Source organism: Crocosphaera sp. (assembly GCF_030064895.1).
In the GTDB taxonomy this organism is placed as follows: domain Bacteria; phylum Cyanobacteriota; class Cyanobacteriia; order Cyanobacteriales; family Microcystaceae; genus Crocosphaera.
The window spans coordinates 57,672-101,873 of sequence record NZ_JASJEB010000003.1; the positions used below are offsets into that span (position 1 = coordinate 57,672).

Annotated in this window: 37 protein-coding genes and 1 pseudogene (1 of these 38 cut by a window edge); 26 read left to right on the forward strand and 12 right to left on the reverse strand. The window is 36.9% G+C overall.

The window, feature by feature from the left end; genetic code table 11:
* The 3 genes from QNJ66_RS01365 to QNJ66_RS01375 form a co-directional block, all read left to right on the forward strand.
* Positions 1-1,177: the 3' portion of a nucleoside recognition domain-containing protein gene (locus QNJ66_RS01365; protein WP_300502308.1), read on the forward strand. It extends 197 nt beyond the left edge of the window; 1,177 of the gene's 1,374 nt are visible here — the last part of the coding sequence; its start codon lies off the left edge, out of view; the stop codon is at positions 1,175-1,177.
* A gap of 681 nt (positions 1,178-1,858) precedes the next feature.
* Positions 1,859-2,107 carry a hypothetical protein gene (locus QNJ66_RS01370; protein WP_300502310.1) on the forward strand — a complete coding sequence of 83 codons (249 nt, stop codon included), beginning with the start codon at positions 1,859-1,861 and terminating at the stop codon, positions 2,105-2,107.
* Between the two features lie 554 nt (positions 2,108-2,661).
* Complete coding sequence (locus QNJ66_RS01375; RefSeq protein ID WP_300502311.1) at positions 2,662-4,113, forward strand: FGGY-family carbohydrate kinase; 1,452 nt, start codon at positions 2,662-2,664, stop codon at positions 4,111-4,113.
* 41 nt (positions 4,114-4,154) lie between these two features.
* Here QNJ66_RS01375 and QNJ66_RS01380 read toward each other — a convergent pair whose 3' ends face one another.
* Positions 4,155-4,481, reverse strand: coding sequence for a hypothetical protein (locus QNJ66_RS01380; RefSeq protein WP_300502313.1), 327 nt, complete (start codon positions 4,479-4,481; stop codon positions 4,155-4,157).
* 319 nt (positions 4,482-4,800) lie between these two features.
* On the opposite strand from QNJ66_RS01380, the gene QNJ66_RS01385 reads away from it, so the two are divergent.
* From QNJ66_RS01385 to QNJ66_RS01405, 5 genes are all read left to right on the forward strand, one after another.
* Positions 4,801-6,489, forward strand: a complete 1,689-nt coding sequence (locus QNJ66_RS01385; RefSeq protein ID WP_300502315.1) for a mechanosensitive ion channel domain-containing protein — start codon at positions 4,801-4,803, stop codon at positions 6,487-6,489.
* Positions 6,467-7,537, forward strand: coding sequence for a tRNA (adenosine(37)-N6)-threonylcarbamoyltransferase complex transferase subunit TsaD (tsaD, locus tag QNJ66_RS01390; protein ID WP_300502317.1), 1,071 nt, complete (start codon positions 6,467-6,469; stop codon positions 7,535-7,537). Before QNJ66_RS01385 ends, tsaD begins: the two co-directional genes overlap by 23 nt.
* Positions 7,538-7,799: 262 nt before the next feature.
* Positions 7,800-8,507 (forward strand): hypothetical protein, encoded by a 708-nt coding sequence (locus QNJ66_RS01395; RefSeq protein WP_300502319.1) that lies wholly within the window; start codon positions 7,800-7,802, stop codon positions 8,505-8,507.
* A gap of 26 nt (positions 8,508-8,533) precedes the next feature.
* Positions 8,534-9,940, forward strand: coding sequence for a hemolysin family protein (locus QNJ66_RS01400; RefSeq protein WP_300502321.1), 1,407 nt, complete (start codon positions 8,534-8,536; stop codon positions 9,938-9,940).
* Between the two features lie 207 nt (positions 9,941-10,147).
* The gene (locus QNJ66_RS01405; RefSeq protein WP_300502323.1) at positions 10,148-12,415 is read left to right on the forward strand and encodes a GUN4 domain-containing protein; all 2,268 of its coding nucleotides are present in this window, start codon (positions 10,148-10,150) and stop codon (positions 12,413-12,415) included.
* A gap of 133 nt (positions 12,416-12,548) precedes the next feature.
* On the opposite strand, the gene QNJ66_RS01410 is transcribed toward QNJ66_RS01405, so the two are convergent.
* Positions 12,549-12,917 carry a putative toxin-antitoxin system toxin component, PIN family gene (locus tag QNJ66_RS01410; RefSeq protein WP_300502325.1) on the reverse strand — a complete coding sequence of 123 codons (369 nt, stop codon included), beginning with the start codon at positions 12,915-12,917 and terminating at the stop codon, positions 12,549-12,551.
* Positions 12,910-13,221, reverse strand: a complete 312-nt coding sequence (locus tag QNJ66_RS01415; RefSeq protein ID WP_300502327.1) for a hypothetical protein — start codon at positions 13,219-13,221, stop codon at positions 12,910-12,912. Before QNJ66_RS01415 ends, QNJ66_RS01410 begins: the two co-directional genes overlap by 8 nt.
* Positions 13,222-13,410: 189 nt before the next feature.
* On the opposite strand from QNJ66_RS01415, the gene era reads away from it, so the two are divergent.
* The 4 genes from era to QNJ66_RS01435 all read left to right on the forward strand — a co-directional run bounded on the left by era (position 13,411) and on the right by QNJ66_RS01435 (position 18,919).
* On the forward strand, positions 13,411-14,355 hold the full coding sequence (gene era, locus QNJ66_RS01420; protein ID WP_300502329.1) for a GTPase Era: 945 nt from the start codon (positions 13,411-13,413) through the stop codon (positions 14,353-14,355).
* 95 nt (positions 14,356-14,450) lie between these two features.
* Positions 14,451-17,735, forward strand: coding sequence for a response regulator (locus QNJ66_RS01425; RefSeq protein ID WP_300502331.1), 3,285 nt, complete (start codon positions 14,451-14,453; stop codon positions 17,733-17,735).
* 129 nt (positions 17,736-17,864) lie between these two features.
* A complete protein-coding gene (gene psbU / locus QNJ66_RS01430; protein ID WP_300502333.1) occupies positions 17,865-18,233 on the forward strand; it encodes a photosystem II complex extrinsic protein PsbU in 369 nt (122 codons plus the stop codon).
* A 182-nt stretch (positions 18,234-18,415) separates the two neighbouring features.
* Complete coding sequence (locus QNJ66_RS01435; RefSeq protein ID WP_300502335.1) at positions 18,416-18,919, forward strand: DNA recombination-mediator protein A; 504 nt, start codon at positions 18,416-18,418, stop codon at positions 18,917-18,919.
* A 53-nt stretch (positions 18,920-18,972) separates the two neighbouring features.
* Here the strand turns inward: QNJ66_RS01435 and QNJ66_RS01440 are convergent, their stop codons facing one another.
* Together QNJ66_RS01440 and QNJ66_RS01445 are read right to left on the reverse strand one after the other, a co-directional pair.
* Complete coding sequence (locus QNJ66_RS01440) at positions 18,973-20,322, reverse strand: methyl-accepting chemotaxis protein (RefSeq protein ID WP_300502337.1); 1,350 nt, start codon at positions 20,320-20,322, stop codon at positions 18,973-18,975.
* A 441-nt stretch (positions 20,323-20,763) separates the two neighbouring features.
* Positions 20,764-22,194, reverse strand: a complete 1,431-nt coding sequence (locus QNJ66_RS01445; RefSeq protein ID WP_300502339.1) for a deoxyribodipyrimidine photo-lyase — start codon at positions 22,192-22,194, stop codon at positions 20,764-20,766.
* A gap of 299 nt (positions 22,195-22,493) precedes the next feature.
* Here QNJ66_RS01445 and QNJ66_RS01450 point away from each other — a divergent pair, with 299 nt between their 5' ends.
* Positions 22,494-23,855 carry a hypothetical protein gene (locus QNJ66_RS01450; protein ID WP_300502341.1) on the forward strand — a complete coding sequence of 454 codons (1,362 nt, stop codon included), beginning with the start codon at positions 22,494-22,496 and terminating at the stop codon, positions 23,853-23,855.
* 181 nt (positions 23,856-24,036) lie between these two features.
* Here the strand turns inward: QNJ66_RS01450 and QNJ66_RS01455 are convergent, their stop codons facing one another.
* The 3 genes from QNJ66_RS01455 to recJ form a co-directional block, all read right to left on the reverse strand.
* On the reverse strand, positions 24,037-24,735 hold the full coding sequence (locus QNJ66_RS01455) for a Mo-dependent nitrogenase C-terminal domain-containing protein (RefSeq protein ID WP_300502343.1): 699 nt from the start codon (positions 24,733-24,735) through the stop codon (positions 24,037-24,039).
* Between the two features lie 176 nt (positions 24,736-24,911).
* Positions 24,912-25,487, reverse strand: coding sequence for a L,D-transpeptidase (locus tag QNJ66_RS01460; protein WP_300502346.1), 576 nt, complete (start codon positions 25,485-25,487; stop codon positions 24,912-24,914).
* A gap of 272 nt (positions 25,488-25,759) precedes the next feature.
* The gene (gene recJ, locus QNJ66_RS01465) at positions 25,760-28,105 is read right to left on the reverse strand and encodes a single-stranded-DNA-specific exonuclease RecJ (RefSeq protein WP_300502348.1); all 2,346 of its coding nucleotides are present in this window, start codon (positions 28,103-28,105) and stop codon (positions 25,760-25,762) included.
* 130 nt (positions 28,106-28,235) lie between these two features.
* Between recJ and QNJ66_RS01470 the strand changes: the two genes are divergently transcribed.
* From QNJ66_RS01470 to QNJ66_RS01490, 5 genes are all read left to right on the forward strand, one after another.
* Positions 28,236-28,808, forward strand: a complete 573-nt coding sequence (locus QNJ66_RS01470) for a sigma-70 family RNA polymerase sigma factor (protein WP_300502350.1) — start codon at positions 28,236-28,238, stop codon at positions 28,806-28,808.
* A complete protein-coding gene (locus QNJ66_RS01475) occupies positions 28,808-29,212 on the forward strand; it encodes a hypothetical protein (protein WP_300502352.1) in 405 nt (134 codons plus the stop codon). The genes QNJ66_RS01470 and QNJ66_RS01475 overlap by 1 nt, the downstream gene beginning before the upstream one ends.
* Positions 29,213-29,253: 41 nt before the next feature.
* The gene (locus QNJ66_RS01480) at positions 29,254-29,772 is read left to right on the forward strand and encodes a Spy/CpxP family protein refolding chaperone (RefSeq protein WP_300502354.1); all 519 of its coding nucleotides are present in this window, start codon (positions 29,254-29,256) and stop codon (positions 29,770-29,772) included.
* A gap of 210 nt (positions 29,773-29,982) precedes the next feature.
* Entirely contained in the window at positions 29,983-30,285 is a 303-nt protein-coding gene (locus QNJ66_RS01485; protein WP_300502356.1) for a hypothetical protein, read from the forward strand.
* Positions 30,286-30,397: 112 nt separating this feature from the next.
* Positions 30,398-32,212, forward strand: coding sequence for an ABC transporter ATP-binding protein (locus QNJ66_RS01490; protein ID WP_300502357.1), 1,815 nt, complete (start codon positions 30,398-30,400; stop codon positions 32,210-32,212).
* A 46-nt stretch (positions 32,213-32,258) separates the two neighbouring features.
* On the opposite strand, the gene QNJ66_RS01495 is transcribed toward QNJ66_RS01490, so the two are convergent.
* On the reverse strand, positions 32,259-34,838 hold the full coding sequence (locus QNJ66_RS01495; protein WP_300502358.1) for a tetratricopeptide repeat protein: 2,580 nt from the start codon (positions 34,836-34,838) through the stop codon (positions 32,259-32,261).
* Positions 34,839-34,913: 75 nt separating this feature from the next.
* On the reverse strand, positions 34,914-35,324 hold the full coding sequence (locus QNJ66_RS01500; protein WP_300502359.1) for a hypothetical protein: 411 nt from the start codon (positions 35,322-35,324) through the stop codon (positions 34,914-34,916).
* A gap of 121 nt (positions 35,325-35,445) precedes the next feature.
* On the opposite strand from QNJ66_RS01500, the gene fabG reads away from it, so the two are divergent.
* From fabG to QNJ66_RS01520, 4 genes are all read left to right on the forward strand, one after another.
* Entirely contained in the window at positions 35,446-36,201 is a 756-nt protein-coding gene (gene fabG / locus QNJ66_RS01505; RefSeq protein WP_300502360.1) for a 3-oxoacyl-[acyl-carrier-protein] reductase, read from the forward strand.
* Between the two features lie 100 nt (positions 36,202-36,301).
* Positions 36,302-37,483 carry a hypothetical protein gene (locus QNJ66_RS01510; RefSeq protein ID WP_300502361.1) on the forward strand — a complete coding sequence of 394 codons (1,182 nt, stop codon included), beginning with the start codon at positions 36,302-36,304 and terminating at the stop codon, positions 37,481-37,483.
* A 97-nt stretch (positions 37,484-37,580) separates the two neighbouring features.
* Positions 37,581-38,066, forward strand: coding sequence for a universal stress protein (locus QNJ66_RS01515; protein ID WP_300502363.1), 486 nt, complete (start codon positions 37,581-37,583; stop codon positions 38,064-38,066).
* A gap of 127 nt (positions 38,067-38,193) precedes the next feature.
* Positions 38,194-38,523, forward strand: a complete 330-nt coding sequence (locus QNJ66_RS01520) for a DUF4278 domain-containing protein (protein WP_300502365.1) — start codon at positions 38,194-38,196, stop codon at positions 38,521-38,523.
* A 313-nt stretch (positions 38,524-38,836) separates the two neighbouring features.
* On the opposite strand, the gene QNJ66_RS01525 is transcribed toward QNJ66_RS01520, so the two are convergent.
* Positions 38,837-39,940 (reverse strand): transporter substrate-binding domain-containing protein, encoded by a 1,104-nt coding sequence (locus tag QNJ66_RS01525; RefSeq protein ID WP_300502367.1) that lies wholly within the window; start codon positions 39,938-39,940, stop codon positions 38,837-38,839.
* Positions 39,941-40,080: 140 nt separating this feature from the next.
* Between QNJ66_RS01525 and QNJ66_RS01530 the strand changes: the two genes are divergently transcribed.
* The 4 genes from QNJ66_RS01530 to QNJ66_RS01545 all read left to right on the forward strand — a co-directional run bounded on the left by QNJ66_RS01530 (position 40,081) and on the right by QNJ66_RS01545 (position 43,925).
* Positions 40,081-40,680 carry a peroxiredoxin gene (locus QNJ66_RS01530; protein WP_300502369.1) on the forward strand — a complete coding sequence of 200 codons (600 nt, stop codon included), beginning with the start codon at positions 40,081-40,083 and terminating at the stop codon, positions 40,678-40,680.
* A 615-nt stretch (positions 40,681-41,295) separates the two neighbouring features.
* Positions 41,296-43,023, forward strand: a complete 1,728-nt coding sequence (locus QNJ66_RS01535) for a reverse transcriptase domain-containing protein (protein ID WP_300502371.1) — start codon at positions 41,296-41,298, stop codon at positions 43,021-43,023.
* A 220-nt stretch (positions 43,024-43,243) separates the two neighbouring features.
* On the forward strand, positions 43,244-43,477 hold the full coding sequence (locus QNJ66_RS01540; RefSeq protein ID WP_300502373.1) for a type II toxin-antitoxin system HicA family toxin: 234 nt from the start codon (positions 43,244-43,246) through the stop codon (positions 43,475-43,477).
* Between the two features lie 10 nt (positions 43,478-43,487).
* Positions 43,488-43,925, forward strand: coding sequence for a type II toxin-antitoxin system HicB family antitoxin (locus QNJ66_RS01545; protein WP_300502375.1), 438 nt, complete (start codon positions 43,488-43,490; stop codon positions 43,923-43,925).
* A 44-nt stretch (positions 43,926-43,969) separates the two neighbouring features.
* On the opposite strand, the pseudogene QNJ66_RS01550 reads toward QNJ66_RS01545, so the two are convergent.
* Positions 43,970-44,202: pseudogene (locus QNJ66_RS01550) on the reverse strand (RNA-guided endonuclease TnpB family protein); the annotation flags it as partial.

Consider the following 44,202-nt stretch of genomic DNA (forward strand, 5'->3'; position numbering starts at 1 on the left):
AATTCGTGTTCTCGAAGCAGGAGGATTGATGTTAACTTTAGCTGAGTGGTTAAAACCCTTAATGATTCGCTTATTCCCGGATGTTCCTCCCACTCATCCGGCCATGGGGGCGATGTTATTGAATATCTCAGCTAATATGTTGGGACTAGGAAATGCGGCCACTCCTTTTGGTTTGAAGGCCATGGTTGAACTAAATAAACTTAACCCCTTTCCAGGAACTGCCACTAATGCCATGTGTTTATTTTTGGCCATTAATACCTCCAGTGTCACCTTATTTCCATTGACTATTATTGGCGTAAGAGCAGCCGCAGGGAGTACGCTTCCGGCTGCAATTTGGCTTCCAACCTTAGCAGCGACAACGGTTTCAACAGTGGTAGGAGTTTCCGTTGCTGCTTGGCTAGGTTATAAAGATAAGGATTATGCTGAATCATTCTCGCAATCTTCTGTGCCAAAACCAAAGACTTCTCAAGAAGAAATGGAAACAGACATAGAAGAAGATAATGGTTTAGATACAGAGGAAATCCAAAATTTTGACCACTTATTGTACACTCCTGGTCTACTATCTCGATTAATTGCTTGGGGAATTATGGGGGCATTTTTAGGAGCGGTTTTTTATCGAGGATTGAATAGCGAGAATTATTGGGAATTTATTCGGTCTGATTTTCTTGCCCATTGGTTACTACCAGGTTTAATGCTGTTAATTGTGGTTTATGGTCTGGGAAGAGGTGTAAAAGTCTATGAAGCCGTTACAGAAGGAGCAAAACAAGGTTTTGATATTGCCATTAGCATTATTCCTTTTTTAGTAGCGATTTTAGTGGCTATTGGAATGTTTCGTGCATCAGGAGCGATGGATGAGATTACCGTTTTTTTGAGTCCTTATACAGAGTGGATTGGCCTTCCTGTTGATGTCTTACCGATGGCGTTGTTGCGTCCTTTATCTGGAGGGGGAGCCTTTGGTTTGATGAGTGAAGCGATTGAGCGAGACCCTAATTCCTATAGTGCTTTTGTTTCCTCTATCATGATGGGAAGTACCGAAACGACGTTTTATGTTTTGGCTGTCTACTTTGGGTCTATCGGTATTATGAATATTCGTCACGGATTAGTGGCTGCTTTATTAGCAGATTTTTCAGGGATTTTATCCGCTTGTCTATTAGCTCAAATTTTTTGGGGAGGTTAACGAAGTCAGAAGTTCCTCCCTACGCTCCGGCTCTAGCGAACAGAAGTTGTTTTTGAGACAAAGATTTAAGCTCCGTCTCAAAAACTGTTCGCCTTAAAAGGCGGGGCTTTAGACCCCATGATTTTCGGTAATTGAATAACCCTACCGTGTATACGGGTAGGGATTCTTTTCACAATAAAGAAAATAAACAAAAACTTAAATAATGAAAAATTCATCTTCACCTAACTTGATTTTTATTGGTAGTTTATTATTTCTTATAGGTAGTATAATCTTTACATTTGAAGCAGTATTAAGGATTTTAAATTCGATTTCTATTTTATCTTTAGGAAATTTTATAGCTTGTCTTTTTTTCACTATTGGCTCTTTTCTTTTTCTAATTAAAGCTAAATAGTTGTACTTAAATTTAGACTATGACACTATTTATCTATTCCATAAGTTAAAGGTTGAGGAGTGAGATGATTTTTAGTCATTGACATAACTGGAATCTGATACTAAATCCGGTTCCGAGACCTATTTTATCTGCTAGAAGAGGCAGAGGGCAGGAGGCAGGAGGCAAGAGGGTTTTCAAGTTTTAAGCTATGCAATTTAAAAGGGAATATGGCAAGCGGATTTGGTATGAATTAAGAAAAATTATGTGTTAAAATAATGCTCTAGTTATTTTGAATAATCAATAGAGGAAAAATGGCACCATCACAAAATGAAGGAAAAGCAAACTTGAGTCAACTTTTAAAAGATTCTAAGGGCGAATATTCTTCCGTTAGAGCGCAGACATGGTTAGTTATTCTCTGTTTCGGTGGGGATTGGATTGCACATATTGTTAGGAAGGAACCATTTACTCCCGATTTATCCATAGTAGGAATTGTTGTAGGGGTTTTGGGAGCAAAAGTAGGACAAAAATTTGCAGAAAATAATAAAAGCGATTCCCAATAAACCTAAAAGTTTTAAAATAATTTAGCTATTTCTTATTTTATCCTTCAAATGTATTCTTGATTGCTATAAAAAAAGAAAAAATCAATTGAATTAGAAATAAGAAATGGCTTATTAATATTATTAATTAATGATGTTTCTTGATGCTAGATCCTATTACTGTTGGTCAACAAATTATTAGTAACCCAGAGATTTAAGAGGCAGCAGTAAAGGGTTGAGCAACGGTTTTTTGGGAAAAAGGCAGGGTGATTTCCAGAAGTATTAAATGTTAGAAAAAGGCTTAGAAAAAATATGTTAAAAATGATAAAATAAGAAAAAGTATAGGAAAGTAAAATAAAAAATTTGATTGTTAAACTATTTTGTGGATTAGACAGTTGGACATCAGAATCAGGAGGAATAGTTATTTATTTTGGTCATAGGCTTTGTCTAATTTGATATGTAAAGTTTTCTAATGACATTCAACATTTCTGCTCCGAGATAAAGACAATAATAAGTTAAGCTGCTAAGGTTGATCGTTAGAGAAAATTTATTAGTTAATTTAATCGAAAGTACAAAATATGAGTAAAAATAGTCCTACTTATTTAGCCTTTGATCTAGGTTGGTCTAGTAGTCGCGTAATCTTGGGTTGGCTTTCAGGTGAGAATTGCGATTGCATAGAGATTGAAGAACTATATCGCTTTGATACTCCGAGGACCACAGAACAAGGAGAACTGTATTGGAATTTAGAAACTTTGTGGCAAAAATTAAATGAAGGACTAAGTATCGCCCTTAACTCTAATCCAAATGTTTGTAGTCTTTCAGTGGATTCATGGGGATTTGATTATGTTCCTTTGAATGCTCAAGGTAACAGACTTCGCAATGCTTATTGTTATCGAAGTCCGAGAACAGAAAATGCACGAGACTGGGTATTCGACGGAATTAATGAGTCTTCACTTTATGAAGCAACGGGTATCCAGTTTTTGGAATTCAATACCTTGTGCCAGGTTATGGCAGATCAGCAACAAGAGTTAGATTTACCAGAAAATCGTCTTATGATGGCTGATTATTTTAACTATTGTTTTGCTCAACAGACACAAGATGCTGCCGTATCTGAAGTGTCCCTAGTGAGTACCAGTGGACTACTCGATGTTCACAATCTTGATGCTCCCAGTTGGTCTATAGGAGTGATGAATCAATTAGGAATTCCGGCACAGAGTTGGCCACAAATTGTGCAGTCAGGGACAATTATTGGTTCGGTGAACGATCATCCATCAATTAATGTGATTGCTAGTTGTTCTCATGATACTGCTTGTGCTGTAGCAGCCGTTCCTGTTGCTCCCAATAGCCCAACCTGGGCTTATTTAAGTTGTGGCAGTTGGTCATTACTGGGTGTAGAACGGGATGCCCCCATTACGACTGAAGGGGCCCGACAAGCTAACTTCACAAATGAAGTCGGGTTAGATGGTACTATTCGGTTTTTGACTAACTTGACCGGTTTATGGGTACTTCAAGAATGTCAACATCAACCAGAATGGGAACACTTATGGGTAAGGGGTGAGTGTGACGAGTTTGACTATGATACTTTACTCCAAGAAGCATCTAACGCCGATAACTTTGACATTGCAATTGATTTCAATGCCCCGTCTTTTCAAAATCCAGATAATATGATCACAGCCATCAGAAATTATTGTCATCAAGAAGGATTGCCTGTACCAGAAAGTCCAGGTGAATTAGCACGCATCATCTTTTATAGTTTAGCATCAAGCTATCAGACAGCCCTTAGTCTTTTAGAAATAATAATTAACGAACAAATTGAAATCTTGCATATAGTCGGAGGAGGTGCGCAGAATTATTTACTATGTCAATTAGTGGCTAATGTCTGTCAGCGTCAAGTTGTCGCCGGTCCAACGGAGGCCACTACTCTCGGAAATTTACTGATTCAAGCTCGAACAATGGGACACCTGCCAACAAATGTTTCAATTCGAGAAGTTGTTATAAATAGCACTGACCTAACAATTTATTATCCTTAAACTAGAATGGTGCAACGCCTTTTTTTAGGAATCGCAGCAGTTTATTCATCAATTTCAATGACAATAACTGTTGCATAATCATTAACAGAAGAAGAAGGAATAATAATAGTTAACTCCCCTTCTGGGTCTTCATTAAACAGGGAATCCACAATAGCACACCGTTGATGATATTCTAGAGGAGTTGCAGATGGTAGAGCCAACACAGATTTGACTCTTTTAATGGGAATACCTCGCACTTTAATGGTGTCATAAGGCTTCATTAACAGATGTAGATAAATTCGATTTTCTCGACGAGTCGAAGACTCATAAAATTGCCAAGGTTCCAAGCCAGGTTTTGTGTCTATGATACTCTCGCTGTAATCTTGCATCCAGGTTTTTATAATCTCTAAACGTTCAAGTAATTTTGTTTAAGAGTAGTTTAATAATTAGAAAAACCATTAGATAATAAGTGTAGTCGTTTCAAATAAGTTTGAGACAGAGTAGTGTGAGTATTCTGCTCACTATGGTAACAATACAGTAGGCAAGTTTTTTCTCATTTCTATTTGAATTAACTATAAGTTGTAAAAAATGTCATTCCTTCGTTATCATAGGTATGATATCAAAAAATAAATCTCAATTGATATGTATCTTTTCAACAAGAAATCAAAGTTAATCACATCTTTGATACCCTGGATTTTGACAATTTTAATGAGTTTTAGTTTTTTGGTTTGTCTTCATCCAATTTTAGGACAAGAAAAGCCAACAGCACCCATAATTTTGGAAGGAAGAACCCTATTTTATGTCAGTGAATCAGGACAATATACAGCACAACAAAGAGCAACAGAAGCCAATAATCATTTAGAAAAAATATTAGAAAGCGGTAACGCCCCCGCAGTTGTCGAAATTGATTCAGGGCAAGAAGTTCCCGTGATTACTATTAATAACCGTTATTTTTTATCCGTTACCTATAATGATGTTCCTATCGGAAAAAGTTTAAAAGGACAAGCATTAGCTTGGAAAAATACCCTAGAAGTTGCCATTAGCAAAGCCGAATACGAAAGAACATTACAATATTATATTAAAGCCATTATTTTTGCGATCGCTATTATTTTTATCGCCTCTATTTTATCTTGGAAATTAGGAGTAATTTGGCAACGTTGGCTGAACCCTCTGAAAACAACACCAACCGATCCCAACCCTTCTAATTCTAATTTTTCCTCTCAACCATTAACCGGCCATCCTAGTCAATCTTCTCTTAAGCTTAAGGTATTTATATTGTTAGTTTTATTGACAATAATAAGAGGAATAATTTGGATTATTGCCCTTGTTTATATAAGTAGTTTATTTTCTAAAACTCGCCAATGGAGTGATTTTATCATTGATATTTTAAGATTTAGTTTAATTACTGATATTTTTCCTTTAGGCAATCAGAAGTATTCAGTAATTGACTTTTTTATTTTACTTGGGTTACTAATTGGTTTAGTAACCTTAACTCGAATGGTTAGCCGTGTATTAAAATCAAAATTATTAACTGCAACTGGACTCAGTCGTTCAGTTCAAGACACCACAGCTTTAATTTTTAACTATACCTTTATATTTTTAGGTACTATTGTTGTTCTACAAGTTTGGGGATTAGACCTAAGTTCTTTAACAGTTTTTGCTAGTGTTTTAGGTGTAGGTATTGGTTTGGGACTGCAAGGAATTGCCAAAGAATTTGTTAGTGGATTGGTGTTAATTTTTGAGCGTCCTATACAAATTGGAGATTTTGTTGAAGTTGCTGGATTGATGGGTACAGTAGAAAGAATTAGTGTTAGAAGTACAGAAATTAAGACATTAGATCAAATTTCTGTTATCTTACCTAACTCCCGTTTCTTAGATTCAGAAGTAATTAATTGGAGTCATTCTAGTCCTATTTCGCGCTTAAAAATTCCTGTTAATGTTGCCTATGGTTCTAATTTAGAAACAGTTAAAAACATCTTAACTAATGTTGCTAAAAACCATCAAGATATTTTATCTATGCCATCTCCTCAAGTCTTTTTCTCTGAATTTGGGGACAGTTTTCTTAAGATTAACTTATTGGTTTGGATTAGTAAACCTTATAAACAATTTCAAATTAAAAGCGATATTTACTTCAAAATTGATAGTCACTTTAGACAAGAAGGCATCAAAATTCCTTTCCCCCAAAGAGACTTACACTTCCGTTCTAGTGAATTACCTTCACAAAATATTTCACCCGAGTTGATTAATTCTTTAGCAAATTTATCTAATAGTTTAGCAACCTGGTTAAAAGAAAATTCTAATCATCAGACTAGCCAAGAGCAAAATAAAGATATAAAATTAAATAAAACACAAGAAAAAGAAAATTTTAACCCCGATGAAAACAATATTAGCCATTGAAACCAGTTGTGATGAAACGGCTGTTGCTATTGTTAATGAGCAGAAAATTTATAGTAGTATTGTTGCCTCTCAAATTGACCTCCATAAACGTTATGGTGGGGTAGTTCCAGAAGAAGCCTCACGTCAACATCTTTTAACCATCAACCCTTGTATTGAAGAAGCCTTACAAGTAGCAAAATTGACCTGGAATGATATAGATGGCATTGCAGCAACGGTTGCTCCGGGATTAATTGGAGCTTTAATGGTAGGAGAAACAGCAGGGAAAACCTTAGCCATGATTCATCAAAAACCCTTCTTAGGAATTCACCATTTAGAAGGTCATATTTACGCAACTTATCTCAGTCAACCCGATTGGAAACCACCCTTTTTATGTTTATTAGTATCCGGTGGTCATACCAGTTTAATTCATGTAAAAGATTGTGGTATTTATGAACAATTAGGAAACACTCGTGATGATGCAGCAGGAGAAGCTTTTGATAAAGTAGCCCGATTATTAAACTTAGGCTATCCAGGGGGTCCAATTATTGATAAATTAGCAACTGAAGGCAATCCGAAAAGATTTAGTTTACCCGAAGGAAAAATATCTTTACCCCAAGGCGGTTATCATCCCTATGACTTTAGTTTTAGTGGCTTAAAAACAGCCGTTTTACGATTAGTAGAAAAGCTCAAACAAGAAAATTCGGAATCCTTACCCATTGCAGATTTAGCTGCTAGTTTTCAAGCAACCGTTGCCCGTTCCTTAACCAAAAAAACCATTACTTGCGCCTTAGATCATAACCTAACTCATATTGCCGTTGGTGGTGGAGTTGCTGCCAATAGTGGTTTAAGAAATCATCTTCAAGAAGCAGCAAAAAAACACAATTTAACCGTTCATTTCCCTCCCCTAAAACTTTGCACCGATAACGCTGCCATGATAGCCTGTGCAGCCTGTGATCACCTGGAAAGGGGACATATTTCTTCTTGGAATTTAGGGGTACAATCTCGTTTACCCATTACTGATGTCATGAGTCTATATAGCAGTTCTGATACTTATGAGGTACAGAGATAAATATACTTCATGAGTCCGAGAAACGCTATATTTCGGTTAGTGAGCAGGATGCTCACACTCCCCATCTCCCCATCTCCCCATCTCCCCATCTCCCCATCTCCCCATCTCCCCATCTCCCCATCTCCCCGTCTCCCCATCTCCCCGTCTCCCCGTCTCCCCGTCTCCCCACACTCTCCAAACTCCCCACCCAAAGCGGAACACTTTACGACGGATTATAATTCAATATAATCAAGTAAAATTTTAAAGTCTATCTTTAATTACAATGAAAATTAATCGAACCTTAAAACTGACTTTACTGCTATTATTCGTTATGTCAGGAGCCGGAACCGCTAGTGCTTATTTCGCCTACCAAATGGGCGCTCAAGCCCTTGAAGGGGTTAGTCAACCAGAAATCAATCCCAGCAAGAAACTAGGCAAGGGAACTCAAAAATCCACTGAACCCACTGAATTTAAGCCCATTGACGAAAAAACTATCTTAATCAAAGTATACGACTATACCCATAAGAAAAACGAAGCAGCAGCCACTGAAAAAAAACAAAAATCAAAAAATAACCAAAAAGAAGACAAAACCAGTCAATCTATAGACAGTAACACCCAGGATCTTCAAACCTCCCAAACCGTCGCTAACTTACCCTTACAGGTTAAAGATAGAGGAGTTAAGTTAGAGATAGAAGAGGCCAAAAACGAAGGAACAAGCCTCTCCTTTAAAGTTAATTTACAAAACCAAGGTCTAACCCCCGTCAGATTCCTTTATAGTTTTTTAGAGGTCAAAGATAGTCAAGGACGCTCCTTAAGTGCCATAACAGAGGGACTTCCCCAAGAATTACCCCCCAATAGTGATAATTTTGTCGGTAAAGTCAAAATTCCCCGTGCATTGGTTAATGACAGTCAAACCCTATCTTTCAATTTAACCGATTATCCCGATCAAAAATTACAGTTGAATATCGCTCAAATTCCTGTTATTCAATAAATATTGGTGATTATTACACCGCAAATATGACTACCCAAGCTATCTTGATACGGGCTTTATCAATTCTCTTATTGATAGCCATTAACGCCTTTTTTGTAACAGCAGAATTTGCTATGGTTTCAGTGAGGCGATCGCGCGTTAGTCAATTAGTCAAAGCAGGGGATATTCAAGCGCAAACAGTACAATCTCTGCAACGTAGTCTCGATCGCCTTCTGTCTACCACTCAATTAGGCATTACCCTTTCTAGTTTAGCTTTGGGTTGGATCGGGGAAAGTACCATAGCTAGACTGGTGTTGGAAATTTTAGAAAAATTACCTTTATCTGAGGTTCTCCGCAACAGTTTAGCCCACAGTATTGCTATTCCTCTGGCATTTTTGGCCTTAGCCTATTTACAAATCGTTTTAGGGGAATTATGCCCAAAATCAGTGGCTTTGATTTACTCTGAACAACTAGCCCGTTTTTTGGGTCCGTCTATCGGTGTCATTGCTCAAGTTTTTAACCCCTTTATCTGGATTTTAAACCAATCTACCCGTTATTTGTTACGCAGTGTTGGCATTAAATACAACACAAACGGGGTTTATAGTCAAGTAACAACGGAAGAATTACAGTTGATTATTGCGACGGAAGGAGAATCTGCTGGTTTAGAGGCACAAGAACGAGAATTACTGAAAAATATCTTTGAATTTGGGGAAGTTACCACTTTAGAAGTCATGGTTCCCCGTACCCAGTTAGTAGCGATCGCAGAAACGGCCACTTTTGAAGAGTTGTTAAAGGAAGTAACAGAAACGGGACATTCTCGTTACCCAGTCAAAGGAGACTCCCTTGATGATATTGTAGGCATTATTGATTTTAAAGATTTGGCAGAACCTTTAAGTAAAGGAGAGTTAACTCCAACTGCTTTTATTGAATCTTGGATCAAACCAGTTAAGTTTGTTTCTGAGTCCATGGCCTTAGATGAATTATTAGCTTTGATGCAGCGATCGCAGTTAAAAATGGTGATGGTAGTTGATGAGTTTGGGGGAACATCGGGACTGATTACTATACAAGATGTAATTGAAGAAATTTTGGGCAATGATGCGGAAGGAATTATCGAAGAAGAAGATACTCTAAAAATGATTGATGAACATAATTTTTTGATAGAAGCGCAACTAAATGTTGAAGAATTAAATGATGTTTTAGGGTTAGATTTACCTGTAACGGATGAGTATCAAACTTTGGGTGGATTTTTATTATATCAGTGGCAAAAAATACCGAGCGAAGGAGAAACTTTGAAGTATGAAAATTTATCTTTTACTATTATAGAGTCCCAAGGACCACGCTTGCTACAAATTCATCTCAGACGACAACATCCTCCCATTCTTGCACCTTCAGAAAATCAGATTGAAACTTTACAAAATTCTAATGATAGTAAGAGTGAAACTGATAATAAATGATTTCTCTAATTGTCATTGTGAGCTACGAGAAATCTTCTTAATATCTTCAACATTATAGTAAACTTTTTAAACTAAAATGAAAATGCAGAAGACCTAACTATAAAAATAGCAAAAATCCTGCTTCCACTACATCAAATATAATGCAGTAAACTAGCTAAAAAAAATCTAATTATTAGTGTTAAAAATAGAATAATTTAAGTTAATCTTATGAACGATCAAAAAACATCAAAACCAATTCAAAAAGCTGTAAAAGTTATCCTTGGATATGCTCCATTGGGAGGATCTGCTATTTTGTTAGGATCGTCTATTATTAACTCTGAATGGGGAAACGCTATCATTACTTTTCCTTCAACAGTATTATCTACCATTTGGGCAGCCTATTCTCAATCTTTTTTAGATAGATTAACTGAAATTTATAGCGAGGAAGGAAAAAAGGGTGCTGATGCTTTTAAACGAATTACTGATAGTTTAAGCGAAGCAATAAAATGGCAATTAGCAGCTACCGATAATAAATATCTCAAATGTCAAGGTAACGAATGTGTTCAATATAAAACCGAAGGACTTAATAATATTTTTCGTCCTCAATTAAGAGATGTTTTTGTTTCTCTTGAATTAAGCGGTAGTTTTATCCGCAACTCAGAAGGTAAAAATTTACCCTTATCTCCTGGTTTTTCTTGGGAGCAAGAATTAACACAACAAATGCTTTCTAAAGACGGGTTAAGTATTTGGCACATTCTTAAACAATCATCTAAAAATCCGTCATATCGTTCTTTAATTATTCAAGCTTGGGGAGGATATGGTAAAACCACTTTATTACGTCATGTAACCTATATTTACACCCAAAAATTACACAGAAAAAAAGCTTATAACGCACCTAAATTATTGCCTGTTTTGCTGTACCTAAGAAAATGGCAAGAACTTATTTCTCAACCAAATGCACCAGATTTACCAACTTTAATAGAAAAATATCATATTCCCAATCTTCCCCAAGGAAAAGACCTTAAATTATCAAAAAATTGGGCAATTAATCATCTTCGTAAAGGTCATTTTTTAGTTATGTTTGATGGGTTTGATGAAGTTAAAGAAAAATGGCAAAAATCTGTTAGTGAATGGATGGAAAATTGTCTTAAAAATTATCCTCAAACGTTCTTTATCTTAACTTCCCGTCCTGCTGGTTATCGTCAGTATCAATCAGAATATAAACCCAATACTAACCTATTCGTAAAACCCTTTACCCCAGAACAACAAGCAAGATTTTTACAACAATGGTATTTAAGCAGAGAACGTCATTTAAGTGCTGAACCTAATCAACCTATTGTTAAAGCAGAAGCTGATAGAAAAGCTTCTAGCTTAGTGCAACAACTTCAACCCAAAGAAGGAGAGAAAAACTCTTTAACTGACTTTGCTAAAAATCCTCTTCTCTTAAATATGATTGTTAACTTACATTCTTCTTATCCTGATGGGGAACTACAGCAAGGACGTGGAGACTTATATCGTTCAATTGTTCGCTTACAATTAGGAGATAGACCACTTTCTCGACAAATTGATATGCTTTTAGAACCGAATGAAAGTCAGCAAATATTACAACATTTAGCGTTATTTATGGTTCAAGAAAATTTAACAAAAATTGAACCAGAGTATCTACAAGTAAAACTAACAGAGTACCTACAACTAATTGATGGATCGATTACAGGTCAAAGCTTTCTTAAGAAAATTGAGGAGGTTAGTGAGTTATTAGTGAAAGTGGATGATCAATATGAATTTGCACATAAAAGCTTTCAGGAATATTTAGCTGCTGCTGAAATTAAACGCACTCAACAAGAAGATTTACTACTAAAAAATTGGCAAGATCAATGGTGGAAAGCAATCATTATACTTTATGTTGCACAACTGAGAAACCCTAGTTCTTTTATCCGTGATCTTATTAATATTCAACACCCTAAAGCAACATCTTTAGCTTATGAATGTCTCAAAGAAACCTCTCGTCAAATTGATTTTGAAATAGAAAAGGAATTACAAATCATATCCTCTACTGTACAAAATGCTCGTTATCAAAAACTAGAACAACTCCTCAAAAATCAGCAATTCAAATACGCTGATCAAGAAACCTATCGCTTGATGATTGAAACCGTTGGCAAAGAAGAAGGCCAACTGTTTGACCGGGAAGATTTTGATAATTTCCCTTGCGAGGAATTAAGCATTCTCGATCAACTTTGGGTTAAATATAGTAAGGGTAAGTTTGGCTTCAGTGTACAGAAAAAAATTTATGTGGATGACCTTGGTGGAACAAGAAACTATAATAAAAAAATATGGTATGAGTTTTGCGATCACGTCGGTTGGAGAAAAGGAGGCAGCTATTTGGGAGAACCCGAGGGACACTTTCCTAACCATTTCGCCAGAAACCTTTTGGACACCTTCATAGGTGTTTCTTCTCTCGCGCAAAGACTTATAAACTGTAATATATCGGCTTTATGAAGTCAAAATTTCTAATATTATTGTAGGGACTTAATATTATTAAGCCCATTAGAAATGAAATATTTTCACAAGAAGTCTATTTAACGTTCCTATTTGCTAGACTTAAAAAAGCTTCAGGTTTAACAATTTCTACTTATTGAAAGGGATTTAAAACCAATAGATCCTTATCTCCTGTAATAATAAAATTAGCCTTACCATTAACAGCCAAATTCAAAAAACAATTATCTTTTGTATCCCGACAAACATTAAACCGTTCGACAATGATTACATTTTGAGAAGTTGTTAAAAACTTTGCCAAAAAAGCATAACGTTCTTCATTAGATATATACTTATCAAACTTTTTCCGAAATAAAACCCTTTTAATTTCCCTTACTGTTTCAGCAGAACCTAATAAAATATGTTTTTCAAAAGCTATCTTTATAACACTGAAAGGGACAGAATTAAAGTTCAGTAATGCACTAATAAAAACATTAGTATCAATGACTAATCTTAATTTATTCATCCTCTAACAATTCCTCTAAAATATCAGGAGTCAAACCCCTTGCTTGTGCATTTTTACCAATCTTTTCCATGATTTCAATTAAACTTAAATTTTGCCATTTATCATCTAAAAAAGCTGCAACAAGATAACTTACCTCTTGCTTTGTTTGCTCATCGGCTTTATCATAAGCTTGTCTTGTACTATCTTCAACATTAATCGTAATAGATTGCATAAAACCTAGATTTTTTGTTAATTTTCTGCTAAGTGTTATTATAGCAAAGTTGCCAACTTGTAGAAACCGTACTATTCCCACTAATCCCATCATAGTCTCTCCAGTAGTTATGGTAATAAGAAAAAATTATACTTGGTAGGGTAATTTAGACTTAGGTTTTATTTTGATATAATAAAAAAATGTTGTGAATTTTAGTCAATTTTAATGGATAAATTTAATTATATAGTTTCCTGGTGCTACTTATTGTTAAAATAGAAATATTAAACTCAAAAAAAGAAGCTAATGAATGATAATCTAAACCTAAGTAATTTATCAACCATTCCTATTGCACCAGAAGGTTTTAAATCGGGATTTGTAGGAATAATAGGCCGTCCTAACGTGGGAAAATCAACCCTAATGAATCAATTAATCGGACAAAAAATAGCCATTACTTCTCCAGTTTCCCAAACCACTCGTAACAGACTAAGAGGAATTTTAACCACAGAAAAAGCCCAAATTATCTTTGTAGATACCCCAGGAATACATAAACCCCATCATAGCTTAGGAAAAATTATCGTTAAAAACGCCAAAACAGCTATTAATACTGTTGATATTATTTTATTAGTAGTAGATAGTTCCGTAAAATCAGGAGGAGGCGATCGCTATATAATTGATCTCCTCAAAACCATTAATCAACCCATTATTTTAGGACTCAATAAACAAGATCAACAACCAGAAAACTATCAAGAAATAGATGAAAGTTACGCCACTTTAATTCAAGATTATAATTGGCCAATAATAAAATTTTCCGCACTCACAGGAGATGGCTTAGAAACCCTGCAAAATAGTTTAATTGAACAACTAGATCCAGGACCTTATTATTATCCTCCCGATCTAATTACCGATCAACCCGAAAGATTTATTATGGGAGAATTAATCAGAGAACAAATATTACAAATGACCCGCCAAGAAATTCCCCATTCTGTTGCCATTGCCATCGAAAAAGTAGAAGAAACACCAAAAATAACCAAAATTTTTGCTGCTATTAACGTTGAAAGAAACTCTCAGAAAGGAATTATTATTGGACAAAGAGGGAGTATGCTCAAAGCCATCGGGACTGCTGCCAGAGAACAAATTAAAAAATTAATTGCAGGAGAAGTCTATTTAAAACTTTTTGTCAAAGTTGAACCCCAGTGGAGACAGTCTAACCTACGTCTAGCAGAATTTGGTTATCGAGTAGAAGAGTAATTTTCCAAAAAGATTTCCCAACATTATAATTTTTGGCAAAACACTGGGTACTCTAAACCCAAGAGGCACTCATCCCAAGCTGATAGGACCCAGTCATGAACAGTCGTTACTCTAACCCAGATCAATTTACCGAAGAATCTTTTGATGAAGATATCGCCCAACTCTTTGATGACTTGGGTGAGGACTCAGGTTTTCTAGAATCTGAGCAACAATTAGACGAATTAGTCGATTTATTTGAAAAAGACTTATCAGCCACCTCATGGGACGAAGAATCTAAACCTCTGAGGGAAAGCTCCACCTTATCCTCTTTGCCATCGGATGAGGAAATTAATGAGCTTTTTAATGATGATATAACCTGGGAAGACGATCACAATGGCAACGATGAGAAATCAGGATCAGAACTGGTTAACCTATTAGAAGAAGTCTCAGAAACATGGCAAACATCTTCTCCCCAAGAAGACAGTCATGAGGAATTTTTGGATGATTTAACCTCCGTGTTTGATGAATTTGGCCAAGACGATGAGATGAAAGAGTTGCAAAAACTCATCGGTACAAACGAATCTCAGCAGAAAACCCCTGCCGTCATTTCCTCTATATATCCGCCCTTAGAAACCCTAGAGCAATTTCTAGCACAACCTGCAACCGAAGCAGTTTTAGACGAGACCACCGTTGCCGAATTAGCAGCCTTAATCGCCGCCCCTGCTAAGATTGAAAAAGAGGCAATCTCTTCTACATCACCGGCCACTTTCTCTGAAGTTGCCACAGTTTCCCAAGAACCAGATTCAGAGACAGATGATGGTTTTGGAGAGCTTGAAGACCTCCTTAAACAAGCCGATCGCACCATGGGAGGGTCTCCTACTATTCTGCCATCCCCAGGAAAACGCTTTGCTGGAACATCTGCGGCCCGAGTTACCAAGACAAAAGCCTTTGAACAAACCATGCGGGTTCCCATCAAACAACTGGATAACCTCAGTAACTTGATCGGGGAATTAGTCGTTAAACGCAACAGTTTAGAACAGGATCAAGAAAGACTTAGACAATTTTTAGAGAACCTCCTTAACCAAGTCCATAACCTCAGTGATGTGGGAGGAAGAATGCAAGATTTATACGAACGAACCCTACTGGAAGGAGCTTTATTAGCAACTCGGGGTCAAGGCCGCAGTGGATCGCCAGATATCTTAGGATTGAACAATAATAACCAGAATAACGGGGTCAAACTAGATAATAAGGAAGAAGATAAAGATTTAGATGCCCTGGAAATGGATCGTTTCACCGGTTTCCATTTACTCTCCCAAGAAATGATCGAACTGATTGTTCGGGTTAGAGAATCAGCCTCCGACATTCAATTTTTGGTAGATGAAACCGAACAAGTTGCCCGTAACCTGCGACAAGTAACTACCCAGTTACAAGAAGGGATGACCAAATCTCGCATGGTTCCCTTTGCCAACACAGCCGATCGCTTACCTCGTGCCATTCGGGAAATTTCCAGAAAATTACAAAAACAAGCCAAACTTCTAGTAGATGGGCGAGATGTTCTCATCGATAAGATGATTCTCGAACAACTCTATGATCCCATGACCCACTTGGTCAATAATGCCATTACTCACGGTATTGAAGAACCGGCAATCAGAGAAAAACAGGGTAAACCCCAGGAAGGAAAAATACAATTACAAGCCTTTCTCCAAGGAAATCAAACCGTGCTCACCGTTGCCGATGATGGGGGTGGGATCGATGCCGAACGAGTTAAACGAAAAGCCATCGAAAAAGGTCTGATTAGCTCTGAAGAAGCCAATTTGCTCTCAGAAAGCGAAATTTATGACTTTCTCTTCCATCCAGGGTTTAGTACCCGTGATAAAGCCGATGACTTTGCCGGTCGTGGCGTTGGTTTAGATGTGGTTCGCACCAGTTTACGGGATATTCGGGGATCGGTGAACATTGATTCTAACCCAGGTAAAGGCACCACCTTTACCATTCGTTTACCCCTAACCCTCAGTATCAGTAAAGCCCTCTGTTGTATAAGCGATCGCGCCCGTATTGCCTTTCCTATGGATGGGGTAGAAGACATGAAGGATTATCTACCCAGAGATTTAGTGGAAGATGAAACTGGACAAAAATTCGTAGTTTGGAATAGTCAACGTCTGCAGGTTTATGGCCTCAAAGACCTTTTGTCTTATAACAGGAAACTGGGTCGTAGTAGTGTTTATGGCGGTAAACACGAAGAAGATACCGTGTCTTTGGTCATCTTAAGAGGTGCCGGTACTTTACTGGCGGTACAAGTGGATCAGGTGATTGGAGAACAAGAAATTGTTATTAAACAAATCGAGGGGCCCATTCCTAAACCGGCTGGTATTGCCGGGGCGACGGTACTCGGGGATGGAACCATTATGCCCATCGGGGATGTTCTGGAACTGATCGCTATTGCCCAAGGAAGGTTACGTACCGATAGCAGTAATAGTCTCTGGCAGAAGAAAGATAAAGCCTTTGAAACCTTGACAGGAGAACATAATGAACCCACTGTATTGATTGTGGATGATTCGATTACAGTGCGAGAATTATTATCTTTGAGCTTTAGTAAGGCAGGTTATCGAGTGGAACAGGCTCGCGACGGTCAAGAAGCTTGGGAAAAACTACGTTCTGGTTTACCTTGCGATCTCGTCTTCTGTGATATTGAAATGCCACGCATGAATGGCTTAGAGTTCTTATCCAATGTACAAAAAGAACCTGGTCTTGCCTCCTTACCTGTAGCCTTATTAACCTCCCGTGGGGCTGATCGCCATCGTAAGGTAGCTGCTAAACTCGGCGCAACTGCTTACTTTACGAAACCTTGTCCGGATCAAACCCTCTTAGATGCCGCCGAACGAATGCTAGTAGGAGAAATTTTATTACCTGGTAGCACCAAAAAACCCATGCCCAAACCGTCACCAAGGGCTGATTCTCAGGAAACTGCAACGAATGAGCCATCCTCTTCTTCTGATAGTAACTTGGTATTAATTATTGATGACTCGGTTATGGTTCGAGAAATGTTATCTATGAGCTTTACTAAGGCCGGATATGAGGTAGAACAGGCCAGAGACGGTCAGGAAGCCTGGGAAAAATTACGGGATGGGTTATCTTGTGCTTTAATTCTCTGTGATATCGAAATGCCCCGAATGACAGGGTTAGAATTATTGTCTCGTCTCCAAGAAGATAAGAGACTTGCTGCCATTCCCATTGCTATGATTACCTCCCGTGGAGCGCAGAAAATGCAGCGTATCGCAGCCGAACGGGGGGCTAAGGGGTATTTTGTTAAGCCTTACATAGAAGACGTATTATTAGATGCTGCTAAACGCTTAATTGCTGGGGAGGTTTTACTAGAAGTCAACAGTTTGGTAGAACAATAAAGACACAAACTAAGCTATGATGGTTCCTGAAGCAGTTTAAGATTGTCTAAAATTTTTTCGCACTGATTAAGGCTATTCCCCTCAATCATGTGCATAATACCAACACAGATTTTTAGGAGAATCATGGTAATGAAAACTCTTGTTCGTCTTTTTGCTATTTTAATGGTACTAATCAGTTCCGTGGGTTTTGTGGGTTCTGCTGTTGCGGCTGAATTAAACCCAGTTGATTCTATGTTAACCACAGAATTTGGTCAAAAAATTGACTTAAATAACGATCATATCCGCCAGTTCCGTGATCTTCGTGGATTCTACCCCAATTTGGCTGCTAAAATCATCAAGTATGCTCCTTATGACACTGTAGAAGAAGTCTTGGATATTCCTGGACTCAGCGACCGACAAAAACAGCGTTTAGAATCTAATTTAGACAAGTTTGTGGTAACCCCTCCTGCTGATGAATTAAACGAAGGGGGCGATCGTTTAAATCCTGGACTATACTAAACTATTTTTATTCTAATGTCGCCATTCATCCCTATGCTTCTACAAGGTGGAGATGAATGGCGATTAGCTATTTTTTAGTTCAAAATTACTAAAAACTTCAGAAAAATTGTTAAAGAAAGTTCCATAAGCGAGAAACCTTTGTTACAATAACAGACGATTACTTGCAGTCTACGAGAGAATCTTTGAGTCAATCAATTGATATTCCTACTTTAGATACTTTGGCGCAGGAACTCGCTGCCATACAGCAAACAGGTTCAAAACGTATTGCTTTATTGGGTTCGCGCCATGTCCCCATCACTCATCAACAGTTAATCGAAATGATGAGTTATGCCCTTGTTTTAGGTGGCAACCGCTTGATGACATCCGGTGCAACAGGAACTAATGCAGCCGCTATTAAAGGGGCTATGCGCGCTGATCCCAACCTGCTAACGGTAATTTTACCCCAAAGTTTGAGCAAGCAGCCTAGAGAGTCAAAAGAACAATTAGAGAGGGTCATTCATTTAGTAGAAAACCCCGACAATGATGGGTTATCTTTAGGAGAAGCTAGTGCTTTATGTAACCGAGAAATCGTTTCTCGTTGTCAGCAGTTAATTTGTTTTGCTTTTCATGACAGTCATACCTTGTTAAAAACTTGCGAAGAAGCAGAAGAACAAAGAAAGCTGGTAACTTTATTCTATTTTGATTAATTAGCAACCTGATTTCTATATAAAAAATTGCCTAGTTTTGTTGACACTCTCACCTAAACTGCTGCTTGTAAGTCTTTGGCTGCCTCATCGAGTTGACGAGTTGAAGTTTTAACTTGGCTGATCCCAACAGAGGTTTCTTGCGCCCCTAAGTTAATGTTATTCATGACAGAAAGCACTTCCTGAACAGCCACCGCTTGTTGTCTGGCAGACAAAGATATTTGTTGACTATTGACGAAAACAGTATTTACTGCATCTGTTACTCCCGCAAAAGTGGCAGCGGTTCCTTGGGTGAGTTTGATTCCTTCTTCGGTTTTCTTGGTTCCTTCATCCGTTACCATGACGGTACTGTTCATGGCTGTTTGGATATCTGTAATCAAATTATTGATTTTATCGGCAGAGTTTTTGCTTTCATCAGCCAGTTTGCGAATTTCTCGGGCAACAACGGCAAACCCTTTCCCTTGTTCTCCTGCGCGGACGGCTTCTACCGCAGCATTTAGGGCTAACATATTGGTCTGATTGGCTAAATCAGCAACCAGTTCCGATACCCCGACAATTTGACCTGTTTGCTCGCTCAGACGAATGATTTGTTCAGCGATCGCTTCCACTTGTTCTCTGAGCATATTCATGCTTTCTTGGGTTTGTTGTACCGCTTGGGTTCCTTGTTCAACTAATGTCAACGCTTTTTGCGCTCCTGCTGATGAAGCTTCGGCTTGTTCTGCCGCTTGTAGGGAGGCTGCTCCTAGTTCATTCATCGTGGTGGTGGTTTCGTGAACAGAACTAGCTTGTTGAGAAATAGTCCCTTCTTGTTGTTCAATAGTGGTGACAATTTCTGTGGAGGAAGAGGCAATATTTCCCGTAAATGTATTCATTGATAAAGCAATATTCCGAATAGTAATCACAATTGCTCCAGCCACAAGCAATTGTATTACTACTAGAATATATTTAACCAGTTTGAAGTTTGTGGCCTGTTTCTCAACAATATCTTCTGCTGCAAATACTGCGTCGTTAGTGACTTTGAATAAGTCTTCACTGGCTTTCAATAGTTCACTTGAATATTGAGAATTTTCTCGATTTTTTTGGACTATTTTTTGAATATTTTTCCAAGATTTATCAACTTTTCTTATCTTATCTAAAAAATCAGAATCCTTCGTTTTTTCTAGGTCAAACTCTTTGCCGCCATTAATTAATTCATTAATTCTACGGCTCAGAGCTTGAATTAATTCATCATTTTCTTGTCTTGATAATTCTAATTTAATTGCTTGTTGAGTCCCTCCCCTAACAATTCCTGCTTCATTCACTCTATGTGCATCTTTTACGTTAAACATTGATAAGCTTATAATTGTTCCCGATGTTGTCAGTATAACACCAGCAACACATAGTTTTAATTGAGTTGAAATTTTCATGGATTTCATAAATTTTATCATAAGACAATTTTTTTTGCTTCTTTTCTTAATCTACCCATTTAAAAGTTAAAAATTATCATATTTATCCCTCTTCTGTCACTTTCCGAAATTCTGACGAATTTCCATCATTACAGCCAACGACACCTTACGAGAGAATCAGGGTTTGACCCACATTTTTCGGAGTCTGACAGAAGAGGGTTATAGCAGTCGCCAAGACTATTAGGACATTTTTCTGTTGCCTGTTGCCTTAAAATACAATTTATGTGTCCTAACTAGCCTGTCTATTGCTATATCTTTTCAAGATTTCCTTAGAAAACTGTGTATTTAGGCTCTAAGAGCAAGAAATATGTCTATTTTTATAGATTACATTGGCTTTTTGATTGTTTACTCCGAAATATGAGGAAGGAGGAATAACAGTTAAAGAGATGGAAAATGTTCTAACTAATTTTTAATCTGTTTGTATCGTTCTTTAAACTCTCTTTGTTGCTGTTTATGATCAACAATAGGTTGAGGATAACCACAACTATGGGCTTCTAAAGGTGGTATTTTTCCTGTTACTAAATATTCTGTATCAAGAGAACTTATTTCAGGAACCCATAAACGAATATATTCACCATCAGGGTCATATTTTTGTGCTTGACTAGCAGGGTTAAAAATGCGTAAGGGTTTCGGGTCCATTCCACTAGATGCACTCCATTGCCACCCTCCATTATTAGCAGATAAGTCTCCATCGATCAATTTTTGCATAAAATATTTTTCTCCCCACTGCCAATTTATAATTAAATCTTTGGTCAAAAAACTAGCAACAATCATGCGACATCTGTTGTGCATCCATCCGGTTTCATTTAACTGTCTCATGGCAGCGTCAACAATAGGATAACCTGTTTTTCCTTCGCACCAAGCTTGAAAATATTGTTGATTATTATCCCAAGAAAAGTCTTTAAATTCTTGTCGATAGGGACCTTCTTCTAACTCAGGGAAAAAGTACATACAATGTTGATAAAATTCTCGCCAAGCAATTTCTTTTTGCCAAGTTTGTATGTTGTCTCTTGCTTCATCACTGCGGGTATTTTCATAAGCTGTAACGGTTGCTTGCCAAACCTCGCGAATACCAATAACACCGAATTTTAAAGCAGGACTCAGTGTAGAAGTTGCGTTAATAGCAGGGTAATTTCTTTGTTCTTGATAATTATAAACTGCACTATCACAAAAGTAATTAAGTTGTTCTTTAGCTGCTGTTTCTCCTACTTCTAAAATCAAGGGGGCATCCCAACTATAACCTAAGTCTTTGGCTGTAGGTAAGTCAATCATTCCTAAGTCTTTGACTAGGTTTATTTCTGCCTCGCTTAAACTGTCTAATTTTTCCAGCGATTGAGCAATATTAGCTTTTTCTTCTTTGATCCAACTGCGCCAAAAAGGAGTATAAACTTTATAAGGAGCATTATTACTTTTAGTGAGGATATCTCCCGGTGCGTGTAATAATTGATCCCAATAGGTTTGTGCTTGAATACCTCTTTCTTTTAAGGCTTCAATAACTTCATTATCCCGTTTCTGACTGTAGGGTTCAATGTCATTATTCCAGAAAACACAATTAACCTTTAAAGCATCTGCAACTTGAGGTATGATTTGTGTCGGGTTGCCTTGAAAAATTAATAATTGACCACCTAATTTTTCATAGCTTTCTTGTAACTCTTGCAAACACCCTAACATATAAGTTATTCTGGCAGGTGCAAGATCATCTCGGTTGAAAATATGACTGTCAAAACAAAATAAACCCACTAACTTACAACTGTGTTCATAAGCTTGAGAAAGTCCAATATTATCAGATACTCTTAAGTCGCGACGATGCCAAAAAATTACACTATTTGTCATGGAAAAAGGTTATGGATAAAGATGAGGTGGGCAAGATACAAACCTTACTGTTAACTATTTTACGGCTTCTTGACACACAGACTGCCCTAAATGTCTAACTTCATCTTCATAAAATCTAATTTCAGTTCGTAGAAACATATCATTACCAACTATTTTTTTAACCTATATAAGTTTTGACATATTCACATTAAATTTAATTTTACTACCATTAAGCAAATCTGTAGATTCTATATTGTCCCAAAATCTACACTTAGCATTGAGAGAAATATTATCAATTGGACGTTGGAAAAATCAGGATTATGACTAATCTTTTGGATAAGTTAATAAGCGGACAGCTTTTTCCTAACCATAGGGAGAACATCCTCTTTATGGGATTATGCATACTGAATTTCGCGAGTGGTTATGCAACGATTGAGGGAGCTAAACATATTGTCGGACATGAGGGAATTGCAGTCTATTTTGGCATAGCGATACAACTTCTTCTGTTTTTAATGCTTACTGGTTTGATTGTTCGCTCGGCTCCTTTGAGGAAGTGGACAAGTGTACTTATACTATCTTTTGTCAGTGTTTACACTTCATTCTTTACTTACTATCACGTTCTGACTGCTCCTGCTGTGGATGCCTATCAACTCGATACTGCTATTGCACAGCACAATATCCTCGTTAGAGATGTATATACAGAGCTTGAATCACGGTTAGAAAAATTAGTAAGTCAGAAATCCTACCATGAATCTGAGTACAACAATGAAGTAAAGGGTAAAGGAGCTTCGGGTATTCCTGGACTAGGAGGTAAAGCACAGGAACATCTGCGTCAAGCTTCAGAAAAACGTAAGGAGATTGCTGATTTAGAGCCAATTGTAGTAGGTCTTAAAGAGATCATGGACTATCCAACAGAAACAATTTCTGATCCGAATGAAATATTTGATAAGGATAGTTATGCATTAAGCCAAGTACCAACGCAATACCTACCGCCAATATATCATGAACCGTTAGATCGCGAAAAATATGGATTAAGCGATAAAACTGCAATTAAATTGATGGAACCCTATTATATGGTAGTAGGAAAGGATATAAAAGCTATTCCTCCATTGATTATTGCTTGCATGACTGATGGACTTGCTATATTGCTTGGAACTACTATAAAACAGAAGAAAGATAAAGTTCCGTTTCAACGTTTATCAGAAGAAATATCTAACTTGATAAAAGGTTTTCAAGATGCCCGAAAAACCATCATGGATTCTGGCAAATATAAAGGAATTCCATACGACCATGTTAACCCAGGTGATTCAGCGTCTATAGAAAACGCGGTTGAATACATTGAGCTTACTTTAGGAGGACAGGGTTCTAAGTTTCTTGAAGAGTTTTTTGATGCAATAGACACCACAAAACAAGTAATAGATAATCAAAAATTATCGAGTTCAAACAATCTAACTTTTAAAAGAGGCTATAAGTTCCTACTGGTTGTCCTTCAAAGTCAACGATTACAGTGGATAGAAGTGACTGAAAATGATGAATATAAGGTTATGAACATGAACTCTTTGTGCAAATGGATCAATCTGAATCTTAATGAATTATATAGGCAAGAGGCGGAGTCTACTGAAGAAGCAACGATTGCAGGGGGGTTGAGGGATATTAGATTAGAGTTGCCCAGAATTGTGTAGATTTAACTTAAATCTTGCACCTTCCACCTTGATAATTGTGTCTAGCTAAGAGGAAATGAAGCAAGAATCCCACGCAGTTCTACTCGTGGGAGTGTCAAAAAACCAAAGTACCCTAACTTATAAGTGAGTTAGATGTACTTTGGTTGATTATTTTTTATTGAGCAAAGGTCAACTTTTACATCTAGGTAAACTCGGAAATATCTTCCTTACATTCATCAGCTAAATAACATAAAGCCCGAAATCTTAAGCCAACTAACTGCTCATACACAGGATTCAGCTTACATAAAGGAGGAATATGAACGACTTTGTGACCAAAAAGTTTAATATCTCTCTCAAAGGGACATTGAGGGGGAATCATCTTACAAATAAATCTGGCTACACTGGGATCGTGAATATCCATCCCATCTAACCAGTCTTTGAGAGGATACAATAAATCGGGATGAGGGTGATCCGAACTCACCAAGGGGGCTGAATCGCCGATTTCTTGGGCTTGAGGATCGTCTTCATGGCCTTTACATAGAGTAAGTTCTAAAGACGCTAAGGCTTCTAATTTTAGCCCTAAAGCGTCGCTATATCGATGTAAGAGTTCAGCCTCTGGTGGAGAATAAACTCCATCGGCGATCGCTACTAACACTGCAGTCCTTAAAAAGTTTTCCCCTGTTTTGGGATCATTTCCTAAAATATCAGCCAACTCCTCTGGTTCAATGGATTGGTAGAGAACCACTTCTTGGTCATCGATGGCTAAATCTTTTGTTAAACTTGCGATTAACTGCTGTTCTTGAGGGTCATAGTCCCCATCACACCAAGCAATGGTCAATAAACCTCTTAACCAAGCTGAAATTTGTTCTTTTGTGTATGGAGATTGAGCTAGACTGGCCATAAGAATTTTTTAATCAACTTTTTAGGTGACTCACGGGGAACATATAGCTTCTGACGAAAGGGACAGGCAAATATTGATGATCTTTATCCCTATCCATGTTTGTTAGTTTAACTGTCAGAAATTTTATGTTCCCCTTTATTTTAGTTTAGCTTTTTATTTGACTAACCTTCAGTAATTTATTGAACAATCACGGGAATTCCTGTTTCTACTAATTCGTACAATTCTTTGACATCTCGGTTGCGCATTCTAACGCAACCATGAGAAACCGCTTGTCCCATGACGTGTTCTCCTGGAGTGCCATGAAATCCGATGTATTTGCCTTCTTCTCTCGAAAAACCAATCCAGCGTTCTCCTAAAGGACTATTGGGACCGGGTGCGCTAACCCGACCGTTCCAGGGGTTTTTCCATTGGGGGTTTTCCACCATTTCAATTACGGAAAAGTTACCTTTAGGGGTTTCCCATCCTCGTTTCCCAATAGCAACCCGATAGTTGGCAAGGACTTGATCATCTTGATAAACATAAACCCGACGTTCTTTGAGGTTAAGAACTACGTGTGTGGCCAAGTTTTTTTCGTTTTCCGCAGGAGTAGAAATGGCCGCTTCTTCTGTGGGTTGACTAACGGGTAATTCTATGGTCGGGGTAACTGGGGTTGTTTCGTCGGAGGCGATCGCTTTTTTGTTGATTCCTTCGACGGGTAAGAGTAAACTTCCACTAATAAGGGTGAGTGTGAGTAAAGAAAGAGATAATTTCATAGTTGTCAATTGGCGTAAAAATGACGAATGTTTAACAAAAAAAAAGGAGAAGAGTAACATAACTTCCCTGTATTCTAAAAGTGTTCTAAAAAAGGGTTCCCAAAAATTAGCACTCTCTTAATAGTTGTTTTTTTCATCTTTTTTTAATCTTTGCAAAGTAGGAGTTGTTTTAAAATACTCACGTATTGTTACGAAAAAGGAACGAATAACAAATCCTATCTATCTACTGTTATCGAAAAAGATAGAATTTATGACGGAATGGAGTAGAAGTATTAGGGGTTTAAACTTTCATAAATTAGTAACTTTTGCAAGGTTTCTATGGGAATTTGAGTAAAATACTTTCTTTTAAAATGTTCTTCTTCGAGGGTGTCTAAAAAAATTATTTGTGATAGATAATAATCTTCTGATTGGTCAGTTATTTCTCTAATTTCAATGGTTTCGGAAGTTTCACTGATTACAAAACCTATTTTTTCTAACAATTCTAACGCTAAATTTAACGTGCGATCGCTTAACAATAATTTTTCTTTTAATTGTTCTTTTGTTATTTCTTTCTGAGTACGGTTAATATATTTAGCAATACCGATTAATTTTTTGATAATTTCTGAGGAATTAAATGGCTGATAATAACCATAAGTTAGGGCTAAATTATGTTGATTTTTACAACTTTCTCGATATTTTTTTTGTAATTGATGCCAACTAATAGGACAAGTATTTAATTGTTCTACTTCTCGGTCTATTTTCGTAACTTCATCTTGATTTCTGTAGTCTATTAAACTAATTTGAGTTATTTGTAATGGCTCATTTTCTGCAACATTTAAACTTTCTCTAACTTCGATTAAACGGACTTCATAACTACCTTTTCCGTAGGTATTATAATCCAGTTCAACAATAGCATCACATAGTTTATCTTCCCCTTGGGGTAATTCTTCTTGATAGTGTTCCCACCAAATACCAGGAAACCCCTCAGCAACGGAACAATCATAAATATTAAACTTAGTTTTGATGTATTGAATTTTATTATCTTTAGCGTCTTTAATATTCCTATTTCCTAAACCTTCAAACCAACAATTTTGAATTAATAATCTAGGTACAGGGTTTCCCATTCCGTAGGGTTCTAATAATTTTAGTTCCCTAAATAAAGATTGACCTAGTTGAGAAACTGTTACCACTAAATCTGCTGTAATAGTTGAACTTAATGTATTAATATCAATAATTTCTTGTCTCAGTTGTTGATTAATACTTTCTCTAAATAAAGATAAATTTTCAACAGGTAAACTTAACCCTGCTGCAAAGGGATGTCCTCCAAAACGATGTAATAAATATTGTTGAGAAGCAACTAACTTATACAAATCTATATTATGAATGGAACGGGCGGAACCTCTGGCTAATTTAACATTATTTTCGCTCATATCTTCTGTTTCAGCCGTAGTTAATAAAATAGTTGGACGACTGTATTCTTGAGCAATTTGTCCTGCAACTAAGCCTAAAACACCACTTTGCCATTGGGGATCTTCTAAAACAATAACTTGAGTAGTTGACAAGTCTAACATTTGTAATTTTTTCTCTACATCTTTCTTGATATCCTTTTGTAAAGACTTACGACGAGTATTAGCTAATTCTGTGTCTAAAGCAAGTTTATAACAACGTTTATCATCTTTACTGGTTAATAATTCTACAGCAAAATGAGCGTCCCCTTGAATGCGACTAATAGCATTAATTCTAGGCCCAATACCAAAAGAAATATCCGTGGGTCGATCGCCACTTTTTTTACATAGTTTCAGTAAATAAGCAACCCCTGGACGAGTAGTATTAGTTAACTGTTTCTGTAACTTTTTTAATCCCTGCTGTGCTAAATAACGACAATCTCCTTTTAATTCTACTAAATCAGCAATTAAACCAATAGCCACCAAATCCAACAAATTTTCTAAAGGACTATTCGGTATTTCTGGGAAGGTTAAATATAATGCTTCAACTAATTTATAAGCTACGGCAACACCCGATAAAGAAAATAAAGGATGTTCCTCAACAAAATAACGAGGATTAATTATAGAAATTACTTCTGGTCGTTCATCGGGTAAAGTATGATGATCGGTAACAATAATATCAATACCTAAAGAATTAGCATAATTTATCTCTTCCAAATTAGTGCTTCCCGTGTCACAAGTGACAATCAAATTTGTTCCTTCAGCAGCTAATTTTTTAATTCCTGGAATATTTAAACCGTGGGACTCTTTAGAGCGATTAGGAATATAATAATTAAGTTGTAAATGAGGAACCAAAAATTGTCCTAGTCCTTCCCATAAAACGCTAGTTGAGGTAATTCCATCCGCATCAAAATCTCCCCAAATAGTTACTTTCTCTTGATTATCTATAGTAATTTTTAGCCTTTCTATAGCTAATTTCATCTCATAACCAAATTCAAAAGGACTCAAAGGTTGATAATAATTACTATCTAAATAACCTTGTAACTGTTCTCGGTTTTGAATACCTCTCTGCCATAATAGTTGAGCAGCATAATTACCTTGAGAATTAGCACAATATTTATTAACACAATCAATAAACCAAGACGGTAAAGAAATAAGTGGTAAAACTTGCCACTGACATTGAATATTATCCATTAATAACTATTTTTAATTAAAAATTAAGATTATTGTTCCTACTATTGTTTTTATTTTAGCATCAAAAATTACTTTGAACCTTTTGATACACCCTCCAGTCTAAAGAGACGAATTAAGCCATAGAGCAACCATGAAGGTGTTAGCAGACAACCCTGCCAATGCAAAAGAAATAGACTTAGTGCTTCGGTGTCAAGAAGGAGATACCCTTTCCTTCCAAGAATTATACCGACGCTATCAACAACGAGTCAGAGCAACTCTCTATCAATTATGTGGTAGTGAAGTGCTTGACGACTTAGTACAAGAAGTATTTATGCGAGTGTGGAAAGGTTTACCAAAACTAAGAGAACCCTCTTATTTTTCCACTTGGGTGTATCGTATTGCTTGGAATGTTGCCACAGATAAAAGACGAAAATTTGCCCAAAACTTATCTGTCAATGATGATGGTACAATATTAAATATTATGCCATCTCGCCCCGAAGATACACCGGATTTAATGCGACTTCATTATCAAGATTTAGTCCAGCAAGGGTTACGAGCATTAAGTTTAGAACATCGTGCTGTTTTAGTGTTACATGACTTAGAAGATGTACCGCAAAAAGAAGTTGCTCATATCCTAGAATTACCTATTGGTACTGTTAAATCTCGTTTATTTTATGCCAGAAAACAAATGCGTAAGTTTTTGAAAGAACAAGGAGCTTTATAATGTCTCAATTCCCGAAAGATGATCAAGAATTAATCTACTTTCTGCAACAATATCGTCCCTTACCACCACCAGCAGACTGCGACTTGGAAAAACAAATCTATATTAGGGTTTCTCATGAATCCCAACATCGTAGATATCCTAAATTGAGATGGTTAGTTCCCACTATTATTACAACAAGTATCTTAGGAATATGGGGAGCTTATAATCTGATTAAACCCTCTGAATATGAACAGTTTGTTTATCAATCTCAAACAATTGAAACAGCAGAAACAGAAAATTTTATGGTCAGCACCTGGGAAGAAACAATCAATACATCTCCTTGGGAAAATCAAGATCAATCTGTTTATTATCAATGGATTTCTGCTGATAATATTGATAATCAATATTTAAGCTCACAGCCTTGAATTGTTACCATTTAATCTATTAATAATCAGTAAGAGGAACCATGATTTCTAGAGAATTTGCCTTAATTGTAACTGTTCTAACCCTTGGTATTGGAGGAACTATAGCCTTAGCTAGTTCTTCTAACGAACCTTATTCATCTGTCTTACTTTCCGAAACAAAAATTTTGGCTCAAGATGAAGAAACTCAATCTAGAAGAAATAGAAGAAGAGAGAGAACAGAACAATTTCAACAAGCATTAAATCTTAGCGATCAGCAAATGCAACAACTGGGTGAAATCAGGAAAAAATATCGCCCTCAGATGCAAAATTTAGCACAACAAATGCAAGCAAAATCCCAAGAATTAAATCGGATGATGCAAGGAAATGCATCAGAAAGTGACCTAAGACGTAAGCATCAAGAAATTGCTAATCTTCGTCAACAAATGGGAAAAATACGTTTTGAAAGTATGTTAGAAATGCGAACAATTTTAAATACAGAACAACGTCAAAGACTTGCTCAATTTTTACAGCAACGTCGTCAAGCAAGAGGTAGAAATCGTCCTAATTTACCTAATAATTAATAATTATTAATTACCGAAGTGTAATGATATTAAGATATGAAATTGGGAATCTAGAATTGAAAAATTATGATTGAACTATTACTTGATTCTAAATTCTTAATTTCCTGTTTGTATTTATAATTGTAATTCCGAGTAAGAAAGGGATATTATTTAAGTAAATAACTAGAAAAAATGCTCAAACAGACTCAACTATGATTAATTATAATTATCTTGCTAATTGTTATCTTCGTTAAACAAATCAATCCTGTCTCAGCTAGTGTTGAGAACCGTTTACGAGGAGAAATTAATCGCTTACAAGCTAGAGTTAGTCGCTTAGAAAGCGCAGTTACTAACCTAAGACAAGGTTCAAATAACAATAATAATATCCCTCCATTGAACCCTTCACCCCAAATAGTTGACGGTGAAATTATTGGAAGAAGTGACCCCTTATTTGAACGGTTATCTACCCTCGTGATAGAATTAAAAGAAAGAGTCATGGACTTAGAAAAGCGGATTAATCAATTAGAAAAATAGAGATTTAACTAAAATTAACTGAAAAATTTTAATAATTCATATTGGTGAATTTACCTAAAATTGTGTTAACATATAAAGAAATTTTTAAAGATAAATTACTATAATAAAAATCATGATTTCTTGGAAAGATTTAATCAAATCATACCGTAACTATAGACAGATTGCTATCTTTTCCATTTTACTCTCTGGAGCTTTAGAAATCATTGATTTAATGGTTCCTTATGTTACAGGACAAATTATTAATGTTCTCTCCTATCAACCTATCGATAATATCTTACAAAATTTAGTTAATTTGCTGGCTAATATCACAAATATTCCTAATAATCGAGTATTCTCTTTAGTAATTTTGTTAGGAATTATCTGCTTAGTAACAGTAGTTCGTTCCCCTATTCAACCCTGGTTAACCGATTGGTTTCACTGGGAGATTGCCTTTAAAGTTCGTCAAGAACAGTTAAAAGATACAGTAAGAAAAATACTAACTTTACCTCTATCTTTTTATGATGAATATAACCCTGGAAGGATTACTAATCGTATTGCTAAAGGAGTAGAAAATCAGTTATGGACTTATCCAGAAATTGCTGGACAATTAATACCTAAAATAATTAGAGTTTTGGGTATTTTTGTAATAATTTTACTAATTGATTGGAAAATATCTGTTATTTTTATAATATCATTTACTCTAATTCTGATTTTTAGTATAAAACATTTAAGCAAGATTTTAATACAGGAAGAACTACTAGACAAACATAGTGAAACTACCCAAAGTTTAACTTCAGAACTAATTACTAATATAAGAACAGTTAAAAGCTTTTCTACAGAAAGAAGAGAATTAAGACGACAAGATAAAAGATTAGATAGAGAATTAAAATATATACTATTTCGTATTCATAAAGAATATGTAAAATTAGTAACTTGGCAAAAAACAGTAATTCAATCTTCAGTATTTTTAATCCTTGTATATAGCTTAGTTATTACAGTCCAAGGTTATATTTCTTTAGGTCATTTTATCACCCTAATTACCGTTTCTAGTATGGCCTATGCGGAATTAGACCCCATCACCCAACTAGCAGAAATTTTTGCCCGTCGTTACAGTTCCATGAGTCGCTTTCATGAATTTTTACACAGTCCATCAGGGGAAGACGCAGCAATTTTAACCCAGCAATCTATTAACCATAAACCCTATCAATTTACAGGCAAAATACACTTTAATAATCTATCCTTTGCTTACCACGAAAATAATTGGGTTTTGCAGAATATTAACCTTTTGATTCATCCCTATGAAACCGTTGCCATTGTTGGAAAATCAGGATCAGGAAAATCAACTTTAATTAAACTATTATTACGGTATTTTCAGTCTACTCAAGGACAAATTTTAATGGATGGACAAGACATTAAAACCCTAGATATAGTTCAATATAGACAACGTTTAGCAATGGTTCACCAAGAAGTAGAAATTTTTAATGGAACCCTCTTAGATAACTTAACTTATGGCAATAGAAGTGTTAGTTTTGAAGCAGTAGAAACAGCCAGTAAAATCGCCAGAGTTGATGAATTTATCAACCAATTTCCTCAAGGTTACTACACAATTGTTGGAGAAAGAGGAGTCCGTTTATCAGGAGGACAACGCCAAAGAATTGGTATTGCTAGAGCATTAATTGTTGAACCTGATGTATTAATTTTTGATGAAGCTACTTCGAGTTTAGACTACGAATCAGAAAAACTAATACAGTTAGCTATGTCATCTATTTTAGGCACAAGAACCACCATAATTATTGCTCATCGTTTAAGTACCGTCCGAGAAGCAGATAAAATTGTCGTCTTAGACGATGGAAAAATTGTTGAAATAGGAAATCATCAACAACTTTTAGAACATCAAGGTATTTATCACCGTTTACATTCCCTACAAGAAACAGGAGAATTGTCTTAATTAAAACAAGTTCCTTATTCTGCCTTTCAATCTAGAAGTATAATCCTTATGATTGAGCATTTCTAAGATAAGCTAAATTCTCTCGCATAATAACCGTCTTAGGATTATCAAACCCTAATGTTTCTTCTGCAATAGCTACCGCTTCAATAAATAAGGGTTCTGCTTCTTGGTATCTTTCTTGGTTACCGTAGAGACTAGCTAAATCATTTAAACTGGTAGCTACATGAGGATGGCGATCGCCTAATATTTTTTTTGTCAAGGTTAAAGATTCTTTATACAATAGTTCAGCTTTTGAGTATTTTCTTTGGTCACTGTAGAGTCGAGCTAAACCATTTAAACTGAAAGCTACATGAGGATGGCAATCACCGAATATTTGTTTCCTCAAGGCTAAAGCTTCTTTGTGCAAAGGTTCAGCTTCTGGGTATTTTTCTTGGTTATGGTAAAGTTCGGCTAAACCATATAAACTGTCAGCTACATCAGGATGGAGATCGCCTAATAATTCTTTTCTTAAAGCTAAAGCTTTTTTGTACAAAGGTTCAGCTTCTAGGTATTTTTGTTGGTTATAGTAAAGTCCTGCTAAATTATGTAAACTGATAGCTACATTAGGATGCCGATCACCTAATACTTCTTTATGCAAGGCTAAAGCTTGTTTGTACAAAGATTCGGCTTCTGGGTATCTTCCTTGCTTATCGTAGATGAGGGCTAAATTATTTAAACTGTCAGCTACATAAGGATGGCAATCGCCTAATATTTCTTTTCTCAAAGCTAAAGCTTCTTTGTACAAAGGTTCAACTTCTAGATATCTTCCTTGCTTATAGTAAAGTCCTGCTAAATTATTTAAACTGTCAGCTACATAAGGATGGCAATCGCCTAATATTTCTTTTCTCAAAGCTAAAGCTTCTTTTAGCAAAGGTTCAACTTCTATGTATCTTCCTTGGTCATAGTAGAGTATAGCTAAATTATTTAAACTGCTAGCCACAGAAGGATGACGAGAGCCTAGTATTTCTTTTCTCAAGGCTAAAGCTTCTTTGTACAAAGGTTCAGTTTCTGGGTATCTTCCTTGCTTACGGTGAAGTTCTGCTAAATTATTTAAACTGCTAGCCACAGAAGGATGACGAGAGCCTAATATTTCTTTTCTCAAGGCTAAAGCTTTTTTGTACAAAGGTTCAGCCTCTGGGTATCTTCCTTGGTTAACATAGAGTTTAGCTAAATCATTTAAACTGGTGGCGGTATCAGGATCGCGATCACCTAAACGACTTTTCAACAATTTTACATTTTGTTCATACCAAGGTAAAGCAGTTGCATAGTTGCCTTGTCCTTCATAAAATCGACCTAACCTATTATTGGCAGTAATCAAATCTTCATCTTTAACAGATAATTGTCGTTGCTGTTGGTATATTTTAATATACGATATCTCTTCATTATTTGCTTCGACAGTCTCAATGTTTAAACATAAATCTTTTGCCAATGCTTCCAGATGAATAATAAAAGGACTAAGGCTGTTAACTTGTTCTAGGGTAATACCATAATCAATACTCCTAGCAATATAAATCAACGCATTAGTAACAATAGACAATAGTTCAAACCGTTCCTGTTCGGCTAAGTTTTCTTTTAAAAAGAGATGAACTAATGCATGAATTCTATAGTTAACGCTGTCTGTCTCATTTTTATCTTGGAGTTGCAAGACGTGATATTTAATCAGTTCTTTTTTCCCATTATTTAACTGCCGTTTCTTCAGAGAAAGAGGTTGACGTACTTCTTTAAACTCTTCTGCGATCGCAGTACGTTCTACTATTTTCCAAATAATATCTTGAGGAGCAAAAGCAGACAACAATAAAGCGGTTTCTTGGGCGTAGGATGATAGTTTTGACCAAGTTAACTCAAAAGCTGCTTTCACCCCCCTTGTAGCTGCATTAAAGGTGGGTTTATTACGCTGTAATGCCTCATCTTCTAACCCTAATTCCTGGAGTTCTTCTAAAATATACTCACAGGAAAGATCGGGGTCACTGTGTAAATATCCCCCGACTAATTCTACTCCCAGAGGCAAGTATTCCAGCCATTGACAGAGTTTTCTGGCATCTTCCTCCTGATTTTTCATTCGGGGGTCATCTTTGCCCACAAGCTCTTTTAATAGGTCAAAAGCTGCGTCGGGTTCCAGTACATCTAAATAACGGGTGACAACTTGCGTGGGTAACTCCCTTATTCTGGTAGTAATAATGACCCCAAACCCTGGTATTTTCGGGATAACTTCACCGAGATGATTAATATTCGTAATATCATCAAAGACCACTAAAATAGGTTTCTTGATGGGTGAACCACCGTTCACCCCTACACCATGAAACTCTTGCCAACAGTAGTCTATCTGTTCCACAATAGAAAGACTTTGATACTCTTGCGGAATCTTGATCCCCTGATTGATGCAATAATTAATGACATCGACGCGAATATCACCGATAGACTCTCTTATCCAAGCGATCGCCCTATAATCTTTCTTATATTGTGTAGCGTACTGTGTCGCTAACTCCGTTTTGCCAATACCTCCCATTCCTGCAACCGCAGATACAGCTACTGCGTTCTGTTGCGCAACAGTATCATGCAGCCAGTTTAACTCATCTTCCCTACCCACGAAGTAAGGAGAAGGACTATTAGGGATATACTTTAGAGGAATTTGTTTTACCTGCTTCCCATCAGGCGAATCCTTTCAAGAAGGTGGGTTATTATAGCTAATATTAATGGTGTTTTTATCACCTTGAATATTGGGTGCTTTACTTTCCTTGATATAATTAACAACACCACCAGACACATTCCAGTTTTCCCCTTCAACTGTGCCAATATTAATGATTTGTCGGGCTAAAGTTTGTAATTCTTCCAAAAATTTCGGGTCTTCTAAATCATTTAGATAATTAACAATGGGAGTAATATCTTTTGTTTTTTGTGCTTCTACCGCTTTAAAAGCTTCTTCAGTTTTAGCATTTCCTCGTAGTCTACTCCAAATTTTTTGACGTAGTTCTTCTATTTTCTCTAACCCTCCCTCAGTAAACTTCTCGACAGTTGTTTCGAGAAATTTTGTAAAGGCTAAAGTTACAATTACAGTGGTTGTGATTGGTTCCATTGTCTTAAGTGGTTGGACTAAATTAAATATAATGGCAACTTAGGTTATAGTAATATTCTATTCCCCTTTTTTGCTTCAAAACATAATATAATTGTCAAGCAATCGAGAAAAGGGAAATATTATGTCAACTGTCGCCCCACCCCTCAACGAACAAGTTGCCATCGTTACCGGAGCATCACGGGGTATCGGTCGAGCGATCGCCCTAGCATTGGGAACCCTGGGTTTAAAAGTAGTGGTCAACTATGCCAGTTCCAGCGATGCAGCAGACGAAGTGGTTAAACTAATTACAGAAAACTCAGGAGAAGCGATCGCAGTTCAAGGAGATGTCTCTAAAAGTGAACAAGTAGACAACCTGATCAAAACCACCCTAGAAAAGTTTGGGCGCATCGATATTTTAGTTAACAACGCAGGGATCACCCGTGATACCCTCTTAATGCGCATGAAACCCCAAGACTGGCAAGCGGTGATCGATCTCAACCTAACCGGCGTTTTTCTCTGTACCAAAGCCGTCACCAAACCCATGTTAAAGCAAAAAACTGGGCGTATTATCAATATTTCCTCAGTAGTTGGGCAAATGGGCAACCCTGGCCAAGCTAACTATAGCGCAGCCAAAGCTGGCGTAATCGGTTTAACCAAAGCAGTAGCCAAAGAAGTTGCTCCTCGTGGTGTTACTGTTAATGCAGTGGCTCCGGGCTTTATTGTCACCGATATGACAGAAAAAGTTAAAACCGAGGATATTCTTCAGTTTATCCCCTTGGGAAGATTAGGAAACGCCGAAGAAGTAGCAGGAATGGTAAGATTTTTAGCAACTGATCCAGCCGCCGCTTACATCACAGGACAAGTTTTCAATGTAGATGGTGGTATGGTGATGGCCTAAACTCTCTTAACCCCAATATCGCAGAAAAGTCCCAATAATCCTGAACATGATAGAGAATAAGCTCTTAAATCAAGCACTGCTTCCAATTCTAGTAGTAGTTATGCTACTTTTGAGCGCACCCATGGGAATTACCCTAGCCAATCCTAGCACGGCTGAAATTACTTATCGTGGTGTATTTGATTGCTTCGAGCAAAGTTTGAGCTATCCAAAAGATGGAAGTAAACCCGTTTTTTGTGAACCCTCTGCTATCATTCAAGCTGGAAATCAGTTATATATAGCAATAGACAGGCTAGTTAGGACACATAAATTATATTTTAAGGGAACAGGGAACAGGGAACAGGGAACAGAAAAATGTCCTAATAGCTTTGGCGACTGCTATATAGCCTCTGATAAGGATATTCCTGGTGCATCTTCTGTCATGACTGCTGAACTCGACGGCAACATTCTCAACCGCACTGGATACGTAGAAGTTCCCAAAGTTAAACAACAGAGTAAAGCAGAAGATTTCGCCCTTGAACAAGGAAAGGGCAACCGTGTCTTTTTAACCTCTGGTTTTGACCGCGTATTTCTTGACGATGCTAGTAAAGATTCATACAATACCCTCCTAACCTGGGAAGTAGGCAAAGAGGAGAAAGCACAAGTTATGGAACCCACTGGTTTTCCTGCCAGTTCCTTGAGTCTTCGTCCTCGTTTTCTACGTGCTTTGACCACAGAAAAATTTCCTTCAGGGGCCCCTTACTGGAAAGTAGAAGGATTGGCTATGATACCAAAAGGAAAAATGTTATTTGGAATCCGTGAACTGGGAACCAACTTCAAGGATTTTGACTACACCCTGGAATTAGTAGCTAGTGAGTGGAAAGGCAAAAACCATCAGCATTTGGGAAACTTTAAGAGGGTTTACAAATATGATCCCCAAACTCATCCTCAAATTGATTTTCCCGTCGGGTTATCCAGTGTTGCTTGGGACAAATATCATCAACAACTTTTGATCACCACTTCTTATGAATTAGGGGACAGGGATACAGATATTGGAGCTTATCTCTGGACTTTATCCCTCGATGATTTAGAAGCGCAAAAACCGCCCACTCTAGTAACTAAAAGTAACGGAGAACCATTACTCTTTGCTCATAAAACCGAAGGTATTATCGCTCTATCAGCAACGAAATTGTTAGCTATTCATGATGATGATCGGGTTGTGGGAGATTCCCAAATTGACTATCCTGAGCGTGAATTTTTCCGTGAGCGGTATCAAGGTGCTTACTCTTTAGTGGAGTGGCGTTAAGATACAGAAAACACTACTTCCATTGGCAGCTATGGGTGATTATAAGCGATCGCCAACAACTATTATCAATTAAGTTTATTTACCGTTGAGAAAAACTATGTATCAAAAAATTTTAATCGCTTTAGATATGTCTAAGATGGCAGAAACTGTCTTTAATCACGGTTTATCATTAGCCAAACAAGAACAAAATTCACAACTATTACTATTACATATTCTCTCAGCAGAAGAAGAAAATAGTCCTTTACCCGTTCCTTCTGATCTTACAGAAATGTATCCCGCAGCCGGCAATGATTTAACCCTAGAAACCTGGAAAGAACAATGGGAAGCTTTTGAAATAGCTGGAATCAAAATGCTAGAATCCTATCAAAATCAAGCAACAAAAAGCGGTGTTACTACAGAATTTCAACAAGTTTATGGTAATCCTGGATCAAGAATTTGTAAAGTAGCTAAAGAATGGCACGCTGATGTTATTGTTATGGGCCATCGGGGACTTTCCGGACTCCAAGAATTTTTCTTAGGTAGTGTTAGTAACTATGTTTTACATCATGCCCCTTGTTCAGTATTAATCGTTCAAAGTAAGTAACTAAAGTATTCTCCCAAAAATGAGCGATCGCGGAGCAAAAGATTTTTTACCATAGTGTCAATTTTGTTATCTAAGTGGGAATACTAAGAAGCAAATATACATCAAAATAATTTGGGAAACGAATCAAATGCTCAACACTCACCAACATAGTGTTTTAACTATCTTACTGATGCGTTTTAATATTGAACCATTAGAAGGAATAAAAATTTGCGAAAGATGGTTACAAGATCATTCTCAAGAAAATTGGACAACCATTTTAAGATTACTAAAAAGTAATAATCTTACTGTAGTTAATAGAGAGTTAAAACCTATTAGTAAATCTTCCAACTCAGAGCAACCAAAAATAGTTCATAAATATAGAGGTGTCGAGATTCAAAGTAAACCCTCTCAAGCAAAAGTTAAAGAAACCAATCAATCCTCTGGAAAAAAACGTCGATATAGAGGAGTTGAATATTAATTTTTAACTATTAATTTAGTACATATTGGTAAGCATTTAGCTACTTATTTCCGTAAAATATCAGCTTAAGAATAACTCTATATAAAGATTATTTTAAGCCTGATATATTTTGGTGCTTATATAGCAATAGACAGGTTAGTTAGGACACATAAATTGTATTTTAAGGCAACAGGCAACAGGCAACAGGCAACAGAAAAATGTCCTAATAGCCTTGGCGACTGCTATACTAAAAAATGCTTACCTCGCTCTTTTGGGCAAAGTAAAAAAACAAAAAGAAGAAGTAGCAACTTAGACAGAAAGAGTGAGGGAATTATTAATCATTAAAACTTCCTTGTATTTCTAGTTGAATAATATCCTCCAACCGACCCGATTGTTTTAACTCGATAATCTCTAGATCCAACTGTCGAGCTAATTGATTATCTAAGGGTAAAATAAAAGAATAATCTTCAAAAGTAATAGCTAAATTAGCAATTTTAAAAGGTGCTGTAGGATTCTGATAGAGATAATATCTTAGAGCAGGAACATCAAAAAGAAACCCTTCAGCTTGTCCCGATTTTAAACGCTCAATTGCCTGTTCTAAATTAGAAGAAGGTAATAAACGCGCTTCATAGGTTTGCGCCCATTTTTCTCCAGTTGTTCCCGATACAACAGCAATTTGCTTGTCTCTCATATCCTCCGGTTGGCTAAATTCCTTGATGACTTCGGCAGATAATAATAATGTCATAACTGTAGCAATACCTGCGGTTAAAGAGGAAGCAGCTACCATAGTAATTAACATCCATAAACTGGTAACAACCTTACCCATTTTAGTAACAGGAGCTTTATCTCCATAACCAACAGTCGTTAAAGTTACTAAAGCGAACCACATTCCATTGCCAACTCCGCGAATATATTGTTTAGGAAACTGTTCTGGATTGCGTCGAGATTCCGCTAACCACATTAAATTTCCCACAATAAAAAGGATTAAAAATAAACCTCCCACAGAAGAAATAACCGCCACTTGAAAAATAGGACGAATTCGTCTCCAAACTGAAACACTTTCTCCTGAAACTAATAGACCAATTTCTGCATTAAAATAAGGTTGAGTAAAAGTAACTTTTCTGAATCTTTCTGTTGTAATACTAATCGGTCCAATTAAAACATCTAACTCTCCAGCCACAACCCGATCAATGCCTACAGTTATCCCTGGTTGAGGGATTAAACGATATTGAAGATTAATATTAGCAGCAATTTCTTGCCATAATTCAACACTAATTCCCTGAAAGTTTTTTTCATTATATTGAGCAAAAGGAGGAGAACCCACTACTCCTACTTTTAAAGGAGGTTTTTCTACAGTGGACTCAGTTTCAGCCAGCAAAATACTGGAAAAAGGAGAACAAATAAGCAGGCAAATAGTTAATATAAAACGACAAAACATTATAGCAACTTAGAAAAAAGACAATAAATGATAATATGATAACTTGAGGAGATTACAACAAATTGGGACTTGTGATAGATTTGTAGAATAGAATTAATTGGGACGGGTAGCACCGTCATTTGATTTTTGGAGACTAGACGATGACTATCGAAGGATGCTTGCGAGTTGGCCAAGCTGCACCCGATTTTACGGCAACAGTTGTTATTGATCAAGAATTTCAGACGAAAAAGCTTTCTAGCTACCGTGGTAAGTATATTGTCCTCTTTTTCTATCCCTTGGATTTTACCTTTGTTTGCCCCACAGAAGTCATAGCCTTTAGCGATCGCTACGAAGAATTTGCTAAGATCAATACAGAAGTATTGGCGATTTCTGTTGATAGTGAATTTTCCCATCTCGCCTGGATTCAAACCCCTCGCACAGAAGGAGGAGTAGGAGATGTGGCCTATCCTTTAGTCTCTGACCTAAAAAAAGAAATTAGTACAGCCTATAATGTACTTGATCCAGAGTCTGGAGTAGCTTTACGGGGCTTATTCATTATCGATAAAGAAGGTATTATTCAACACTCAACCATTAATAATCTTTCCTTTGGCCGCAGTGTAACCGAAACCCTACGCACTCTCAAAGCTATCCAACACGTTCAAAATAATCCCGAAGAAGTTTGTCCAGCAGACTGGCAAGAAGGGGATAAAACTATGATTCCTGACCCCATTAAATCTAAGATTTATTTCTCAGCCGTCTAAAATTTTTTAACTGGAATCTAAGTCCCAAAAACGCTATAATCGTAAGACGGATAAAATCATTATCCTAACCACCAGGGTTGGCCGAGCGGTTTAGGCAACGAACTCAGTGCGACCAGCACATTTCCACCCCTTGTAGGTGAAAGTCCTACCACCATGTCAGATGGTGACTCCAAGTTACACTTCTTAGGTCTGACCACACTAAGGAGAGAAGCAAGTAACAAAACTTTACATGAGGATTAGTCCAATCCAAAGTAAAGCTTGGGAGTTCATAAGGTTAACGAAAGTGAACCTACGTCGGAACTACGGTCAAGATGCAGCAGTGAAAAGGACTGATACACTGCGTACAAAAGTACAATGTAGCAGGGTATAACCCATGTTGAGAAGTGGGAATCTGACAACCAAGACTACACCGTAGAAAGTAGGAACCTAAGTGGACGAAAAGGATGGAAACAAAGTCTGGGGAACCAATCCAACCAATACCTACATTAGTGGGGAGTTAGGTCAAGACTCGGTTGGAGAGGGAAGGAACTTATCTCAAGCTAAAGCCTCGTTGTAATGGCGATGGATATGCTCAAAGATAAGTGGCTACGTTAGAACGAATCAACGATTGAACTAATGTCTAAGGCTCAAGAAGCAGAATGGGTACAATTGGATTGGGGTAACATCCAATACAAAGTATCAAAGTTACAATCGAAGATTTACGAATCATCTCTCAAAGGTGATAAAAAATCTGTTGTTAAATACCAGAAAATCCTGATAAACTCCCATAACGCTAAATTGTTAGCAGTTAGAAGAGTCACCCAGGATAATCAGGGGAAAAGGATAGCAGGGATCGATGGTCAAACAGTTATCAGTAATGATGAACTCATCAAATCAGCAGGAACCCTAAAACTAGATGGAAAGTCACAACCACTGAGAAGAGTAGAAATACTTTCAGATAAAGGTAAAGTTGGAAATCTAGAAATCCCAACCATAGAAGATAGAGCCAAACAAATATTAGCAAAGTTAGCTCTTGAACCAGAATGGGAGGCAAAATTCGAGCCAAACAGCTACGGATGGAGACCAGGGAAAAACTGTCAAGATGCGGTAAAAGCCATCGAATTGCAAATCAGAAGAAAACCTAAGTTTGTCTGTCAAGTGGACATCTCTGGTTGCTTTGATAAGATCAAGCATTCAGCGATTCTCGAAAAGTGTCGAACTTTTCCAATTATGGAACGCCAAATCAGAGCATGGCTCAAAAGCGGTGTAATGAATGATGGTGTATTCCATAAAAGCGATAAAGTAACACCCCAGGGAGAGGTAATTTCACCTCTACTGGCGAATATCGCACTAAATGGAATGGAAGAACATATATCAGAGAAATTTCCTACGGAGAAAACCAAAATTGGTAAATCAGAGGGAAAAATCAAAGAGATATGTGAGGCCAGACTGATTAGATATGCTAATGACTTCGTTATCTTCCATGAGGAAGAACAAGTAATTATCAAAGTAAAAGAAGAGGTGGAAGCATGGTTATCACAAAGAGGATTAACCCTCAATCCTGAGCAAACCAGAATAGGTCATACCTTGATTGAATATAATGGAGAAAAACCTGGATTAGAGTTTCTGGGATTTAGTATCAGAACCTTTAAGGTTGGAAAATACAAATCTGAGAAAAAAGCTAACGGGGAACCATTACTCACTTTAACCAAAGTAAAACCTTCCGAGAAATCGATTAAAAGGTTTACAAAAAGAGTTAAAGAGATATTAGATCAAGGACATGATAAAAAACCCAAACTAATGATAAATCGACTGAGTTGGTTGATTAGAGAATGGGCAAACTATTTCAAAACAGGTAGTCATTCATGGGAAACCTTCCAAGAATTGCAATACCATCTTCTGAATAAACTGTACCTAAACTGGGGAAAAAAAAGATTCTCAAAGAAAGGATTAGGGTACATCAGTAAAAAAATATTCCATCCATCGAAAACCAGTAAATACACTTTTGGTTGGAAAGAGAATGGAAAAACTTATACTGTACCCACCCTATATGAGTTTCCATGCACACCTTATGTCAAAGTCCAAGGGAATAGAAGTCCTTATGACGGAGATTGGGAATATTGGAACGAGAGAATGATTAATCACCCAGAAACCCCCAAAGATATAGCAAGCGGTCTCAAAAAACAGAAAGGTAAATGCTATTTATGTAACATGAACCTAACTGTTGAGGATAAGATGGAAATCTATTATAAGAATGGTGACCGCAAAAACAACAGAAAAGACAATAAATTTGTAGTACATAGTTATTGTCGGGATTATCACCAGAAGATGACGGTATCTGAAGAGATATTGGGCGTAGCTTGAAGCTGTATGCGATGAAAGTCGCACGTACAGTTTTGCAGCCGAGTTATTCGAGTAATTGGATAGCTTAGGTAACTAATTCGTGCTAGGCAGGTTCAACTCCTGCACCCTGGACTTTTTAGGTAAATCATAAATAAACGGCGTTTTTCGCCGTTTTCATAGCTTTTGTTATTAACACACTTACTTTTTAGTGAAAGAGTTGTGGTTGACAAACAGGGCAAAAATGTCCGAAAATGGTCTAATGAAAGGAAATGAGTTTATTAGGAAAATTAAGAAATTAGCAAGAAAACGAGGGATTGAGGCTTATGTGGATAAAAAGCGGGGAAAAGGAAGCCATGTCACTCTATACTTTGGGGAAAGATTAACAATTGTTAGAAACCCGTCACAGGAACTCAAGACAGGCACAATCAAAGCGATGTTAAAACAGTTAGATTTAGACGAAGATGACATTATCTAGAGGTATGACAATGAGTCGGTTTTGCTACGGAGCTAAATTAACTCCTGAAAGTGATGGTGGATGGGTAGTTACTTTGAGAGATATACCAGAGGCCATCACTCAAGGTGATGATGTAGAATCGGCTTTAGGGGAAGCCAGTGATTGTCTAGAAGAAGCGATCGCAGCCCGTATTGACGATCAACGAGAGATTCCTATTCCATCAATCTTAACTGAGGATGAATACAAGGTTTATCTTCCCATTCAAACTGCCCTTAAAGCATCCGTTTATCTTGCTATGAAAGAATCTACCCTTTCTAAAGTACAATTAGCTTCTTTGCTTAATGTTGATGAAAAAGAAGTTCGCAGAATTCTTGATCCTCATCATCGTACTAAGCTTCCTACCATAGAACGGGCTTTAGAAGCTTTAGGTCAACAAATTTCCCTTACTATTAATTCTACTCATTCTTAATTTTTCGGCAATATTAGTTATGATCTTTTGAGATACTCCCACCACTAATTGCTCCGCGCTTGTGTAGCAATATAGTGGGGGATTCTCTCGGTATCACTACTAGAGATTCCTTGTTCAACGAGACAACTTAGATTATCAATGTTGCCATTAACAACCCAGAGGTCGGACTCTCCCAAGGCTATGGAGTCGGTTTCGATATGCCCTACCGTACCGTTGAGATAATTTCCCAAATATTTCAAACCCCTTTTAAGTATATTAATTGCTGCGTTATGATCCC

What these genes read in the sequence shown, in the direction of transcription:
- QNJ66_RS01370 (WP_300502310.1), top strand. Translation starts at nt 1,859, where the DNA reads ATGGCACCATCACAAAATGAAGGAAAAGCAAACTTGAGTCAACTTTTA.
- QNJ66_RS01375 (WP_300502311.1), top strand. Translation starts at nt 2,662, where the DNA reads ATGAGTAAAAATAGTCCTACTTATTTAGCCTTTGATCTAGGTTGGTCT.
- QNJ66_RS01380 (WP_300502313.1), bottom strand. Translation starts at nt 4,481, where the DNA reads ATGCAAGATTACAGCGAGAGTATCATAGACACAAAACCTGGCTTGGAA.
- QNJ66_RS01385 (WP_300502315.1), top strand. Translation starts at nt 4,801, where the DNA reads ATGAGTTTTAGTTTTTTGGTTTGTCTTCATCCAATTTTAGGACAAGAA.
- tsaD (WP_300502317.1), top strand. Translation starts at nt 6,467, where the DNA reads ATGAAAACAATATTAGCCATTGAAACCAGTTGTGATGAAACGGCTGTT.
- QNJ66_RS01395 (WP_300502319.1), top strand. Translation starts at nt 7,800, where the DNA reads ATGAAAATTAATCGAACCTTAAAACTGACTTTACTGCTATTATTCGTT.
- QNJ66_RS01400 (WP_300502321.1), top strand. Translation starts at nt 8,534, where the DNA reads ATGACTACCCAAGCTATCTTGATACGGGCTTTATCAATTCTCTTATTG.
- QNJ66_RS01405 (WP_300502323.1), top strand. Translation starts at nt 10,148, where the DNA reads ATGAACGATCAAAAAACATCAAAACCAATTCAAAAAGCTGTAAAAGTT.
- QNJ66_RS01410 (WP_300502325.1), bottom strand. Translation starts at nt 12,917, where the DNA reads ATGAATAAATTAAGATTAGTCATTGATACTAATGTTTTTATTAGTGCA.
- QNJ66_RS01415 (WP_300502327.1), bottom strand. Translation starts at nt 13,221, where the DNA reads ATGATGGGATTAGTGGGAATAGTACGGTTTCTACAAGTTGGCAACTTT.
- era (WP_300502329.1), top strand. Translation starts at nt 13,411, where the DNA reads ATGAATGATAATCTAAACCTAAGTAATTTATCAACCATTCCTATTGCA.
- QNJ66_RS01425 (WP_300502331.1), top strand. Translation starts at nt 14,451, where the DNA reads ATGAACAGTCGTTACTCTAACCCAGATCAATTTACCGAAGAATCTTTT.
- psbU (WP_300502333.1), top strand. Translation starts at nt 17,865, where the DNA reads ATGAAAACTCTTGTTCGTCTTTTTGCTATTTTAATGGTACTAATCAGT.
- QNJ66_RS01440 (WP_300502337.1), bottom strand. Translation starts at nt 20,322, where the DNA reads ATGAAAATTTCAACTCAATTAAAACTATGTGTTGCTGGTGTTATACTG.
- QNJ66_RS01445 (WP_300502339.1), bottom strand. Translation starts at nt 22,194, where the DNA reads ATGACAAATAGTGTAATTTTTTGGCATCGTCGCGACTTAAGAGTATCT.
- QNJ66_RS01450 (WP_300502341.1), top strand. Translation starts at nt 22,494, where the DNA reads ATGACTAATCTTTTGGATAAGTTAATAAGCGGACAGCTTTTTCCTAAC.
- QNJ66_RS01455 (WP_300502343.1), bottom strand. Translation starts at nt 24,735, where the DNA reads ATGGCCAGTCTAGCTCAATCTCCATACACAAAAGAACAAATTTCAGCT.
- QNJ66_RS01460 (WP_300502346.1), bottom strand. Translation starts at nt 25,487, where the DNA reads ATGAAATTATCTCTTTCTTTACTCACACTCACCCTTATTAGTGGAAGT.
- recJ (WP_300502348.1), bottom strand. Translation starts at nt 28,105, where the DNA reads ATGGATAATATTCAATGTCAGTGGCAAGTTTTACCACTTATTTCTTTA.
- QNJ66_RS01470 (WP_300502350.1), top strand. Translation starts at nt 28,236, where the DNA reads ATGAAGGTGTTAGCAGACAACCCTGCCAATGCAAAAGAAATAGACTTA.
- QNJ66_RS01475 (WP_300502352.1), top strand. Translation starts at nt 28,808, where the DNA reads ATGTCTCAATTCCCGAAAGATGATCAAGAATTAATCTACTTTCTGCAA.
- QNJ66_RS01480 (WP_300502354.1), top strand. Translation starts at nt 29,254, where the DNA reads ATGATTTCTAGAGAATTTGCCTTAATTGTAACTGTTCTAACCCTTGGT.
- QNJ66_RS01490 (WP_300502357.1), top strand. Translation starts at nt 30,398, where the DNA reads ATGATTTCTTGGAAAGATTTAATCAAATCATACCGTAACTATAGACAG.
- QNJ66_RS01500 (WP_300502359.1), bottom strand. Translation starts at nt 35,324, where the DNA reads ATGGAACCAATCACAACCACTGTAATTGTAACTTTAGCCTTTACAAAA.
- fabG (WP_300502360.1), top strand. Translation starts at nt 35,446, where the DNA reads ATGTCAACTGTCGCCCCACCCCTCAACGAACAAGTTGCCATCGTTACC.
- QNJ66_RS01510 (WP_300502361.1), top strand. Translation starts at nt 36,302, where the DNA reads ATGCTACTTTTGAGCGCACCCATGGGAATTACCCTAGCCAATCCTAGC.
- QNJ66_RS01515 (WP_300502363.1), top strand. Translation starts at nt 37,581, where the DNA reads ATGTATCAAAAAATTTTAATCGCTTTAGATATGTCTAAGATGGCAGAA.
- QNJ66_RS01520 (WP_300502365.1), top strand. Translation starts at nt 38,194, where the DNA reads ATGCTCAACACTCACCAACATAGTGTTTTAACTATCTTACTGATGCGT.
- QNJ66_RS01525 (WP_300502367.1), bottom strand. Translation starts at nt 39,940, where the DNA reads ATGTTTTGTCGTTTTATATTAACTATTTGCCTGCTTATTTGTTCTCCT.
- QNJ66_RS01530 (WP_300502369.1), top strand. Translation starts at nt 40,081, where the DNA reads ATGACTATCGAAGGATGCTTGCGAGTTGGCCAAGCTGCACCCGATTTT.
- QNJ66_RS01535 (WP_300502371.1), top strand. Translation starts at nt 41,296, where the DNA reads ATGTCTAAGGCTCAAGAAGCAGAATGGGTACAATTGGATTGGGGTAAC.
- QNJ66_RS01540 (WP_300502373.1), top strand. Translation starts at nt 43,244, where the DNA reads ATGTCCGAAAATGGTCTAATGAAAGGAAATGAGTTTATTAGGAAAATT.
- QNJ66_RS01545 (WP_300502375.1), top strand. Translation starts at nt 43,488, where the DNA reads ATGAGTCGGTTTTGCTACGGAGCTAAATTAACTCCTGAAAGTGATGGT.